Annotated in this window: 33 protein-coding genes and 7 pseudogenes (1 of these 40 cut by a window edge); 16 read left to right on the top strand and 24 right to left on the bottom strand. The window is 53.8% G+C overall.

Annotation, left to right across the window (positions count from 1 at the left end; translation table 11 throughout):
• From D3M70_RS32855 to D3M70_RS08060, 3 genes are all read left to right on the top strand, one after another.
• The coding region (locus tag D3M70_RS32855) for a BMP family ABC transporter substrate-binding protein (protein ID WP_256659754.1) at nt 1–395 on the top strand (395 nt) is incomplete at its 5' end.
• Between the two features lie 129 nt (nt 396–524).
• The gene (locus tag D3M70_RS08065) at nt 525–1,493 is read left to right on the top strand and encodes a 2-oxoglutarate and iron-dependent oxygenase domain-containing protein (protein ID WP_120125267.1); all 969 of its coding nucleotides are present in this window, start codon (nt 525–527) and stop codon (nt 1,491–1,493) included.
• Between the two features lie 79 nt (nt 1,494–1,572).
• Nucleotides 1,573–2,526 (top strand): adenosine deaminase, encoded by a 954-nt coding sequence (locus D3M70_RS08060; protein ID WP_120125266.1) that lies wholly within the window; start codon nt 1,573–1,575, stop codon nt 2,524–2,526.
• A gap of 110 nt (nt 2,527–2,636) precedes the next feature.
• On the opposite strand, the gene D3M70_RS08055 is transcribed toward D3M70_RS08060, so the two are convergent.
• Nucleotides 2,637–3,329, bottom strand: a complete 693-nt coding sequence (locus D3M70_RS08055) for a helix-turn-helix transcriptional regulator (RefSeq protein WP_120125265.1) — start codon at nt 3,327–3,329, stop codon at nt 2,637–2,639.
• Between D3M70_RS08055 and D3M70_RS08050 the strand changes: the two genes are divergently transcribed.
• Nucleotides 3,328–3,546, top strand: coding sequence for a hypothetical protein (locus D3M70_RS08050; RefSeq protein ID WP_120125264.1), 219 nt, complete (start codon nt 3,328–3,330; stop codon nt 3,544–3,546). The genes D3M70_RS08055 and D3M70_RS08050 overlap by 2 nt on opposite strands.
• A gap of 473 nt (nt 3,547–4,019) precedes the next feature.
• Here the strand turns inward: D3M70_RS08050 and D3M70_RS08045 are convergent, their stop codons facing one another.
• Complete coding sequence (locus D3M70_RS08045) at nt 4,020–5,228, bottom strand: multidrug effflux MFS transporter (RefSeq protein WP_120125263.1); 1,209 nt, start codon at nt 5,226–5,228, stop codon at nt 4,020–4,022.
• A gap of 227 nt (nt 5,229–5,455) precedes the next feature.
• Here D3M70_RS08045 and D3M70_RS08040 point away from each other — a divergent pair, with 227 nt between their 5' ends.
• Together D3M70_RS08040 and D3M70_RS08035 are read left to right on the top strand one after the other, a co-directional pair.
• Nucleotides 5,456–5,815 carry a hypothetical protein gene (locus D3M70_RS08040; protein ID WP_120125262.1) on the top strand — a complete coding sequence of 120 codons (360 nt, stop codon included), beginning with the start codon at nt 5,456–5,458 and terminating at the stop codon, nt 5,813–5,815.
• Nucleotides 5,816–5,902: 87 nt separating this feature from the next.
• Nucleotides 5,903–6,400 (top strand): GreA/GreB family elongation factor, encoded by a 498-nt coding sequence (locus D3M70_RS08035; RefSeq protein WP_120125261.1) that lies wholly within the window; start codon nt 5,903–5,905, stop codon nt 6,398–6,400.
• Between the two features lie 196 nt (nt 6,401–6,596).
• Here D3M70_RS08035 and ettA read toward each other — a convergent pair whose 3' ends face one another.
• Nucleotides 6,597–8,288, bottom strand: coding sequence for an energy-dependent translational throttle protein EttA (gene ettA, locus D3M70_RS08030; RefSeq protein WP_120125260.1), 1,692 nt, complete (start codon nt 8,286–8,288; stop codon nt 6,597–6,599).
• 148 nt (nt 8,289–8,436) lie between these two features.
• On the opposite strand from ettA, the gene D3M70_RS08025 reads away from it, so the two are divergent.
• From D3M70_RS08025 to D3M70_RS08010, 4 genes are read left to right on the top strand one after another with little or no spacing between them, the layout of a single operon-like run.
• The gene (locus D3M70_RS08025; protein ID WP_120125259.1) at nt 8,437–9,702 is read left to right on the top strand and encodes a site-specific integrase; all 1,266 of its coding nucleotides are present in this window, start codon (nt 8,437–8,439) and stop codon (nt 9,700–9,702) included.
• Complete coding sequence (locus tag D3M70_RS08020) at nt 9,699–11,285, top strand: site-specific integrase (protein WP_120125258.1); 1,587 nt, start codon at nt 9,699–9,701, stop codon at nt 11,283–11,285. Before D3M70_RS08025 ends, D3M70_RS08020 begins: the two co-directional genes overlap by 4 nt.
• Nucleotides 11,282–13,519, top strand: a complete 2,238-nt coding sequence (locus D3M70_RS08015) for a hypothetical protein (RefSeq protein WP_120125257.1) — start codon at nt 11,282–11,284, stop codon at nt 13,517–13,519. Before D3M70_RS08020 ends, D3M70_RS08015 begins: the two co-directional genes overlap by 4 nt.
• 2 nt (nt 13,520–13,521) lie before the next feature.
• Nucleotides 13,522–13,920 (top strand): hypothetical protein, encoded by a 399-nt coding sequence (locus tag D3M70_RS08010; protein WP_120125256.1) that lies wholly within the window; start codon nt 13,522–13,524, stop codon nt 13,918–13,920.
• A 251-nt stretch (nt 13,921–14,171) separates the two neighbouring features.
• Here D3M70_RS08010 and D3M70_RS32275 read toward each other — a convergent pair whose 3' ends face one another.
• Nucleotides 14,172–14,501, bottom strand: coding sequence for a hypothetical protein (locus D3M70_RS32275; RefSeq protein WP_218568410.1), 330 nt, complete (start codon nt 14,499–14,501; stop codon nt 14,172–14,174).
• Between D3M70_RS32275 and D3M70_RS34100 the strand changes: the two genes are divergently transcribed.
• Nucleotides 14,461–14,727 carry a LysE family transporter gene (locus tag D3M70_RS34100; protein ID WP_120125254.1) on the top strand — a complete coding sequence of 89 codons (267 nt, stop codon included), beginning with the start codon at nt 14,461–14,463 and terminating at the stop codon, nt 14,725–14,727. The genes D3M70_RS32275 and D3M70_RS34100 overlap by 41 nt on opposite strands.
• A 1,391-nt stretch (nt 14,728–16,118) precedes the next feature.
• Here D3M70_RS34100 and D3M70_RS07990 read toward each other — a convergent pair.
• The 5 genes and pseudogenes from D3M70_RS07990 to D3M70_RS34095 form a co-directional block, all read right to left on the bottom strand.
• Nucleotides 16,119–17,327, bottom strand: a complete 1,209-nt coding sequence (locus D3M70_RS07990; protein WP_120125252.1) for a Fic family protein — start codon at nt 17,325–17,327, stop codon at nt 16,119–16,121.
• A 219-nt stretch (nt 17,328–17,546) separates the two neighbouring features.
• Nucleotides 17,547–18,173 (bottom strand): MbcA/ParS/Xre antitoxin family protein, encoded by a 627-nt coding sequence (locus tag D3M70_RS07985; RefSeq protein ID WP_120125251.1) that lies wholly within the window; start codon nt 18,171–18,173, stop codon nt 17,547–17,549.
• A 5-nt stretch (nt 18,174–18,178) separates the two neighbouring features.
• A pseudogene (locus tag D3M70_RS32850) lies at nt 18,179–18,601 on the bottom strand (NAD-dependent deacetylase); the annotation flags it as partial.
• Between the two features lies 1 nt (nt 18,602).
• Nucleotides 18,603–18,807, bottom strand: a pseudogene (locus tag D3M70_RS32845) (Sir2 family NAD-dependent protein deacetylase); the annotation flags it as partial.
• Nucleotides 18,808–18,929: 122 nt separating this feature from the next.
• Complete coding sequence (locus D3M70_RS34095; protein WP_120125293.1) at nt 18,930–19,370, bottom strand: hypothetical protein; 441 nt, start codon at nt 19,368–19,370, stop codon at nt 18,930–18,932.
• 271 nt (nt 19,371–19,641) lie between these two features.
• Here D3M70_RS34095 and D3M70_RS07970 point away from each other — a divergent pair, with 271 nt between their 5' ends.
• Nucleotides 19,642–20,106, top strand: a complete 465-nt coding sequence (locus tag D3M70_RS07970) for a helix-turn-helix domain-containing protein (protein WP_120125250.1) — start codon at nt 19,642–19,644, stop codon at nt 20,104–20,106.
• Between the two features lie 319 nt (nt 20,107–20,425).
• Nucleotides 20,426–20,920 (top strand): GNAT family N-acetyltransferase, encoded by a 495-nt coding sequence (locus D3M70_RS07965; protein WP_120125249.1) that lies wholly within the window; start codon nt 20,426–20,428, stop codon nt 20,918–20,920.
• Nucleotides 20,921–21,075: 155 nt separating this feature from the next.
• On the opposite strand, the pseudogene D3M70_RS07960 reads toward D3M70_RS07965, so the two are convergent.
• The 12 genes and pseudogenes from D3M70_RS07960 to D3M70_RS07910 all read right to left on the bottom strand — a co-directional run bounded on the left by D3M70_RS07960 (nt 21,076) and on the right by D3M70_RS07910 (nt 31,769).
• Nucleotides 21,076–22,114, bottom strand: a pseudogene (locus D3M70_RS07960) (threonine aldolase family protein).
• A 296-nt stretch (nt 22,115–22,410) separates the two neighbouring features.
• Nucleotides 22,411–22,770: a RidA family protein gene (locus D3M70_RS07955; protein ID WP_120125248.1), complete on the bottom strand. Its 360-nt coding sequence runs from the start codon at nt 22,768–22,770 to the stop codon at nt 22,411–22,413.
• Between the two features lie 37 nt (nt 22,771–22,807).
• Nucleotides 22,808–24,178, bottom strand: a complete 1,371-nt coding sequence (locus D3M70_RS07950) for an NAD(P)/FAD-dependent oxidoreductase (RefSeq protein ID WP_120125247.1) — start codon at nt 24,176–24,178, stop codon at nt 22,808–22,810.
• Nucleotides 24,171–24,509, bottom strand: a complete 339-nt coding sequence (locus D3M70_RS07945; protein WP_120125246.1) for a (2Fe-2S)-binding protein — start codon at nt 24,507–24,509, stop codon at nt 24,171–24,173. Before D3M70_RS07945 ends, D3M70_RS07950 begins: the two co-directional genes overlap by 8 nt.
• Nucleotides 24,499–25,614: an FAD-binding oxidoreductase gene (locus D3M70_RS07940; RefSeq protein ID WP_256659761.1), complete on the bottom strand. Its 1,116-nt coding sequence runs from the start codon at nt 25,612–25,614 to the stop codon at nt 24,499–24,501. The genes D3M70_RS07945 and D3M70_RS07940 overlap by 11 nt, the downstream gene beginning before the upstream one ends.
• Before the next feature lie 107 nt (nt 25,615–25,721).
• Entirely contained in the window at nt 25,722–26,531 is an 810-nt protein-coding gene (locus D3M70_RS07935) for an ABC transporter permease (RefSeq protein WP_120125244.1), read from the bottom strand.
• A complete protein-coding gene (locus D3M70_RS07930) occupies nt 26,528–27,397 on the bottom strand; it encodes an ABC transporter permease (RefSeq protein WP_120125243.1) in 870 nt (289 codons plus the stop codon). Before D3M70_RS07930 ends, D3M70_RS07935 begins: the two co-directional genes overlap by 4 nt.
• A pseudogene (locus D3M70_RS07925) lies at nt 27,390–28,142 on the bottom strand (ABC transporter ATP-binding protein); the annotation flags it as partial. The gene D3M70_RS07930 and the pseudogene D3M70_RS07925, both read right to left, overlap by 8 nt.
• A 1-nt stretch (nt 28,143) precedes the next feature.
• Nucleotides 28,144–28,407 (bottom strand): annotated as a pseudogene (locus D3M70_RS32840) (ATP-binding cassette domain-containing protein); the annotation flags it as partial.
• Between the two features lie 36 nt (nt 28,408–28,443).
• The gene (locus D3M70_RS07920) at nt 28,444–29,475 is read right to left on the bottom strand and encodes an ABC transporter substrate-binding protein (protein WP_120125242.1); all 1,032 of its coding nucleotides are present in this window, start codon (nt 29,473–29,475) and stop codon (nt 28,444–28,446) included.
• Nucleotides 29,476–29,934: 459 nt separating this feature from the next.
• Entirely contained in the window at nt 29,935–30,834 is a 900-nt protein-coding gene (locus tag D3M70_RS07915; protein ID WP_120125241.1) for a LysR substrate-binding domain-containing protein, read from the bottom strand.
• Nucleotides 30,831–31,769 (bottom strand): LysR family transcriptional regulator, encoded by a 939-nt coding sequence (locus D3M70_RS07910; protein ID WP_120125240.1) that lies wholly within the window; start codon nt 31,767–31,769, stop codon nt 30,831–30,833. The genes D3M70_RS07915 and D3M70_RS07910 overlap by 4 nt, the downstream gene beginning before the upstream one ends.
• Nucleotides 31,770–31,888: 119 nt before the next feature.
• Between D3M70_RS07910 and D3M70_RS07905 the strand changes: the two are divergent.
• Nucleotides 31,889–33,264: pseudogene (locus D3M70_RS07905) on the top strand (L-serine ammonia-lyase).
• 78 nt (nt 33,265–33,342) lie between these two features.
• Here the strand turns inward: D3M70_RS07905 and D3M70_RS07900 are convergent.
• Nucleotides 33,343–33,567 carry a hypothetical protein gene (locus D3M70_RS07900; protein ID WP_177418380.1) on the bottom strand — a complete coding sequence of 75 codons (225 nt, stop codon included), beginning with the start codon at nt 33,565–33,567 and terminating at the stop codon, nt 33,343–33,345.
• A 698-nt stretch (nt 33,568–34,265) separates the two neighbouring features.
• Here D3M70_RS07900 and D3M70_RS07895 point away from each other — a divergent pair.
• On the top strand, nt 34,266–34,637 hold the full coding sequence (locus D3M70_RS07895; RefSeq protein ID WP_256659751.1) for a hypothetical protein: 372 nt from the start codon (nt 34,266–34,268) through the stop codon (nt 34,635–34,637).
• A 255-nt stretch (nt 34,638–34,892) separates the two neighbouring features.
• On the opposite strand, the gene D3M70_RS07890 is transcribed toward D3M70_RS07895, so the two are convergent.
• Nucleotides 34,893–36,266 carry a hypothetical protein gene (locus D3M70_RS07890; protein WP_120125239.1) on the bottom strand — a complete coding sequence of 458 codons (1,374 nt, stop codon included), beginning with the start codon at nt 36,264–36,266 and terminating at the stop codon, nt 34,893–34,895.
• A 605-nt stretch (nt 36,267–36,871) separates the two neighbouring features.
• Nucleotides 36,872–37,298 (bottom strand): annotated as a pseudogene (locus tag D3M70_RS07880) (transposase); the annotation flags it as partial.
• Nucleotides 37,299–37,986: 688 nt separating this feature from the next.
• On the opposite strand from D3M70_RS07880, the gene D3M70_RS07875 reads away from it, so the two are divergent.
• On the top strand, nt 37,987–40,497 hold the 5' portion of the coding sequence (locus tag D3M70_RS07875; RefSeq protein ID WP_120125238.1) for an EAL domain-containing protein. Its footprint extends 1,272 nt past the window's final position; 2,511 of the gene's 3,783 nt are visible here — the first part of the coding sequence; its start codon is at nt 37,987–37,989; its stop codon lies off the right edge, out of view.

The following is a 40,497-nucleotide window of genomic DNA, read 5'->3' as shown; positions in this document are numbered from 1 at the left end:
AGCGTCGTGGTGTCTACGCAGTGGGTTATGCCTCGGACATGGCGCACTTCGGGCCCAAAGCGGTACTGACGTCTATCGTCAACAACTGGGGCCCGCATTACATTCAGGCCACTCAATCGGTCATCGATGGCACCTGGAAATCCCAGGATTACTGGGGCGGTTTGAAAGAAGGAACAGTTGAGTTACCGATCAGCGATCTGGTGCCTGCTGACGTGAAAGGCGAAGCGCAGAAAATCATCGCCGACATCGAAAGCGGTGCATTCCATCCATTCACAGGTCCTATCAAGGACCAGACCGGCGCTGTGAAGATTCCGGAAGGCGGCGTGGCGACCAATGCCGAACTGGCCTCGATGAACTATTACGTTGAAGGCGTGAAGGCGGAATTGCCGAAGTAACCCCGTTCTGATCCAGCTAACCGTAGAAGCGCTTGCCCGCGATTGCATTCCGTCAGCCACATGTGGGGACCTGACACCCGCACCGTGAGCAAGCGCTTCTACAGTGACAGGTGCACAAATGGAGCCCACATGAACCCGCTTCCCGTCATCGATATCTCCCCGCTGTACGCCAACGACGATCAAGCCTGGCACACCGTAGCCCGGCAGATCGACGCCGCGTGCCGTGAGTGGGGGTTCTTCTATATCAAGGGCCATCCGATCAGCGCCGAGCGCATCGAACAGGTGATCGACAGCGCCCGGCAGTTTTTTGCCCAGCCCATGGACGAAAAACTCAAGATCGACATCACCCTAAGCAACCATCATCGCGGTTACGGGGCCATTGCAACGGAGCAACTTGACCCCAGCCTGCCGAGCGATCTGAAAGAAACATTCGACATGGGCCTGCATCTGCCCGCGGATCACCCGGACGTGCTGGCTGGAAAACCCCTGCGCGGCCCCAATCGTCATCCGCAACTACCGGGCTGGCAAAAGCTGATGGAACAGCATTATCAGGACATGCAGGCACTGGCGTTGACCTTGCTGCGGGCCATGACGCCGGCACTGGGCATCGAGCGGAATTTCTTCGATCAGCGCTTTGAACAACCGGTCAGTGTGCTGCGGATGATTCATTACCCGCCCCGTCATACTGCTACCAGCGAGCATCAGCAAGGTGCGGGCGCTCATACCGATTACGGCTGCATCACCCTGCTCTATCAGGATGTCGCCGGAGGTCTTCAAGTGCGGGACGTGCGCGGGCATTGGGTCGACGCCCCGCCCATCGAAGGCACGTTTGTGGTCAATCTGGGCGACATGATGGCGCGCTGGAGCAACGACCAGTACGTTTCGACGCCGCATCGAGTGGTCAGCCCGCTGGGCGTCGATCGATACTCGATGCCGTTCTTCGCCGAACCTCACCCCGACACCCGCGTCGAATGTCTGCCGGGGTGTACCGACGACAACCATCCGCCGCTGTATCCGCCGACCACCTGTGCCGAGTTTCTGCTGTCACGCTTTGCCGACACCTACGCCTACAGAAGAGAGCAGAAGGCAGAGGTCTGAACCGTCCGGTCAGGTTTTTAACCAGCCGTCGCACTCAACTCTGTAGAATGCCCGCCATTGCACCTGATGAGAAAAGCACATGTACGACTGGTTGAACGCCCTGCCCAAGGCCGAATTGCACCTGCATCTGGAAGGCTCGCTGGAGCCCGAACTGCTGTTCGCCCTGGCTGAACGCAACAAGATCGCCCTGCCCTGGAACGACGTCGAAACCCTGCGCAAGGCCTATGCCTTCAACAATCTTCAGGAGTTTCTCGACCTCTACTATCAGGGCGCGGATGTGCTGCGAACCGAGCAGGATTTCTATGACCTGACCTGGGCCTACCTGCAACGCTGCAAGGCCCAGAACGTCATTCACACCGAACCGTTCTTCGATCCGCAGACCCACACCGATCGTGGTATCCCGTTCGAGGTCGTGCTCAACGGCATTTCCGGTGCATTGAAAGACGGCAAGCAGCAACTTGGCATCAGCAGCGGCCTGATACTCAGCTTCCTGCGCCACCTGAGCGAAGAAGAGGCGGAAAAGACCCTCGACATGGCCCTGCCATTTCGCGACACCTTCGTCGCGGTCGGTCTGGACAGTTCGGAAATGGGTCACCCACCCAGCAAGTTCCAGCGAGTGTTCGACCGTGCACGCCACGAAGGCTTCCTGACGGTGGCCCATGCGGGCGAGGAAGGACCGCCTGAGTACATTTGGGAGGCACTTGACCTGTTGAAGATCGAGCGAATCGATCATGGAGTGCGCGCCATCGAGGATGAGCGTCTGATGCAGCGCATCATCGACGAACAGATCCCGCTGACGGTTTGCCCGCTGTCGAACACCAAACTCTGCGTGTTCGATCACATGGGCCAGCACAACATTCTCGACATGCTCGAGCGGGGCGTGAAGGTCACTGTGAACTCCGACGACCCTGCCTATTTCGGCGGTTATGTAACCGAGAACTTCCATGCATTGCATGAGCATCTGGGCATGACGCAGGATCAGGCCAAGCGTCTGGCGCAGAACAGCCTGGACGCGCGGTTGGTCAAGCCTTGACCCGATAAAGCTTCGGCGCAGCAATACGGCCTGGCGGCGGTCGTCATTCGAAGGCCACCGCTGGCAAGCCGGGACACTAAAAAAATGTCTTCGATTGCGCTGCGAGCCCCTCAGGCCGCCGACGCAATCTTGCTGATTTCGCGCTGCCCATTGGACGAGATCTGCAAGGTGCTGGCCTCCTCCGTGGTGCGCAACCACCCCAGTTGCATGAACAACTGCAGCAACCCAGCCCCCAGAGCACCACCCAGATGTGGGTTGCGTTCACTGCAGTCGGCGCAGGCGCAGACGGTCTCACGCTGCCGGTGCGCCAGTGCAGGAATGAAGATTCCCCGTTCGGCGAATCGGGAGACTCCGATGCTGGTCACTTCCAGACGCTGGTCGCACTGTTCGATCCAGCCGGCGCCCAGCATCCGGTGATACAACTCGGTGGCCAGCTCTCCACCCAGATGATCGGAACAGATACTCGCATGGCGTAATGGCAAGGGCGGCAGCGGTTGAGCGACGCTTCGACTGACCACCTCGGCGCTGACCATCGACGCACTGGCCAATGCCTGGACGGCCATTGCGACCTCAGGCGCGGCGAGCCTGAAAAAACGCTTTCGTCCTCTCGTCTCCTGCCGCAGTAATCCGCCTGAAGCAAGTCGCGCCAGATGCGCACCCGCCGATGAGGTGGACAAGCCCACCAACAGCGCCAACTCGTCGGCCGCCCGCGATGTTCCGTCCATCAACGCCCACATCATCGCGCTGCGTTTTGGATCGGCCAGCAGCGCGGCAATCTGACTGATGCAAGGTGCATGTTCCATGTCTTCACTCCCTGTTGAAACATTCGTCTATTACGGTGACCGACTTGCCACTTACGTTATGCAGCCATCATCGTTGCCTGGAACGGGCAATGGCTTTGACTTGCATCACATCATCGAAACTTCAGGCAGCATAAAGTGTGGGGCAATGCAGATTTTCTTATGCAACCACGACAGTTTCGACGTGCTTCAATTAATCGGGCTAATGCTGGCCGCATAGTATAAGCGCTGCGCCCTGCCCAAGAATTGGCCTCCCGCAGGCTGGCATTGGGGCCTGTCAGGCGTATCGACAAACCTTGGTCAAAGAGTCGCCGGGCCAATTCTGCGAAAATCTTCTATCGGCGAGCTCGAAAAGCACGCACTATCTGGCCTCTGGAGATTTATTGTTGAATGCACTTCTCGCAGGTCTGGGCAAATGCCTACAGCCAAAACTCCAAAAACTCTCAAGAAAAAAAGCTCGTCCGCAATGACCTTCGAGGGACTTTTTAACGTGACGGGGTGTCCTGTTTTGTCCGACAAACGAGTCATGTAAGAAATTTCTATTTTTTAAGTAGTAAAGAACCTCACTGGTCTCGAGCCCCATTAAAGCGTTATCAATTTGGAACAGTCGTAATCACAGTTTTTAACACCTCGCGTTCGAAGCGGCGTTCAGGGCGTGCGGCAATGAACGGTCATCACCGGACGCCCTGCCAGTCAAATACGAACGTCCTGGTGCGGTATCAACGCGTCGCGCTTCTGCTGTGCGTGGCGCGTGACCATCGCAAGGCTGACCGCCAATACGCCACACAGTGAAATGACGGTGGCCATTGGCACCGCTGTGCCGTCGTGCAGCACACCGACCAGAGCGGCTGCTCCCGCCGCGACGCTGAACTGCAGACAGCCCAGAAGCGCCGAAGCACTGCCGGCACGCTTGCCCTGCCCGGCCATCGCGCATGCCGAAGCATTGGGAATGATGCAACCTAGGCTGGCTATGTAGATGAACAGCGGGACCAGCAGCGGCCAGAGCTTCTCGGTGTGCAGCGAGGCAATCCCGAGCAGCACCAGTGCCGCGCCTAAATACAACCAGACCATGCGCGACAACAACCACGCAGGGCCGAAACGACCTACCAGCCGGGCATTGATCTGAGCGACGAGGATGAACCCCGCTGCGTTGGTGCCGAACAGCCAGCCGTAATGTTCGGCCGGTACGCCATACAGCTTGATGAACACGAATGGTGAGCCTGCGATGTACGAAAACATACCGGCCATAGCAATGCCGCCGGTCAATGCATGTCCGAGGAAAATCCGGTCGCCGAACAGACGCCAGTAAGCGCCCAACGCACCCGAAAGCGGCAATCGTGGATGGCCAGCCGGCATGCTTTCAGGCAGTCCCATGGCCACGGCGACAGCCGTCATCGCGCTGAACACAGTCAAGGTCAGAAAAATCGTCTGCCAGCCGTAGCTGTTCACCAGCAGTCCGCCCAGCATCGGCGCGAGAATCGGCGCCAGCCCCATCACCAGCATCAACTGGGAGAACACCTTCGCCGAATCCACGGGAGAACATTTATCACTGACGATCGCCCGTGACAGGACCATGCCCGCGCAGCCGCCCAGCGCCTGAACAAAGCGTGCCGCGATCAGCCATTCCAGGCTCGGTGCCAAGGCGCATGCCAGCGATGCCAGCGTAAACAGACCGACGCCGAACAGCAGGGGAATACGACGTCCGAATCGGTCAGCAATTGGCCCATAGGCGAGTTGGCCGATGCTCAACCCCAGAAAGTAAGAGGCCAGCGTCATTTGAACGTGTTTGTCGTCTGTGCCGAAAGCCAGGGCAATGGCGGGAAAACCGGGCAAGTAGAAATCGATGGCCAATGGGCCGAAGGCGCTAAGTGCACCGAGAATCAGGATGGTTCTGAGGTTCATAATTTTCCTAGGCAGATCCGTGCAGATCGACAGTTTAACAACCCTGAATCTTCTCAGGCCGTCGACAGGAAAATTACTAAACGTTTTTCAGCCTACAGTGCCGTCAAGCGGAATTTCGGAACTAATGGCGCCGTACCGAGCATCGGTTAATGGATTTCCTACAGCGCTTTTACAAATAACTCACACATCTGGTTCTAGACTTTTCATATCAGTCGAGGAACCGGAAGATGAATACGCGTTGGGTTGTGCTGTGGTGCTGCTTGGTCGTCGCCGGTTGTCAGTCTACCCACGACCAGTTAATGGCCGAAGGTTATCCGCCGGCTTTCGCTGATGGTTTCCAGGACGGTTGCGGCAGCGGACGGCAGTCGGTGGATGTCATGAAGGGCCAGTACAAGAAAGACGTGCCGCGCTATTTGCGCGACACGATCTACGCCCAGGGCTGGAGCGATGGTTTCCGTCAATGTCAGGCACAACTGGAAAATCGCAGTCTTCAGGATCAAGGTCGAGACAGCATCTGGAACGACCGTGATCGCGCCTGGGAGCAGCAGAAGACTCAGGATGCTGCCAAGGCGTATCGCTCTCACTGAAATGTAAGTCGCTTGTGGACATTCGGTGAAACTATCCGGGTGCCAACATGGCCCAACTTCAATGAGCCATGAATAAGGAGCACTCACGTGAGTCGGGCCTTCGTCAACGAAGACAGTGCCGCCGCTCAAGCCAGTCAGCCGGTTGAGCGACAGATCAGTGATAATCCCAATTACGTGACCGCTAGCGGCCTGGCGCAACTGCAGGCGCATGTAGCGGCATTGCAAGCGCAGCACAGCGAGCAGACGGCTCTTGGCGAGCGTGCAGACAAGCAACGGCTGGCCGATATCGAGCGTGACCTGCGCTATTTCAGTCAACGACTGCAAAGTGCCCAAGTGGTAATGCCTGCGATCTCGACGGAGAAAGTGCAGATCGGCAGTTGGGTGACATTCGCCGATGAACATGACCAGCAACAGCGCGTGCAGTTGGTGGGAGAGGATCAAGCGGATGCGGCCAGTCATCTGATCAACTGGGCATCGCCATTAGGTATTGCGCTGCTGGGCGCCGAGGTCGGGGATGAAGTCAACTGGCATCGTCCGGCGGGAGATCAGATGATCGAGATTCTGAAGATTGAGGCGGATGGTTGAATTGCCACTAACATGCCATCTGTGGGAGGGAGCTTGCTCGCGATGACCGGAGCAGGATCGATGGAGATGTAAGAGATGCACCACCGTCATCGCGAGCAAGCTCACTCCTACCGGAATCGCGTCGGTTAGAAGTTCTAAATGAGCTTCAAAAAAAAACGGAGCCCTGAGGCTCCGTTTTTCATGACGCTAGCCCGAATCAGGCCAGTTTTTTGTGACGCACGCGGTGCGGCTGGGCAGCTGCGTCGCCCAGGCGCTTCTTGCGATCGGCTTCGTATTCGGTGTAGTTGCCTTCGAAGAAAACAGCTTGCGAATCGTCTTCGTACGCCAGGATGTGAGTCGCTACGCGGTCAAGGAACCACCGATCGTGGGAGATCACAATGGCGGCGCCCGGGAAGTCCAGCAGGGCTTCTTCCAGAGAGCGCAGGGTTTCAACGTCGAGGTCGTTGGACGGTTCGTCGAGCAGCAGGACGTTGCCGCCCTCTTTCAGGGTCAACGCCAGGTGCAGACGACCGCGCTCACCACCGGACAGATCCTTGACGAACTTCTGCTGATCGCCGCCCTTGAAGTTGAAACGGCCGACATAAGTACGCGACGGGATTTCGTAGTTGCCGATCTTGATCTGATCGGAACCGTCGGAAATCTGTGCAAAGACGGTCTTGCTGCCGTCCAGGTCGTCGCGGCTCTGGTCGACGCACGCCAACTGCACGGTTTCACCGATCTCGATGGAGCCCGAATCCGGTTGTTCCTTGCCCATCAACATGCGGAACAGTGTCGATTTACCGGCACCGTTACCACCGATCACGCCAACGATGGCGCCCTTTGGCATGGCAAACGACAGGTTGTCGATCAGCACGCGATCGCCATAGCCCTTGGTGACGTTCTTGAACTCGATGACCTTGTCGCCCAGACGCGGACCGGCCGGGATGTGGATCTCGTTGGTCTCGCTGCGCTTCTGGAATTCCTGCGACTGCATTTCTTCGAAGCGTTGCAGACGGGCCTTGGATTTGGACTGACGAGCCTTGGCGCCTTTGCGCACCCACTCCAGTTCTTCCTTCATGGCCTTTTCGTGAGCAGATTGCTGCTTGGATTCCTGGGCCAGACGATCGGACTTGGCTTCGAGCCAGCCAGAGTAGTTGCCCTCATAAGGAATACCGGCGCCGCGGTCGAGTTCCAGAATCCAGCCAGCGACGTTGTCGAGGAAGTAACGGTCGTGCGTGATGGCGACCACAGTGCCTGGGAAATCGTGCAGGAAGTGCTCAAGCCAAGCCACCGAATCGGCGTCCAGGTGGTTGGTCGGTTCGTCGAGCAGCAGCATGTCTGGCGCGGACAGCAGCAGGCGGCACAGGGCTACCCGACGCTTTTCACCACCGGACAGGTGTTCGACCTTGGCGTCCCAGGCTGGCAGACGCAGCGCATCGGCGGCGACTTCCAGTTGGCGCTCGAGGTTGTGGCCGTCGCTGGCCTGAAGAATGGCTTCCAGTTTTGCCTGCTCGGCGGCCAGCTTGTCGAAGTCGGCATCAGGCTCTGCGTAGGCGGCGTAGACCTCGTCCAGCCGCGACTGGGCGTCCTTGATCACGCTGACCGCTTCCTCGACCACTTCTCGAACGGTCTTGCTCGGGTCCAGTTGAGGTTCCTGCGGCAGGTAGCCGATATTCAGTTCAGGCATCGGACGCGCTTCACCATCGAACTCGGTGTCGACACCGGCCATGATTTTCAGCAGCGTGGATTTACCCGAGCCGTTGAGGCCCAGAACACCGATCTTGGCGCCGGGGAAGAATGACAGGGAGATGTTTTTCAGGATTTCCCGCTTCGGCGGAACAACTTTGCTCAGCCGATGCATGGTGAAGACGTAAGAGCCTGTTTTGCCTGTTTTGTCACTTTTTGACATGGTTTGGTTCGCCTTTAATCCGTTATCTTTAGTGCTTGAATGGTAGCGACCGGCGGTTAAAATCGGGAAAGTAAAACGTTAGGTTTTGCGTTGATCTACCGCTACCGCTGACTATACTTAAAAAAGTTATGTTTTGTGAGGGAGTAACATGGGTTTCCAGATCATGGAGCAGGTGGTGAATGCTGCTCGAAGAAAGCTGCTGGTGCAAGACTACATCCCGGCCTACTACCCCAATCTATACATCACCATGGAGCACTCGGGCAGAGCGCTTGAAACGACCAAGAAGTACCTTGAGCATCTGGCTGTGTTTGAGGGGTTTCTGGCTTTTTCCTCCATTGATCTGATTTCTCACCTCGAACAGCGCCCTCACAGCCAATACCTGACAGATAATGAGCTTTCTAGGTTTGTGTCTGACGCGGGGTTTAGCAAGGAAACTTTGGCCATGAAGTATGCGGGGATACGTTTACATCCGACTGCATACAGATCCGTTGGCAAAGCCCATGCGCAGCAGCGAATCGAAGCGGTACGCGACTATCTGGGCTTCCTCTACGACAAGTTGGGTGATCACTCAACACGATATGTGGCGGTGGACGATCTGAAGAAGCGCACCAACCGCAAGATTACAGCGGCCAGACCTGCGTGGAAAAAAACGCGAACGCACGAGATGAAGGGGCTCACGAGTCAGGAACGAACTCGATTGCTGGAAGTCATGCATCCGGACAGCCCCGAGAACCCCTTTTCAGATGAAGCCATCAGGCGGCGTAACTACATCATTTTGCTGCTGGGTCTCGACATGGGGCTACGCCGCTCCGAGATGCTGCTTATCAAGACCAGCGATATTCACTGGCACAGTCGTCAACTAGCGGTGGTTAACTTGGAGGATGAGAGCCTCGATCCACGAACGATGGCCCCGCAATTTAAAACCAACGAGCGCATGCTGGTAATGACCGATGATCTGTATGACGCAATAACTGAGTACGAATCGAAATATCGCCACAGAAAGCCCCGTAGTGGCAGATCGCAAGCGAATAAGCATCCGTTTTTGCTGGTGGCACACAAGCGAAATGAGGGTGGACCTCTGACCATCAAGGCAGTGGATGGCGTTCTGTCCAGGATACGAGAAATAGCACCGGAGCTGGCTCATGTGCACACGCATACTCTGAGGCATGACGCGGTCTACACGATGCTGGAAAGCATGCGCGAGAAACTGGCAGTGCTCACGCCGGAGGATCGCACCACGCAGGTTCAAAAGACCCTCACGTGGATGTTCGGCTGGAGTCCCGAATCGGATATGCCCGGCCACTACGGCGCGAAATTTTGGAAGGAAGAGGCAGATAAAGCGATACAGAAACGGGCTGAGCGGTTTACAGCCAACCGTCAGAGGGCGGGCCAGACGCAAGGAAGTTCAGAGTGAATATCGCGATCGAAGCACTTCAGGCCCCCACGAAGGACAGCCTTGATGCATGGCTAAATACGCCTCGCTTGGCCAGGTGCGGAGAAGTTTTCACACCGAGTCAACCCATGTGGAGACCGGATAAATCGGCTAATCATTCAGTTAACTGGGAAGCGGCTATTGCCTGCGTCTCGCCGGATTGGCAGCCCTGGTTGCACGCCGCCCTGGCGTACCGAATGGCCGATGTGGCAGCGGGCACGGTTGCTAACGCCGCCAGTGGGTTGTCGCGGGCTGCTGAGGCCGGGCTTGACCCGCTCAACGAGGATCACCTAATCGCTCTGCGGGAGCGCTTTAGCAGTGGTGAGTTTAGTGTCATTGCCGCTTTTATGTCGTTTTGGCACAACTGCGAATCCCTCGAAGAGCGCCCGTCGCACCCCCTGAACGATGCCTACCAGGCACTCCCCAGGAACAAGCGTTCCAGCAACGATGTGATCCTCAGCCTCGACCCCGAACAAGGCCCGTTCACGCAGGTGGAGCAAGACGCGCTGCACCAATGGATACATGAGCAGTTTTGTCACGGACACTTAGATTTCGAGCAGTACCTTTACCTGCGCTTGTTGATGATTTACGGGCAGCGTGGCGCTCAGGTGCGAATGATGATTTTTGGTGATTTCACGAAGAGCGATCAGGGCTGCAAAGTAAGGTTTCATTGGGCAAAGCAAAAAGACGACGAGGCAGGCTGGCGAGCAAAGTCCGAAACATTCAGTCTGGATGAGGACCTCTACAATACCGTGCAGGCCTTCAAGGCAATGGTTCTGGCGCAACTCTGGCAAACGTATCCAGACGGTGCCGACTGGAATGCAGCCATTGAGAATGTGCCCCTCTTTCGTCGGAAGCTGGATGATGATGCGGAACCTTGGGAGCGGATAAATCCCCCTGTTTTACTCGATAGCCCCCTTCAAAAAGGCCTAGAAGCCGCGCCGCAGCTGATCTTTCATGTCGGAACAGGCACGACCAAGCGTTGGCTTGGATGCATCGAGCGGATGGAGGGCTTTCCGATTTCGCCTCGCACCCATCAGCCGCTGAAAGTGACGCGGGGGCACCGGTTCAGGCACACCCTCGGCACGGACCTTTCCAATGCGGGGTTGGATGAGTGGACGATGGCCCGCGCACTGATGCAAAACGATACTCGGACAGTGCGAAAGTACCGCGCCGTATCGCCGGAGTTACTGGCGTTAATCGACGCGAAGATGAGCGACCATCTGGCCTTGGTTGTGAATGCGTTCACCGGGATCATCGTCACGGATCGCACCTCAGCGACAAACGGGGATCGAGCGGATCGACTAATCGAGGATGTGGCAGTGTGCGGTGCCACTGCCGCCTGCCATCTCGATGCTCCGTACACCTGTTACGCATGCGGAAAATTCCAACCCCTTCTGTACGCCAATCACCGCGCAGTCCTTGAGCGATTGGAACGTCGTCGAGCGCAAACCCTAGCCACGGATTTGACTACCGGAGTGCTCTGGGATCGGGCCATCCTGGCTTGCCGCAAGGTGATTCTGGATTGTGAGGCCATGCTCCGATCCGGGAGGAAAGGTGAATGACCGACGCGCTCTATTCAAAACCTACGAACAACATTGTCGATTTTAAGCCTAGGAGCCACCTGGGTGCGGAGGCTCATCTCGCGGAGTTTATCGAATGGGCAAAACAGACCCTGCCCAAAGGCATTCCCAATCGAGTGCACGCGAGTATTCGCTGGGAAGACGGCAGTTGGCACGCGCATGGATTCCAAAGCTGTAGCTTCACGGCGCTCGAATCGACCAAAGTTGCCCCAAAGGCAATGCAGGCACCCTTCACCGAGTTTGCCAAAGCCATGGCGGTGTACTGGGGGGTGTATTTGAAGAATAAATCATTTAACAACGTGCTGAATGCCCTAAAGGCGCTGGAGGTCGCCCTGTTCGAGTCGACCTGCACGCGGGATGTGACGCGGGTTTCCGCCGCTGTCTGTAATGAAGCGTGCGAGCACTTGAGCCGTCACTGGACAAAAGGCAATACCGCATACCAGCATGGCCGGGCACTTGAAGCCGTCATCAATCTGATGCGGGCCAAAGAACTGCTCAAGTCGGATTTCCGGTGGACCTCTCCGCTGACGCAAAGGCCGCGTGGCACCCTCAAGCAGCAAAAAGCGGATCGAGAAAAAAAGCTGCCCAACCCAGACGCGATCAGAGCCCTCGGGCAAGTGTTCAATAACAAATTGACCCGCCCTATCGATATCGTTGTGACATCCGCCTGTGCGCTGTTGCTGAGTGCACCTAGTCGCGTAGGTGAATTGGCGGATGTTGAATTGGATTGCCTGGTATTCAAAGAGGATGCCCAGGGCAACCCGCGCATGTTCCTGCGCTGGTACGCGGAAAAGATGAACCAGGTGACGCTGAAGCCCGTCGTTAAGCCTGAGATGGAGCCGGTCGTCGAGCGGGTCATAACGTTACTGAAACCGATCACCGATGAAGCGCGGGCTTATGCCGCCTGGCTGGAAGACCATCCCGATGAGTTTCCGCCCCATGAAGGACTGCCACCCAAGAGTCCTGATGAACCCCTTACGTACGCCGAAGCCTGTGCAGCGCTGAAACTCACTGTTCATGAGCGCCACACACCGCAAAATGTATTCAATGCCAACTTCCTGAAAAGCTTGGAGAAACAAAAGGCGCTCAGCCCCGCAGCCCGAGCCCTCTTGGCTAAGATCCGTGACAGTTGGAAAGCCAGTTTAGGGAAAAAGATCTACGCCAAGGGAAAGCCAAGAGTCCAGGGGGTTGATCTTGACGACCGGCGTGTGATCACGCTACGCAATCTCAATGTGCTGTTGCGGGAGAAATATCTTCCAAAGGATTTTCCGTACACCACGCCGTACACGGAGGGCAAAGCTCGGGTGAAGTACCGTGATGCGTTGTTCACCGTGCGCACGGGAGCAATGGCTGAAGACTCAGGTAAGGTTGCTGTGACACACGGGTTTGGCGTGGAGATGGCGACGAACTCTGGCCGATTGAATGTGCAATTAGGCGGTACGAACAACCAGAAAAAGAAAAGCCTTTTTGAGCGCTATGGCTATCCCGGTGTCAAGGTCAACACGCATGCGTTTCGGCACGAATTGAACACGCGGATGCACCAGGCCGGTCTGTCGCAACTCCTGATTGACGCCTTCTCCGGGCGCACAACGATGGGATCGGTCTACAACCATGAAACCATTGAGGAACGCACCCAAAGGGTTGCGGCTTACCACCCCAAAACGAAGCACAGTACCGATGCTCAGCGTCTGGGCAAGGTCAAAACCAATCAGCCGCTGAGTTTGGCTGATGTGAGGGAACTGCGCGAGGGTGAGCAGGACCGCATTATCCATCAAACCCACCTCGGCGTTTGTGTGCACAACTTTGCATCCGAGCCCTGCCCGAAAATGGGTGCCTGTTTGGACTGCGGGCGCCTTGGTTGCGTGAAAGGGGATGACGTGAAGCTGAGAAACCTCCTGGAAGAACGCGACGACCTTAAACGCCGCCTAGATAAAGCCATGGATGCGCAGTCTCGTGGTGTGTTTGGAGCATCGGAGTCGGCCACAAAGCTGGGTGAGAAGCTCTTTAAGTGCGGGGCGCTCATCCAAACGCTGGAAAACCCCGAACTCCAAGACGGTGACATTGTGTGGAACGCAGACAATGGATGGACGCTCACCAAGAACGCCGCCGCAATGTCGGGGTTAATCGAAGTCAAAGTCATTGAAAAGAACCAGGCGCAAGAGGCGTTGCCATCGTTGGATGACGTCTTGGCCTTACTGGATGAGATCGAGGGTTAACGATGGGGCATTTAACGCCAAAGGATGAGAAACGCATCATTAAGCTAATTGAGGAATGGTCAGAGCCGAAGCTGACCTGGCCTTTGCTCGTTGAGGCATGCAAAGAAAAGTTGGGTATCAGTCGTGCTCGCCAGTCCCTGATGAATCTACCTGCCGTGGATTTAGCGATGAAAAATTGCAAAGCGGCATTGAAAGCTCAGAAAATAAAGCCGGGCTGGATCGCCGATATACAAGCAGCCAACGAGCGCATTGAGGAACTGAAAGCGAGTAACCAGAAGCTGTTGGCTGCTGTTCGAGATATGCATAGCCGTTTTTTGATCTGGCAGGCCAATGCGGATATGCACGGGCTAACCCAATCGATGTTGGAGCGACCGGTTTCACAGCTTCAAAAGAAGAGATGATTGCGCAATTACGCGTACTTGACCAGCCGTTCGCATTCCAGCCGACTAGGAGTTGACCATCTTCACATCGGTAACTTAGTCAACGACCTGATAGTGGCGACCGACAGTTCACGCCCCGTAGCCGACATTAGTTTCCAGCTAATGGTCAGAGGGGCATTCTGGGATTCGAATCGCGGCCGTTCCGTCCCAATCTTCAACCATGATGGTGTAAGACCTACTCTCGCGCGAAGCCAGGCGATGGTTGTCGGGAACTATAAGCACAAGACGATCTTTGGAAACTGGATGCAGTTGTAGGCCAACGGCGGGCGACGAGTCTGAAACGATCCCGCCTCTATCAGGCCCGTAGTCACGCCTTGAATAATTCCTGCACTGGTTCGTTCCCGAAGGTCCACGAACATCTGTGGCCGTTCCGAGAGCCAGACGGCCAGTCGATTTGGAAGGTAATGAGTCATGGCCGCTGTATTGGCGTAGAGCGAAAGAGTTCCGACAGCACCTGAAGCCGCGAGCACACTGCCGTCGTATGTCATTTTTCTACGTGGCATGGCGACTAATCTGGCAAACCCAACAGCGGCGTTTTTCATCGCGAGTATCTTCACTACAGCGTTGCCAAATGGGTCTGATGCCAAGGCATATGTAGCTTCAGTCCTGGCAGTCACGATAGTCGCGTGCGGTGTGTATGCCACCATCGCCGTTACTTTTTCGCTGGAAAGAGTTCAGGCCACCTACCGACGTTCATGGCGAGCAGTCGATGCGATATTGGGAGCTTGCTTCATTGGGTTGGCTGCCAAGCTTGCTTGGCAGCGATAGCGCTGAATCCAGAAATTTCGGTGCGTAGCGGATAGACATTGGCCTGATATGGCAAGGTGTGATGGGCGGACGCTTACCGTCCTTCATGTGCTCGGCACGCTTGTCGAGAGCAGCTCTTCTGTGGCGTTCAAGATGCGAGAAGATTTCGTGACAACTGCAAACTAACAATCCTGCCATTCGCGCCAGGTTCGACTGGAGCGTGCGAGGTTAGATCACCAAGCTCTGCTCTTTCATCGAGAGCTTTGAGTGAGCGTTTCGGGAAGCGAGCTGATTAAAGCGCTCTCAGAAATCTGAACTCTCCTTCGTCTCGCGTTGGGAGGTGCGCGTGACTTGAACGCTACTCGCATCAGTTTGTATTTTGACTGCCTTGATAGCGTGGACAGTTAGGCGCAGATCAATCTCCCCGAAAACCGAAATTCTGCCACCAAACGAAGTCCCTAACCGCGGACGATCCCCGTTCGAATCTGCCTGGTTCTGCGCTGAATCACTAGCCATCGCCTGCGGATTCACTTCATCGGTGACGCTGACTCGTGCATCGACTCAGACCAAAGCCTGAGCTGCTACTTCCTCAAAAATTTCTCACTCGACCGACTCTCTCCGTAATAACGTTTACCGTCTTTTCGCATACACCAGGGGTCGAAGAACTCACGGAGGTGAGGAGGTTCTGCATCATGGTCTTTCGCGAGTCTCTGGCGAAGAGCCTTGCGATAGCGCCGGTGCCATACTTGCTTGTCGAAATGTTCGCTAACGGCGGTAGTGATGCCACAGATGGGGGTCTTGCGTCGGCTTCTGCTCATGATGGGGTCAAGGCTAGTGAAGCGCGCGTTTGCGTGCTTGCCCTGAGTGACAGAGCCGTTCAGATTAACAGGATGAATTAGAGTCGACCAGCTCAGTGCGGTTGACGGGTGGAACAAGTGCGGGCCTCTGTGCCCCGACAGCCTTCACCCCCATCGAATTGGTCAACGGAACTAATCCACTGGTTTTCTAATCTTTCCCCTGTCATTGGCTAGATTTTTTTAACCGAGCCAAGATTTTTTTAAAATACGTGCCTAACACCCAGAAAATATTAACCGACCATGACCACGTCACCACGATCTTTGGGTTTTCTGCTTAACAGCGCGCCAGAAATCTGTGTGGTAGTCATCGTGTGCTGCTCTGCCGACTACCGATCTCCCAAGCGTGGCAGCCTGAAGGTAAGCCCATCAGCGACCCGCATGACTTGTTGCGAGCGATTACTCTCCCTGAAGATGGCAGATTGCGCGAGCGTTTTTGGTTATGACGAAGCTATGTCCCGCGGCCACCAGAGCAATCAGTCTGCGTATTCGGCGGCGTGCCTGACTAATGGTGAGTGTGGCTGGGATAGTAGATGTGTCTCGCATAGATTTACTTATCTATTCACCTCCTGGCACGTGGGATGAGTCGAACAGATTGGGAAACAGGGTCATGATCAAGTGCCCAGGCAACCTAATCGAGACCTGTCCGTCCTCATCCGTGGCGATCAAACCTTCACTGGCCATCTGACCGAATAATTTTCGCGCTGTGAATTCTCCAAGACCCAGCCTCGCTTGGATCTCTGAACACTGCATCGGGCCTCGCTCAAGCAGAGTGCGGTAGAGTTGCAGGGCTTCGGTTCGCAGAATCGCCAGCGCCTCACCGCTAGCTTTTGAAAACGCAGACTGTTGACGCATATGAAAATAGTGATCGATACGACGGTTTAGCGTGCGAGGCTCCAGAAGCGTGCTGACAAAACGCGCCTGCTCCAAGGCCGTCGTGATGAAGTACTCGGTGAATCTGATCAGGCCGCTGTCGGAGAGTTCGCCACGGCCATCCAGATCACCTTTGCGCACATGATCGGCAGATTTCAGAGCACCGTAATACTTATCGACATGCCGGCCGAAACCGCGGCTCATTGACCACAATCCATAGCCCTTCAGGCCGCCAGCTTTGAGATATACATCGGTGAACAGTCGGCCCGTCCTCCCATTGCCATCGACAAACGGGTGCAGCCAGAGAAAGCGATGGTGAGCGCCTGCAGCAGCCAGAAGCGGCGCCAGTCCATGTAGTCGATCCAGCCGGTAAGCAGCTTCAAACCACGTCAGATAAGACCTGATCTTCTCCGCGAATGGCGGAATGTGATGGCCCACCCTTACTTCGAGAGCGCGGATCTCTCCCGGCACAAGTGGGATTGGTTGGCCGCCTGCCTCGACGTTGATGCGCAGGTGTTTCTCGGGTACACCCCTGTAAAGCTCGCGATGCATGCGTGCGATCGATTCGCGGTTGCTGATTTTGGCCGCCTCGATGGGATCGATTGAGAGACTGATTTGAGCTTCTATGTGGCTCCTGATTTCCAAGAGGTCCAACGCTCTGGTATCGCCTGCTGGATCATCCTGAGCACGCAGTACATCGCCCGGTGTTGCCAAGTTACCCTCGATCCTGTTGCTGTAATACGCACTTACCTGGCGCTGGAGGTGGATCATCGGCGCGCGCAGTGATTCGGGGACATTTTCACTCAGTGCTGCGTCGAGCTGTAGGAGTTTATCAGCCGCATCCTTGAGGTAGCTGGGAGCTCTATCTGTTGTAATGTAAGGTGTTAAGGCCATTTGTGGTCCATATCCCCTGAGATCAGCCTTGTGGATTTAGGAGTTGCGGTCTCGTTTGGGGGATTCCACATGCTTTAGGGGCACCTGACGCTGGTGTTCTTTGCTCCAGCTGGTCCGTCACTGCTCGATGTGGATCGGCAGACCTTGATTCTATCGTTGGGCATGTTGCCCCCTCCTTTCGGGAGGTCGCGGATCACTTGAGCATCGCAAGCGAAAGGCTTACCAGTAGATGCCGTACTCAAGGCGGGACAGAGTTTCCATTACCGAAATGAAATCCTGGACAGTGTTCATCAGCGTGCAGGGTTGTCGCTTATCCAGGGTTCGGACCCGACCCACAAACCAACTGCTGGCGCTTGCTGGCGACCCTAATACCACAGTGGCGCGTGAGAGCACCTGCGCTCGAGCTGATGTGAAGCGGCGATAGTCGATGCTCAGGCAGCCCATGCCTTTAGGCGCAGCTAGCCCCAATATGTGGAAGTCCGCAGCAACAACATCTCCCTCAGCGCGAGGGATGGGGTGCAGCGCGGGCAAGGTGGCCAAATCCGATTGAGCGCCCAGCCCAGGAGCGTCTGGGAGCTCAGAGTCGCAAAACAATGGCTCGAGAAGAGGCCAGGTCGCGAGTGCTGGATGCAATGCTTTGGGGCTTCCAGGAAGCTTTGAAACTTCATCCTGTCTGATCGCTTCCCATCGTCCAGCCAGCCTGACGGTGTCAGCGGTAGGGTAGTGACGGAGCAACAGCCTAGCCTCATTTCGAACGGTGTCGGGCAAGGATTTGTCGCGGATCAGCCTCAGCAAGAAATCACTCGTTTCAATCACGCTGCGTGTCCGCTCGTAGACGGTGGTCATAGCGCTTACACCTCGCCCGGTAGAAGGGAGCACAGTTTTGTGAGGACCTCGGTCGCCTTTCCGATCAGCATTAGCTCATTCTGTGCGCCGGTGCTCACATTCTCCGTGTTGACATGAATCACTGTCGCGCCGTGCGACAGCGCAACCCTGGGAATATCAGCCGCAGGCATAACAATCCCAGATGTCCCCACAGAGATCAGAACCTCACAGCTTTTCACCAATGCGATTGCGGACTTCCAAACGTCCGAGGGTAAGTCCTCTCCGTACCAAACTACGCCAGGCCGGAGCTTTCCATTGCACCTACTACACCGTGGTGGTTCGACCATTCCACCAACGGCAGAGCAAAGTACTTCTGGTAGAAATATTTCTGCTGATCGATGGCATGCGAAGCACTTGGGTTTAACCAAGCTGCCGTGCAAATGCATTACNCCACCGAGACCTTCCGCGTCTTGGACGCTAGATTGCTCAAAGCAACATGGGCGGCATTTGGTTGGGCGTCAGCAACCTGTTGGCGTCGCCAGAGGTACCATCCCCAGACGAGAGCAGGATTCTCGCGAAAGGCCTTGGCCGTCTCCAAGCTCTGCGGGTTGTGCCGGGCCCAAATTCCCTTCAATGGATCGCGATAGGTAGGAATGCCACTCTCAGCCGAAATCCCAGCGCCAGTGAAGACTGCTATCAGGCGAGCGTTCGACAGAGCCTCGGCGGCGTATTCGAAATCTGACATCAGGCAGTCCTCACAAGCCGAAGTGTGGGAGATCAATCTTGCTGGCAACCCGCCTCAATAGCTGATGCTGACTTGAGGTACAGCGGAGCGTACATCCCGACGCCCGCAGGCCTGGAGGCTGACTCTGAGATTCGTTGCTGGTGATTTTCCAGGCGCTTTTTCGAGAACCACACCTTCGATGTCTTCTTCTTCCGCAGATCCAGTCCACCCATTTTGTAAACGCTCTGCGACGTGCGATACACCACTGCACTTTCTTGGGTGGCTACGCCTTGGAAGCATGTAATTAGGTCTAGATCTTCGAGACTCCATTTGCCGGAGCGAGTGATGGCTGGTGGGCACAACATCTGGACGTTACTGATCTCTACATTCGAAGCGGTATTCATGTAGAGCTGGAGTTCGTACGCACAGCTGACTATCGCGGCGCGTTCACACATCCCGGTCTGAGCTGAGGTGACGGTTAGGAGAAAACTCATGCCCTCTATCTCGCAGTGCGTCTTGGTGAAGGCTATCCGTTCTGCAGGGTCAAGTACGTATATCAATTGCTAAACCATTGCGTGTCGCTGAGTAAGCGCGCTGGGCCAAGACAGGCTGAGGCATCGCGCTATGGCAAGGCCTCGCTTTTGTCCATGCTGACAAAAGCGCCGAACACCATTTGCTCGGTGCTCCACTTCATAATCTTATAGCTACACGATGTGAACTGTCAAAGCGTGGCCTCATTGTTCTTTTTAAGGCTACGGAAGATTCATGGAATATCGAGAGGCACTAGGACAAGTGCTGAGAGAGATTCGAGTAGCAACGGGGTATAGACGGGAAGACTGTTCCACAGCCTTGAGTCGCGAATACCTTGCCAGCGTAGAACGAGGTCAGCGCAGCATCACCATCGAAAAGCTCACTGCTCTCTGTGATTTCCTAGACATCGCGCCTAGCTTGGTGCTTTTTGCTACAGAAGCGCGCTTAGTCCAGCTCGGATTGGCGGAGTATCAGGCGAAACTGGATCACCAAGTAAAGGAGCATATCGAAGATGGAAAATTACGCAGTTCTCCTGATGCGAATGCTTACCGTGGGGTCCGCGGGACACGCGCCGAAAGCACGCGAAAGTCCATTCAGGCGTTAAAAGCAGAAGGCCTGACGAAAGCAGAGGTTGTCCGTAGACTCGGGGTCGGGCGTTCAACAGTTAATCGTTACTGGATTGCGGCAGAAGATAGATGATCAGCCCTAATTCATGAAAAATGATTAGGCCATCCTCACGAGCATCTGGGCAGCAGAATGGAACCCTGAACTGGCCACCCTGTGGATATGGTTGTGACTGTCCGCTTTGGGTCGAATGTAGCCGCCTGAGCCCGCCCTTGCCTATCTGTTATCCGGGCTCGTCACTCGTATTTTACCTGCTTCCCGCCCACTAGAAAGACACGCCCAGGCGTGCTCTCAAGCCACTTCGATAACTTACGCGTGCCGATCTGGGTCATTGCCACGGTGTTCGTAAATGCCATAGCCTGTATTTTCCACACCAGCCATCGACGAGACAGTGATGAACGAACCACAAGGACGTATGGAATTCGCTCGACTGCAATGCCGACCTCTTGGGCCAGATGACGCCGATATGATAGGCATACACCGTCAAACGATGTTTCTTGAAGCTGGTGGGGATCCTGAAAAATTCCGAGTAATGACTGAACACTTTCGCCCATGGCTGGAAGAGCGATTGGATGACGGTCGGTACTACGGATTCGCGCTCTGCGACGCTGATCAGACTGTCGCGGCAATTGGTCTAATGACCATCGACTGGCCGCCCCACCCATCGCACCCAACTAAGGATCGGCGTGGTTATGTGCTCAATGTATTCGTCGAACCGGAGTACCGCCGTCGTGGCTTAGCTTCAGCCTTAATGCAACTCGCTGAGGAGGAATTTGCTAGACGAGGAATCAGCTTCGCCGTCCTACGTGCAACCAAAGTTGGAAAGCCTGTGTATGAGCAAATAGGCTGGATGGGAACCTCGGAAATGGCAAAAGCCATCATAGGATAACGACAGCTTTCGGCCAGCAGCGGAAGTAATGGCGTTTTTGTAGTATCTGCCTCTCTTTGCACTCGTATAGGGAGCCTAATCTGAATTGCTCATTAGCCAAGCAAAAACAATTTTGAACTTAGACGTTTGGTACAAAACTGCATGCTGGAAATAAATCAGGCACACATTAAAGATTTTAGGTCATGAGCAAGTCGCAAAATATAATCTTCACTTGTATCCCAAGAGCACATAAAGCGGGCGTTGCCACCGATGAAAGTATAGAAAATCCATCCCTTAGCCCTCAGCTCTGTGATTACGGTTTCGGGGAGCTTCAAAAAAACCGCATTGGACGCTACAGGGTAAACCAGTGTCACGCCAGGAATTGCTTGAGCAAGGTGCGCTAGAAACTGAGCACAGCGATTTGCATGCATCGCATTCGTTCTCCATGTTTCTTCCGCAAGCAAGCCGACCCATGGCGCAGACAGGAAGCGCATTTTCGAAGCGAGTTGCCCAGACTGCTTGCATCGGTACTCGAAATCTATAGCCAATTTGCGATTGAAAAATACAATCGCCTCGCCCAAAGCCATTCCGTTTTTGCTGCCGCCGAAGCACAGCACATCAACTCCAGACTTCCAACTGATCTCAGCTGGCGAGCAGCTTAAGAATGCACAGGCGTTGGCGAATCGGGCACCATCCATATGTACATTGAGGCCCAAGGCCTTACAGGTGGTACTAATATCCTGGATCTCTTCCTGCAAATATACACCCCCCCAACTCAGTAGCTTGAGTCAATGAAACGACGCGGGGTTTAGGATAGTGGATGTCTGATCGCTTTTGCGCAACGTCTTGAATTGCCGCAGGCGAAAGCTTCCCGTTATGGGATGGGATTGCCATGAGTTTAGATCCGTTAGAAAAAAACTCTGGTGCTCCGCACTCGTCAGTTTCAATGTGAGCCGTGTCTGCGCAGATTACACTATGGTAACTTTGACATAACGATGAAAGCGCGAGAGAGTTTGCTGCTGTGCCATTGAAAACAAATAAAACATCACACTCTATTTCAAACAATTCTCGGAACTGCTCCGAAGCACGCATTGTCCATTCATCGTCACCATATGCGCGCTGGTGTCCTGCATTGGCTGCCTCCATAGCGGCCCATACTTCTGGACATACGCCGGAGTAATTGTCACTAGCGAACTGTTGTGAAAGCATGTCCATTTAAAGACCTCGCCAAGGCTGTAATGATAATAAAAGGTAAGGCTCTAGTGCGGAAACAATATGAATATGTAAATAATGGGCATTGGCTATAAGTTTCTATATCCAATGCCCTCTTGCCAATCCAGGCTAGCGCTGCGAACTGGTGTGTGTTGGGATCGCCACAGCCCACACATAAGAACGGAGTCAAAAGTCCGCAATTCGGCTCAAAGTATCATCAGGCGGTAGGTCCAGTTCAGAGACGGCCCAAGCCCGACCAAGAATACATAAGCCTAGCTAGCCTGTAGGCTAGTTACCGCTTATTCCGCAACAGCCGCTGTGACGATAAACTCAACCAGCACATCTTCAGCGCCCATGTCACATTGGGCGGTTGCGCGCGTTGGGGCACAACCAGGCGCAGTCCAGCTGTTCCAAACCTCGTTCATGGCGTCGAAGTCGCGAGCCAAATCCTTAATCCAGATCTGCGCAGTGAGGATACGGCTTTTATCCGATCCAGCTTTTTCCAGATAGCCCTCAATTTTAGAAAGTGTGTCTCGCGTCTGGCCGGTAATGTCCTGCGAACGATCATCCGCAGTCATCCCTCCAATATAGATGACGCCATTATAAACTACAGCACGGCTGCGTCGCGGGTCGGTTTCGATGCGAACAATATTACTCATTGAAAACTCCAGATTTAATAAACATCGCGCAAGCGACTTAACGTGCTAGTTCACCCAGCAGGATTGGTTTAATAGGGGCGCGGACTCGGTAGTGCCCAACTGTATTTGGGTCAACATTTCGAGATTTCGCAATGATTTCAGTGACGGTTAAGCCGCAGAAGCGACCTTGGCATGGGCCCATCCCGCATCGGCCAAATGCCTTAGTCTGATTTGGTCCGTGGCACCCCAGTGCTACATACCCACGAACTTGCCCAGCAGTCACTTCTTCACAACGGCAAACGATAACCTTGTCGTCGGTGGGTACGCGGTTTTCGTCTTGCGGACGGTACAAAACATCCAAAAATCTACGGATACTGACCGCATCGCCTAATAACTCGATCTGATCGGCAATTAATTCATCGAGGCCGACCGAGCCTCGAAGACTCGATGCGATAGCCAGAGCCGCCAGGCGCCCTTGCACAGCTGAGGCTTTGGCGCCTACGATTCCGCGACTATCGCCCGCGACATAGAGGGCCGTCTGACCCAGGCGACCAAACTTGTCAGTCTTAGGCAGCCAGCACAACTGGTCAGTGCTCCAGATATGTTCCTCACCAGTCGATAGGCTCAACTGGGCATTTGGTACAACACCCTGGTGAAGCAAGATCAATGGTGAAGCAACTGAAACCTCTTCATTTTTGTACCTAAAGCTAATGCCTTCGGCAGCCTGCTTCCCTACAACTGCTAGCTTGGTTGCGCCCGAATATACTTTTACGCCATTTCGCTTGATTGACGCGAGAAGCTTGATGCCCTTCGCGAGGTCCCGCCATCCCTTGATAGCTCCTGCTAGCTCCCGCAATGCTTGAACGTAAGCGCGCTTAGGGGTCGTATCGACCAAGGCGGTGATCGTCACCCCAGCTCTCAAGTATTGCCAGGCCAAGAGGTAAAGTAGTGGGCCACATCCCGCGAGCACCACAGGTTCCGTAGGGAGCGCGCCAGATCCCTTCAGCATGATCTGACCAGCCCCAGCGCCCATTACGCCAGGCAGGGTCCAACCATCAATTGGGAATGGACGCTCGATGGCGCCACTGGCCAGTATCACATGCTTACCAGTTATTTCCTCTCCATTGCCATCTGCAACGTAATTGACTGTTCCAGTGACGCTTACGTTCCACACCACGGCACCAGTAATGTGGATTGCTCCGCTTTGTTTAAACTCTTGTGCGAGCACCTGCCCGGCGACGTAATCGGCGCCTAAGATGTTTTGTATGGCCTCCGGAGCCGACTCGATGCGACGATAAATCTGGCCACCGAGTGCAGGCTGCTCATCAAGAACGACAACTGAAAAGCCCAAGGAGCGCGCCTGACAAGCAGCTGCCATACCCGCTGGACCGGCACCGATGACAACCACGTCAACTGTATGATCACTCATGATGGCCCCCTCCAGTGCCAAGGCTAAGCGACACCGCGCCAAGCTGGCGTTTGATTCGCATGCCATCACGCACTGGAATCATGCAGCTTTGTCGCGCCGGGACGCCGTCTATTTCAACTAGACATTCAAAACACACACCCATCATGCAGTAAGGTGCTCGGGATACATCACCGACGACACTTGAACGGAAGTCCCGTGCCCCCTGTGTAAGCAACGCGGCTGCAACTGACATGCCCTCTGAGACAACTAGCTCTCGGTCTTCAAAGATAATGGTTACAGCTTTTGCAGCAGGGGGGGTAAGGGCGACGGAAAAGAGCGAATTAGTGGTCATTGGTAAAACTCGCATTCGGATCTAGGAATCTGTCGCTGTGAAACACCTCAAAATCTTGAGGTGCGTCTGTCAATCCCCCAACCCATGGCCCGATGACATAAGTATGTATCGCAGCAAGTGTGACGCCGCTGTGACACACAACTGCGAAGGCACCTGGACATGTCGTGGAGCCTTGATAGATCGGGTAGCCATCAGGCGTTAATGGCCTAATGGCGCCCCACGCTCGAACCAGTCGTGCATCTTTTAGAGCTGGAAAGGTATCGACGGCGCGCTCAGCGAGCCAACTAATCTTGTCAGGAGTAGTGCCATCATCTAATCCCACATCCTCAGAGGTTGAGCCAATCTGGACCGAGCCCTCTTTGGTTTGTCGGGCCTTATTCGTAGGATATGGAATGAATGGCTTCACTCGTTCTGTAATGAGCACTTGACCACGTGTCGGACGCGTCGGAGCGTGTAGACCCAGCTGCGGCGCAAGTTCAGAAATGCCGACCCCAGCGGCCAGTACAATTCGGTCGCTACTCCAAGACTGGCCATCGCGGCTATACGCACAAAACTTGCCTGTTTCAGCGTTATGGGAGAGCTTATGGATGTCTACACTGGAGATAACCTCTGCGCCCTTGAGCTTAAGGCCAGCATGTAGCGCCCTGAGCAACATCAATGGATTGGCATGGCCATCGTGCGCACCAAAGCTACCACCGACAACCTTCGGACCTATACCAGGCAGGTAGTCTTTCAGCTCTGCCGGGGCCATCATTTTATAAGGGATATCCCCTACTGACTTATTTATCTTTTCAAGAAGTTCAGCCCTCGCTTGGACCTCTTTATCACTGAAGCCGAGCCAGAAGCCTCCAGTTTGCTCAAGACCAGTGTCAACACCTGTTAGGCTCAACAGCTCTTGGTGAAGTTCGGGCCACTGACGCACCGCGTCACGGGTCCAACGGGCGTAGCGGGGCATTCCCCCACCTTTGCTCGATAACCAGATCAAGCCGAAATTTCCACGTGATGCTCGAAGTGCAGCATCACCCTGATCCAGGACGGTGACTTTGAGCCCTCGCCTCGCGGCGCCATATGCAATAGCGGCCCCGACAAGACCACCACCTACCACGACAACATGTTGTTTATTCACATTTCACCTTCGCAACAATGCGGCAGTTCTTTAAAAAGCGCGAGCAGAACCAGCCTGAGCATCAGAAAACCTACAGACCGTAAATGCTACTTCTTGCCAATTAAAACTTTGTCCAGACCAACTATGCGGTCTAGCAAAAACATCAGAAACATAGTCCCGACAATCATCACCGTAGAAACAGAAGTGGTCACCGGGTCGGTCATGAGTGCAATTCGTTCATAAAGCGCCACGGGAAGGGTTGTGGTTCCCGGCGTGGAGACGAATATAGTCATCGTAACCTCATCGAAGCTTTGAATGAATGCTAGAACCCATCCACCAGCGACGCCTGGAACGATTAGCGGAAATAGAACTTTCCAAAACGAAACATACTTAGAAGCTCCAAGTGAACGTGCAGCCAACTCCGCATCACGATCAAGTCCAATTACGGCAGCTAAAGTTAGTCGCAATGAGTAGGGGGTCACTGTTACCGCATGCACTAACAGAAGCCCAATGAAAGAACCCGTCATGCCGGCCAGGGAGAAAAAGCGCAGGAAGGCTACCCCTAAAACCACATGCGGAATCATCAAAGGAGATAATATTAATGAGGTAAGCGCCTCACGCCCGATGAAACGGTATTTCCCTATAGCAATCGCTGCGGGCACAGCCACCAGCGTTGCTATTGTAGCCGAACCCAAACCAAGCACAGCTGACAACCAAAACGCATCTAAAAGTTCTGGTGCATCCCAGATGGCCTTGTACCAGCGCCAAGATGCCCCGCTGAATGGCATTGATATGTATCCCTTGTCAGAAAATGATACAAGGACAATAACCAGAAGCGGTGCGACGATGAACAACACAAACAACGTGTGAAAAATAAGGGCTAGCGGGCCATTTTTATCGAGCGGTTTATCACTCATACGAACACCTGCTTGAATTTTTTCTCTATCAATCGGTTGCTGCCGATTACAACAAAAACGATGGCAAGCAGCAGAAGCACCGCAATAGAGGCTCCTAGCGGCCAGTTCATAGAAGAGAGGAACTCGTCATAGATGGCTGTTGTGACGACTTTCACACCACGACCACCTATCATTGCAGGTGTCGCGAACGCGGAAGCAGATAACGTAAAGACGATAATTCCTCCGGACAAGATACCGGGCATGAGCTGTGGAAGGACAATACGCATAAAGGTTGTTATCGGTCCCGCTCCTAGAGATCGGGCCGCATGAGCAATTTGGCCGTCTACCTTTTGAAGAGTGCCCCATACAGAGATGACCATAAAAGGCATCATTACGTGCGTAAGCGCAATGACTACTCCAGCCATAGTGAACATCAGCTGTGCAGGTTGATCGATTATGCCCAGAGCCAATAAGCTTGAGTTTATAAAACCAGTACGCCCGAGTAACAGCGACCAACCCAAGGTACGTACCACCACTGAAATTAACAACGGCCCTAGGATCACTACGAAGAAGCCACCCTGCCAGGCGGGGCGCATACGGGAAAGAATCAAAGTCTCGGGCACACCCACAACAACGCAAATTACCGTTACCCCGAGGGACATTATTGCGGTACGAGCGAACATTTCGTAGTAGAACGGATCACTCAGCACGTCGACATAGCTAGAAATGGTATATGTGCTTTGAGTTCCAGCTAGCGCGTCAAATGTGTTAAATGAAAGTAGGCCCGTAAGTACAATAGGCACAACCAACAAACCCAAAAATAGCAGAATAGCTGGCAGTGACAGCACCCATTGGGCACCATTGGCGCGGTAGGTTGTGTCAGCCATTTGCAACCTCCGCAGAGGCGACTTGCAAATCACCTTCAATCCAACCAACGTCGACCGATTCCCCTTCCTGAGGTTGGCGTTCGCCGCTATTCGGAGCAGTAACCTTCAACGCACCAATGGTGCTTTCCACTTCAAAATGCCACAGGCCACCGAGAAACAGCCGGGAGGTTACCCTCCCCACGGCTTTTTTATTTGCTTGGCAAGCGAGCCGTACTCGCTCTGGCCGAATGAATAGCATCGCCTCGTCACCAACTGCCAGATGCCGCTTGTCAGCAATGACAATCGACTCAGACAACTGGATGGAAGCCTGTCCTCGGGAAATTGATTTCACTTTCCCTCTGAAGATGTTCGTCTGGCCTAAAAACCGCATCGCGAAGTCAGAGTTGGGGCGATCATATATATCTTGGGGGCTTCCCAATTCGGCGATACGACCGTTAGCCATGACTGCGATTCGGTCGCTCATAGTCATAGCTTCGACCTGGTCATGCGTTACCAAGATGGTGGTAATGCCTAGGCGGCGCTGAAGTGCCCTCAGCTCGACATGCATTTCTGCTCTAAGCTTCGCGTCTAGGTTTGACATTGGCTCATCGAGGAGCAGTACGCTAGGCCGGATGGCAAGTACACGCGCGACGGCAACCCGTTGACGTTGCCCCCCAGACATTTCACGTGGGTATCGCTCTTCTAGGCCTGACAACCGAACCATACCCAGTGCCTCATCAACACGCGCCGATATTTCTTTTTTGGGNAAAGAGTGCATAGCTTTGAAACACGATCCCCATATCACGCTTTTCTGGAAGAGTTCTGGTGATATCTCTATCGCCCAAAAATACAGAGCCCGTTGTAGGGGCAACAAATCCTGCGATCATTTGCAATGTAGTCGTTTTACCGCAGCCGGATGCGCCCAAGAGCGAAACAAATTCACCGCTCTGCACTTCCAGAGCCAAATCCTTCACAGCCGTATATCCGCCGGTATAAGTTTTGGATAGATTTTTAATAACCAATTTACTCATCACAATCACTCTGCTAATTATTGCTGGCGGTGAATATTACTCGACGGTACGGCTCCACTGCTTTGTCCAATCCGCGCGTTTTTTATTGACAGTATCCCAATCGACTGGAACTAGCTGTGATAGCTTTTTATCGCCATACGGCAATTCTGCTGAGACCTCACCATTTAGCTTAGCCATACGATTGACCGGGCCAAATCCTTCGATGGCAAATTTTGCTTGCACAGTTGGGGACGCCAGGTATTGGATAAGAGCTTGGGCTTTGGGGGATCCACTGCTCTTTTGGATAGCACAGGCTGAGGCGACAATGGCCGGAGTTCCTTCCTTCGGATAAATGAACCCTACTGGAAAACCTGTTTTTCTCAGCGCTTCAACTCGATTACTTCCCCAAACCGCAAGATCAACATCATGACTCTGAAACATCTGTGCCAATTGTGCGTTAGAGGAAGTCCAGGCCAATAGATTGGGTGCAACCTTCTCACGGATCACATTGAACCCAGGGTCGATATTTTTCTCGCTCCCACCATTCATTCGTGCAAACATGATCAGGGTGTTCAACCCGAAAGTCCCTGAGATAGGGTTGGAAACGACGCGCTTTACATATTTTGTATCCGCTATGTCATTCCATGAGGTTGGTTCGGGCCAACCATTTTTTGCAAATGTATCTTTGTTATACGCTAGCCCTGTAGCCACCAGCCCCACACCCACCGCTTTGCCTTGAAATTTGGCAGGGCCAGCGATTTCATACACATCATCATAAACTGGTGAGCTTTGGAGATCAGCACACAACCCGAATTGAACCGCATAGTGCATTGGGCCATCATCAAACAGCGCCACATCAATCTGCTGATTAGCTTGCTGCGCTTGTAGTTTTGCGAGATTCTCGCTTGAACTTCCAGGGACATAGACGACTTTTACGTCATTTGCCTTTTCAAAATCGGGAATAATAATAGTTTCAAAGGTTTTTTGAAAATCTCCGGAATACCCCGCAAAGTACAAAGTATCCTGAGCCCATGCACCAGTACTAAGCGCCACTGCACTAGACACGATAAAAGTTTTGATTGTATTCATTTTGACGTCCCCTCCTCATACAGACTAATATCTGATGGCGATCCACCACTACTAATCAATTTAGGTGCAACCAGTCGGCAGGGCTAGCATAAGTGCACGGACTAATTGTTATTTTCGTCTGGGATGCTCTCGGCACCCGCTCCGGCTCGGTTCAACATTAGGTTGGTGCATGCCGTTGGGCAAATAGAAAATAGCCTTGCCCTATGCGCTGGTGATATACCCCCGGCGCACACGAGCTGGAGCCAGCACTGTATGGGCTGGCACGTCCGACATGTGGGGGAGACAATCCTAAGCTTCTGGTACGTTCGAACCCTACGTCGCGAACGATCATACTTGGATAGCTCACTCAGCCTAAGAAACGTGTTGTGGCTTGAGGCATTGCCTGAATTGGGATCCAATACTCTCCGCAGACGATGGTGATCGGCGATATCGCACGTATCGCTAAAAGCCAACGCCGCGTCAAAGTGATTTCATCTCAATCGAAAGCACATCCTTAACCGTCGCAATATAATCTGTAATTAGCCTGTCTGCCGTACGCTCTTTGGAATAGATCGCGAATCCCTCGTGCTTGATCACGGGCGCGAAAGGTCTTGTCACAAGGCCGTTTAGTCGGTAGTCCAAAGTTGCTAGCGGATTTAGAATTGAAACCCCAAGGCCTTGCAGCACAAGTGAGCATGTTATTGAACTGTACGACGTTTCGAGCCGCACACTTCTTTGAATCCCGGCCTTTTCGAAGCAACTATCAATTAATGAGGATCCATGCTCAGTCCGGGGTAACGAAATAAAAGGCTCATCCGCAATATCTTCAGGAGTTATGATTTCTTTCTTAGTTAGACGGTGCCCCTGTGGCATCACACACACGGCATCGACCTGATAAAGACGCTCATGTGCTAACCCGTAGCTATCATACACCTGGGACACAAGCCCAACGTCGCATGTCTGGTCCTCAACCCATCGAGCTACAGTAGTAGCATGGCTTGTGTGAATTGAAACGCTTACCTCAGGAAAGGAATTGCAAAACTTGTGCATTACCCGAGGCACCAATCCAAGCGCAAGCATCTGTACCGCCGCTACTGTCAGGGCACCACCACTAAATCGCTTGATCCGTTTCGCAGCCTCATCAAGATGATGAAGTCCTGCAAAACTTCGCTGGACCTCTCGAAAAAATGACAGCGCATCGTTTGTTGGTACAAGGCGCCCCGGTAGCCGCTCGAAGAGCTTCAATCCTGTTTTTTGCTCCAGCAAAGCGATTGATCTACTTACATTAGGCTGTGAAGTATGCAGAGTCAGTGCTGCCGCTGTCGTCGATCCCGACAACATAACAGCTCTGAACGCTTCGACCTCAGAGAACTTCATCATGGCACAGCCTCCACTGCCTGGGAGATATAATCTTTGTCATTCAAAAGCTTTGCCTGAACTAACGATTCTTCAACAAAAGCTTTAATCGCGGGATGGTGTCGCTCTTCTTTACGAAACGCCAAAAATATACTTCGGTCAACTCGCGGCTGAAGAGGTACAGCCTTAATACCTTTCAACGGCGCTACTAGCCTCAAGCCTGAAGTAATTGAGATAGAGCATCCTGATGCAACCATCCCTGCAACCATTTCAAACCCGTTGCAATGCGCATTTACCCTTGGTTTGTATCCAGCGCTTACACACAGCCGTGTTAAAAAAATATCAAAGGAACTTGAGGTTGAATCTAACGCCCATGATTCGTTGGCGAGATCCTGAATTGACAGCGTATCATGCGCAGCAAGTAGGTGCTTTTCAGGCAAGAGAACAGATAGGCAGTCTGTGATTAAAGGCACAAAGTCGAATGTATCGTGGTGCTTATCAGGTGCCGCTGCCAAATCATCGACGATGGCAATGTCAGTGTGCCAGGCACTGAGAGCGGTGAGTGCTTCTGCTGGCTCTGTTTCTTGAAATACTATCCTGAGGCCAGGATGTCTGAGCTGTAATGCAAAAGCCGTATCGCCTAGTGGCGCTGCTGCGATGGAGGGAAATGTTGCCACTTTTACATCTGCGGAAAGACTCTCTCCTAACGTCGCGATGTCAGCTTCTGCCTCCTTCAGTATACGGACAACGCGATCTGTATGGAGTATCAAAGTTTGGCCCGCAGTTGTCAGATTCACTCCCCTCCCTCTACGTTGCGTTAATTTCACTCCCACGTCTCTTTCTAGCAGCGTTATTTGCTGTGAGACAGCTGAAGGTGTGATGAACAGCGCTTTAGCTGAGGCGGCCATCGTCCCCCGCTGTGCTAGCTCTCGGAGCGTAAGCAATTTCGACAAGTCCATAAACCATCCAGAATCGTTAGAAAAATTGATGACTGGTCTAATTTTTTATAAGTAGACCTAATGATGGCAGGTTTTTATGCTTTTCGCACACAACGGCATCCACCCACCTCCGAGGCATCATGACTATAAGCGTATTCGACCTTTTCAAGATTGGCATTGGCCCGTCTAGCTCCCATACCGTGGGCCCTATGAGGGCTGCGGCAGATTTCGTAGATGGATTGCGTCAAGCGGGTCTCCTGGATTCCATCCGCGCCCTGAACGTCACCCTGTTTGGATCCTTAGCATCGACAGGCATTGGTCACGCTACAGATAATGCAGTCGTTGCGGGGCTGATGGGGCAGGACCCAGAGACTGTTGATCCTGTTCTGTTACTTGACGATATTTCCACCATTAACGCGATAGACGGGTACTCCTTGGGGGCACGCACGCCGTAGATTTCATTTGGAATCAAGATCTGATTTTTTGTGAGGAACCACTCCCATTCCATCCTAACGCTCTGCGCATTGTGTGCACGACATCAGGCGGAAATGCAATCGAAGAGACCTACTATTCGGTAGGAGGGGGATTTGTATTAACTGAAAAACAATTGACATCTAGCGATCCAACGGTCAAGCGAAATCCTATTCCGTATGATTTTAAATCTGGCAAAGAACTTCTCGCGATGTGCGCTGCGTCTAATCTTTCGATAGCTGAACTAGTTATGGATAATGAGAAAAGCTGGAAATCTGAATCCGACATACGTGATGGTCTCCTGCTAATTTGGGACGCTATGAAAAGTTGTGTTCAACAAGGGCTTGACCGCGACGGGATATTGCCGGGTGGATTAGGAATCAAAAGAAGAGCTAAACGCCTACACCAAAGTCTACTTCAGCTGGATCAACCCACTGTCATTTCCTCTACGTTAGCCCCAATGGAATGGGCTAACGTTTATGCATTGGCTGTCAATGAGGAAAATGCAGCTGGAGGGCGAGTAGTTACAGCGCCTACAAATGGTGCCGCTGGTATTATCCCTGCCGTATTACATTACTTCGTTAAATATAGCCCAAACGCCGATGATGACGACATCGTCCGTTTTTTTCTTACAGCCTCTGCTATTGGAATACTCTGCAAAACAAACGCTTCGATCTCTGGGGCTGAGGTAGGGTGTCAAGGGGAAGTCGGCTCAGCATCTGCAATGGCTGCTGCCGGTCTTGCCGAGGTCTTAGGCGGAACTCCATCTCAAGTGGAAAACGCAGCAGAGATCGCTTTGGAACACTGTCTTGGCCTCACCTGCGATCCGGTAGCAGGACTTGTCCAAGTCCCCTGTATAGAACGCAATGCCATCGCAGCTGTGAAAGCGATTAACGCCGCGCAGATGGCATTGCGAGGAAGCGGCGAACATTTCATCTCACTGGACTCGGCTAGTCGCTCGCTCCGTGATATAGGTTCAGACATGCACAGCAAATACAAAGAAACGTCCAAGGGCGGTCTAGCTGTTAACTATATCGAGTGCTAATAACGTTTAAAATCCTACGACGCTTATTTATTCGGTAAGAAATCCGTCCCTAGCTTCGGAAACTGTTAGGGTAGCCGCTTATAGCCGATATTTCCCGGTCCTGAACTGGCAATAGAACTCGATGGCAACGCTTTCAGCCTCCTCATTGATCGTGCCCTCATCATCCCGGTTCGGATCAAAACGCTCACCCCGGCGCTCAAACCATTCCTCTGCTGCCTTATCGGCATCCGCATTAATGTTGTCGAACTGGCTTATGAGTCGGGTGCTGGCTTCGTTTACGTAAAAACGATGCTGCTGGATCAAAAACTCTCTGTGTGGGTTCCACATCTGTATCAGGGTCTGCGGCCTGGGCACCTCGGCACCTCGCTGGAGGGGTGTTCAATCAAATATTGTAATCTTTAAAATGCCGGTATGATCAGCCAGCAATGATCCCGGAGAGGCTTCTACCTGGAGCCCAAGTGTAATGAGACAGGTTCTGGGGGCGAATTATCAAGCGTAGGACGCTCTGTACAGGAGCAAAGCGATGCGTACGATTTATCTTTGCAGCTAGGCAAGACGCCGACTACGTCGATTGCTTGCATTCGTCCCGCTGGTCACAGTTTGTGATAACCAAGAATGGACAGAAAATGTGCGCGCTGGTGGGTATCGAAGCAGGTGAGAGCCGCTGAGCACCATGCAGGCAAGGTGCAACAGGATTTCTACCTCCAGCGCAGGCAAGCATCGTTAAGCTATTTTTTCGTTAATCTTGAAGGTTAACGAAAAAATAGCTTAACGATCTCATTCCGGTGTGACCCGCTTGTGGGTCAGAACTGGCCATCAGTGCCTGAACAGTGGTCGAGCCTAGCATGTGCTCAGGGTTCAACCCTGGCCCGCCGTGGTATCGATGTCAGTCGGTAGCAGTTGGTGACGACAGGCAGCTACCGGCCAAAAGCGGACTGTGGACAGCTTCCCGTTCAGCCCCATACGCTGTTTGGTCTGAATACAATTTTCTGAGGGGAGCCATGATGCTGATACTTGCCATTGATCGAGACAGCGTCCATGCGGGTGACGATCTGATCAGCCATGCCAACTCAGTCAGGCTCGATCCGACTGCAACATTGGGTACAGCGTTAGAAGCCATACAGACCATGCACTACCTGCCCAGCATCAGTGGAGATGAAGCTACCTGGATTATCTGCGCGTCAGGCCAACCAATTGGTGTTCTCGCACAGCAATGGGAGGCCCCCAAACTGGTGGTACCAATTGAGAGCCCAGTGACGCAGTTTTTTGGAGAAGATGAACCTCTCCTTTTCTTTAGATACTGGTGCCAAACAGATCCTCACGTTGTTTTCTCACGCATCGCAGCAGGAGAAGTGTTGGCTTCCCGTTATTAGGGTTCCCAGCTGAAGAAGCAGCCGGATGTCTGCTTTGGATTGAGAGCTGCCTCTGGGCCAATTCCGCATAGCGGGTTCCTGTGGGGCCTGGACCGCTTCGCGAATTTAGCCAGGGGTGAAAGGCATTCGCCTCGAAGCAGTTTGAGGAACCGGCTCATATCGGCCAGAACGACATTGAGCATCTACGAAATCCGGGCCGGTCCAAACCGAATTCTATGAGTTTGCTTCTGAAGGGTCGCGCGGCGGTCCAGCCGTCTAATGAATACCGTTTTTCCAACCCGCTTTTGGGGGCTGCCATCCCAAGACAGGCCCGACATGAACTGTAATTCCGTAGGCGTATGACTCCTGTTTATACGGAGGCCCACAATAGAGGATTGCTACGCATTCATTAGCAAGCATTTTATAAATGCTATTTTCAGTTCCGCAGCTATAGAGCAGCGCAACACTGAAAAGCTCCTCGTCGAGAAAAGCGTTGACGGTCATATAAAGTGCTTTATCATCAGGTTCGTTGACTTTCACGTTCCAGCCAGCATCGCGCAAAGGTCGGACCAAATCAGTCATACATTGCTTAGAAAGGAGGGCCTTACGGAGCAATACGCCATTGTCTGCCGGCAATGCTGGGACAAGGCGTCCATACTTCTGGAAGTGATCCTGTTCAGCGAGTTTCAGCTTCATCTGAACATCCCCTCGAAGCAGAGCCTGTTGCCAGAGAAACGTACTATCGTCATTCATATCAGGGAGAAAAAACGAAACACTGTGAGAGGCGTCGTACCAGGACTCAATAGCCGCAAGTGTCGCGAGCGCAACTACCATCCGAGCAAAATTCGCAGGTTTCTGCCATGACGCTACGGTGCCGTGCGCAAACATGTGTCGATTGAGCCAAGTTACACCCCGGTATTCGCTGGTATTACAGAAAAAATGATTCTTGAGCCATCTCCGGAATGTCTCGAAGGCGAATACACGTTCATCTTGCCCGAATAGGTAGTCACAAGTCCTATATCCAGACGGTACCCACATGTTTTCAAAGTGCAGCCGTGCAGCAGTTTCGATCGCGCGGTTTATTGCATGATCAATTTTATCCGCAGCAGTAGCTTTAGGCCCGAGGTCAGAAACAATTCTTGTCAAACTGCCTTCGATAGCCGGTATCAAAGTTCCAACGCTAGTAGCCCAATAACCGCTATACGCCCCTAAATAGGCCTCCCGCGCCAACGGCACGATCTCTTTAAGGCTGCGAGCAAGGGGCAAGATCTGTTCGATACAAACCGCTTGGAAAGCCAATGTGTATAGCGTTGACGTGTGATAATCGAAAAGCTCAAGCGCACGCTCTCTAGGTACACTTCTGACAGAACTAAGCAGCTTAAATAATTCACCCATCGGTAGCCAAAGCGGCATAAACCACTCGACCTTGTCCCAAAGATCAGCTTGATCGTCGTGTTGCTTTCGCCTTACTTCCCAGCTTTCATCGCCGGAGACTGGTATTGTAGGAAAACATGCTTTGCCACCGTCGACACTGAGGACAATACATGGCGTCGGATGGAACGCACCGATATCTGCAAACTTCGCGACCGGATTAGTCAATCTTTTTTCGCTAGCCCACTTTTCAATGAGTTCCGGTGTCAAAGCGCTCAACGACGACTCATTAAGCGCGCGGCGCCAAATTCCACTAAATTTCATCTCGAGATTAGATAAAGATATTAAGCCCATCCTAAGTGCACTCGTAGTTAAATTTGTTCAGCAATTTACCACGATTTCTGGGCTCGGCTGCCCCTGAGCATGGGACAAGCGAACGTCCGCTCTACAGTTTGGAGTGGCCTGGTATGCCGCATTGAGTGGACCGGCCGCTATGGGTCGATAGCTGACTGTGGCACGAAAGCATAATTGGCTGCTGTAGCCCTATTTGCCGTACGGGGTTTGTCATGAGTAAGATAAAGTTGGGTGCGTACGGCATTTCGCCATTCCGCAGGTTAAGTTTCAGCACAGGTCGGATCGCTAGTGAGGTCCCCGTATGCCTGCGCCAAACACGCCCGCATCAACCGTAGTCCCACGTCGCAAATCCTGACTGCCAAGGCGCTAGCAGTCGTTGAACGATTTAGCGACATCGAGGCTGTAAGCGGCATTGTCCAAGTAGTCACCGCTATCGCTGCGCTGCTGTGAGCTAGCAGCTCGGCAAGCCTGTCCTATGAAGCCGTCTTAATCCTTAGCGCCGATGATTTCATGACCCGTTTCAAATTTTAGGCGAGCACATTCAAGCTCATTTCTGCGCTCACTCCGGCCAGCTTTCGGGTCAGGAGGCGCGTCGCATTCATCCATTGCTTAAGCGTCCCGAAGGGATGCTCAACCATCAGCTTTCGGACTCGCATCATCTCCGATGATTTGATCAGCCGGTTCTGCATTTCCTCCGATACAGCGTCATGCTCCCAGTGTCTGATTCGTCGTGCTGTACTGGGTGTGCACTGCGATGTCAAGGCACAGCCTAGGCATTTCGAACCCCAGTAACGGTATAAACTCAGACCTTTTTCAACGCTGGAAAAAAACGCCGAATCAATGCCTCTCCAGCCGGACAAATGTATTCATTTTTTAAAGCGTCGTAGATGAAGGCATCATTGTTGAAACGCGTATCGGCTTGGCAGCTGATGTCATCGGCTTCGGCACATTAGCGGTGTGATATCTGCATCGTGATACCTGACATGGAGCAATCAGAGGTCGCTTAAAAAAGTTAGGTTTTGGAGCCGAAATTGGCTCAAAACCATCAAAAGCTAACTAAAAGCTCTGCCCTGACGCAGGACAGCGAGCAAAAAAAATGTTGGGCAGGCTTGAAAACTAGTAACCGTCGGGGCTGGGCTTCAGGCCGCAAAACATGACTAAAACCTAATAGGGTAGATAACCGTATTGAGCCATGGAATGAAAACCTGGGTTATGACAGTGAATAAAGGCGCGAACCAGCGTTACAAAGCCGGTGCTCCGTCGCAAAATCAGCGTTTATTTATCTTCGCAACTTGCCGTCGGCCGCTTCCGGGCCTTGAATTGATGAGGCTTGACCAGAATAGCCGCGACAAAACTTCCGAGTACCGGTAATAAAGCTGGAGCAATGTTTGCAAGCGTTGCGCAAGGCTTGCAGAAATCGGGCACGTCGCGCGTGGCGCAAAGCTACCCGAATGCAGTCGACAGGGCAAACCGTGCAGCCCAATGGGGCTGGCACTCTGCCACAAGTCAGGGCATGCTAGCCGCCATTTGGGCGTCGAGCTTATAGTGCATAACGCACACGCTGATTCAGTCCAGCAGTCAGGATCACAGTTTGTCCACACCAACCTCCACCTCTGCATTGCGCTCTTCCAAAAGCGCGACGGCCATGCCTTTGCGAGGCTCGCTCAAAGGCGCACTGGCAGTGCTGGTGCTGCTCATGCTCGTGCTTTTGTTATGGCAACTGATCGAGCAGTTCCAGCAGACTCAAGAACGCCAGCACCAGCGCAGCGTCGACTACAGCATTCAACTGGCGGATCGGCTGAGCCTGAATATGGCGCTCGATGCCCAGGTTGCACTCAACATGCTGGACGATGCCAGGAACCGGCCTCAAACGGACGAACAGCGCGCGGCGATGCTCGATCGGCTGCGTCAGTCGCTGCCCGGCCTGCGCAGCCTGGCATGGCTGGACAGCAACGCGAGCATTGTCGCCGATAGCGCTCAGGGCAGTCAGGACGCCGACTTTTTGACTCGTCAGCGCGAGCGGATCCAGGGTCGTACCTACTATTACGCCGATGCACAGGACGATTCGCTGTTCTACCTGTTCGTTCGCCAGCCCGGTAACGACAGCGAACGCTACTGGGCACTGCGCATGAGCACGCAGGCACTCAAGTCTCTGACCCGACAAAGCGACCAGGACTTTCAACCCGCCTGGCAGCTGGAAAACCGTTCCACCCAGCGCCTGATCTACCGCAACCAGGTCGTCAGTGAAAGGGCCGCCGACAGCGTCCAGACCGTCCTGCTCGAACCACTGACCAACAGCGACTGGCAACTGCGAGGCCTGTTCGATCCTGACAAGGCACGCGAAATCCTGATCGCACCGCTGGTGGTCAAATGCCTGATTGCGCTGCTCTGCTCCATCATTCCCCTGCTGGCCCTGCGCAGCCTGCGGCGCCGCCAACTGCAACTGCATGAGAGCCGCCGCCGCTACAAAGACATCTTCGAAGGGACTGGCGTCGCACTCTGCGTGCTCGACCTGTCCGATCTCCCGGAGTACCTGAAGCATTTACAGCTCAACGACAGCGCCGATCTGCACAAGCGCCTGGCCGACGACCCGGATCAACTCACCGGTCTGCTGCATCAGTTACGTATAACCGAAGTCAATCAGGTCGCCGCCAGCCTGCTTCGCGCCGACTCCGCCGAACAGGTCTGGCAGCAGTTGATCGAAGGCTGTCCTCGCTCCAACCAAGGCATCGGCTTGCAGTTGATCAGCGCCGTCCTTGATCGCCAGCCGCAGCTGGAACTGGAAATCCTGCTGCCCGATGCCGATGGACAGGATCAGCACTTGTGGCTGGTAGTCCGACTGCCCGAGCAGCCGGAAGAATTCAATGCCGTGATCCTCAATATCAACGATGTCACCAATCGCAAGCAGGCCGAACTGGCGCTGCTGGAGCGAGAAAGTTTCTGGTCGGATGTCGTTCGCACCGTTCCCGATCACCTCTACGTTCAGGACGTCGTCAGCCGACGCATGATCTACAGCAACCATCACCTGGGCCAGACACTGGGCTATAGCAGAGACGAGCTGCAGCAGATGGGGGAGTACTTCTGGGAAATTCTCCTGCATCAGGATGATATCGAACGCTACGAACAGTTGCGGGTGACCCGCACCCAGGAAGGCCGGAACGCGTTGACCGAATGCCAGTTGCGGTTCCGTGACCGCCATGGAAACTGGCGCCGCTTCGACATCCGCGAACAGGCACTCGCCCCCGACAAGAACGGCCGCGTCACACGGATTATCGGGGTCGCCAAAGACATCACCGAACAGATCGAGGCCGGCCAGTCTCTGCGCGACAGTGAACAACGCTATCGCATGCTCGCTGAAAGCATCAGCGACGTGATCTTCTCGACCGATCCACAACTGGCGCCCAACTACGTCAGCCCCTCCGTCAACGCGGTACTGGGCTACAGCGCCGAATGGATCTTGCAGAACGGCTGGAACTCGATCATCGCCAACCCTCAGCAATTGTCGACGCTGTACGCGCTGTTGCACCGGGTCAGCAAGGCGCGTGGCAAGCCGGATGCGCTGGCAGCGTTGCGCAACGAGGTGACGTCGCAGCTGTTTCTGTTCGACTGTCTGCGCGCCGATGGACGCAAGATTCCGGGGGAGTTCAGGCTGGTCCTGGTGTGGGACGACGCCGGCGCGTTCGAAGGCATTCTCGGTGTTGGCCGTGACATCAGCCAGCAGCGGCGTGCAGAAAAAGACCTGCGCATGGCGGCAACGGTATTCGAACACTCCACCTCAGCGATCCTGATCACCGACCCTGCCGGTTACATCGTCCAGGCCAATGATGCGTTCAGTCGGGTGAGCGGCTATGCCGTCTCCCAGGTGCTCGATCAAATGCCGATGATGCTGACCGTCGAGGACCAGCAAGAAGCGCACATGGGGTATGTCCTCAAGCAGCTGTATCAACGCGGCAGTTGGGAGGGCGAACTCTGGCTCAAGCGCCGCGACGGCGAGCACTATCCGGCCTGGGTCGGCATCACGGCAGTCTTCGACGACGAAGGTGATCTGGCGAGCTACGTGTGTTTCTTCAGCGACATCAGCGAACGCAAGGCCAGCGAACAGCGTATCCACCGACTGGCCTATTACGACGCCCTGACTCACCTGCCCAACCGCACA

Origin of the sequence: Pseudomonas sp. LS-2 (genome assembly GCF_003605735.1) — a bacterium.
Lineage (GTDB): Bacteria > Pseudomonadota > Gammaproteobacteria > Pseudomonadales > Pseudomonadaceae > Aquipseudomonas.
This window is presented reverse-complemented; position numbering and strand designations above follow the sequence as displayed.

What these genes read in the sequence shown, in the direction of transcription:
- D3M70_RS08060 (WP_120125266.1), top strand. Translation starts at nt 1,573, where the DNA reads ATGTACGACTGGTTGAACGCCCTGCCCAAGGCCGAATTGCACCTGCAT.
- D3M70_RS07915 (WP_120125241.1), bottom strand. Translation starts at nt 30,834, where the DNA reads ATGATGAAGTTCTCTGAGGTCGAAGCGTTCAGAGCTGTTATGTTGTCG.
- D3M70_RS08050 (WP_120125264.1), top strand. Translation starts at nt 3,328, where the DNA reads ATGTCTTCACTCCCTGTTGAAACATTCGTCTATTACGGTGACCGACTT.
- D3M70_RS07970 (WP_120125250.1), top strand. Translation starts at nt 19,642, where the DNA reads ATGGAATATCGAGAGGCACTAGGACAAGTGCTGAGAGAGATTCGAGTA.
- ettA (WP_120125260.1), bottom strand. Translation starts at nt 8,288, where the DNA reads ATGTCAAAAAGTGACAAAACAGGCAAAACAGGCTCTTACGTCTTCACC.
- D3M70_RS34100 (WP_120125254.1), top strand. Translation starts at nt 14,461, where the DNA reads ATGGCGACTAATCTGGCAAACCCAACAGCGGCGTTTTTCATCGCGAGT.
- D3M70_RS07895 (WP_256659751.1), top strand. Translation starts at nt 34,266, where the DNA reads ATGATGCTGATACTTGCCATTGATCGAGACAGCGTCCATGCGGGTGAC.
- D3M70_RS08040 (WP_120125262.1), top strand. Translation starts at nt 5,456, where the DNA reads ATGAATACGCGTTGGGTTGTGCTGTGGTGCTGCTTGGTCGTCGCCGGT.
- D3M70_RS07930 (WP_120125243.1), bottom strand. Translation starts at nt 27,397, where the DNA reads ATGGCTGACACAACCTACCGCGCCAATGGTGCCCAATGGGTGCTGTCA.
- D3M70_RS07910 (WP_120125240.1), bottom strand. Translation starts at nt 31,769, where the DNA reads ATGGACTTGTCGAAATTGCTTACGCTCCGAGAGCTAGCACAGCGGGGG.
- D3M70_RS07950 (WP_120125247.1), bottom strand. Translation starts at nt 24,178, where the DNA reads ATGAGTGATCATACAGTTGACGTGGTTGTCATCGGTGCCGGTCCAGCG.
- D3M70_RS07955 (WP_120125248.1), bottom strand. Translation starts at nt 22,770, where the DNA reads ATGAGTAATATTGTTCGCATCGAAACCGACCCGCGACGCAGCCGTGCT.
- D3M70_RS07965 (WP_120125249.1), top strand. Translation starts at nt 20,426, where the DNA reads ATGAACGAACCACAAGGACGTATGGAATTCGCTCGACTGCAATGCCGA.
- D3M70_RS07990 (WP_120125252.1), bottom strand. Translation starts at nt 17,327, where the DNA reads ATGGCCTTAACACCTTACATTACAACAGATAGAGCTCCCAGCTACCTC.
- D3M70_RS08025 (WP_120125259.1), top strand. Translation starts at nt 8,437, where the DNA reads ATGGGTTTCCAGATCATGGAGCAGGTGGTGAATGCTGCTCGAAGAAAG.
- D3M70_RS34095 (WP_120125293.1), bottom strand. Translation starts at nt 19,370, where the DNA reads ATGAGTTTTCTCCTAACCGTCACCTCAGCTCAGACCGGGATGTGTGAA.
- D3M70_RS08065 (WP_120125267.1), top strand. Translation starts at nt 525, where the DNA reads ATGAACCCGCTTCCCGTCATCGATATCTCCCCGCTGTACGCCAACGAC.
- D3M70_RS32275 (WP_218568410.1), bottom strand. Translation starts at nt 14,501, where the DNA reads ATGAAAAACGCCGCTGTTGGGTTTGCCAGATTAGTCGCCATGCCACGT.
- D3M70_RS08055 (WP_120125265.1), bottom strand. Translation starts at nt 3,329, where the DNA reads ATGGAACATGCACCTTGCATCAGTCAGATTGCCGCGCTGCTGGCCGAT.
- D3M70_RS07920 (WP_120125242.1), bottom strand. Translation starts at nt 29,475, where the DNA reads ATGAATACAATCAAAACTTTTATCGTGTCTAGTGCAGTGGCGCTTAGT.
- D3M70_RS07945 (WP_120125246.1), bottom strand. Translation starts at nt 24,509, where the DNA reads ATGACCACTAATTCGCTCTTTTCCGTCGCCCTTACCCCCCCTGCTGCA.
- D3M70_RS08015 (WP_120125257.1), top strand. Translation starts at nt 11,282, where the DNA reads ATGACCGACGCGCTCTATTCAAAACCTACGAACAACATTGTCGATTTT.
- D3M70_RS07935 (WP_120125244.1), bottom strand. Translation starts at nt 26,531, where the DNA reads ATGAGTGATAAACCGCTCGATAAAAATGGCCCGCTAGCCCTTATTTTT.
- D3M70_RS08045 (WP_120125263.1), bottom strand. Translation starts at nt 5,228, where the DNA reads ATGAACCTCAGAACCATCCTGATTCTCGGTGCACTTAGCGCCTTCGGC.
- D3M70_RS08010 (WP_120125256.1), top strand. Translation starts at nt 13,522, where the DNA reads ATGGGGCATTTAACGCCAAAGGATGAGAAACGCATCATTAAGCTAATT.
- D3M70_RS07985 (WP_120125251.1), bottom strand. Translation starts at nt 18,173, where the DNA reads ATGACCACCGTCTACGAGCGGACACGCAGCGTGATTGAAACGAGTGAT.